Genomic DNA, 57671 nt, shown 5'->3' with positions numbered 1-57671 from the left:
CGACAACCCCGGCGCGTTCTTCCATTTCCCCGCCGATCTCCTCCTGTGCCCGGGTGCGCAAGGGGAAAAATACCAGGGCCGCAATAACGAGAACCATGAAGCCGATCAGCAAGAATGACCGCAAGCGGTTTTCCCTCTCGTGATGCACCCGGCAAAACCTCCTTTCCTTGAGAAAAATAGTTTCCGCCGGTCATCGCACCGCTGCCGTCCCCTTTGCCGGCTTCAGGAACCTAGGGCACCAGCAACATGATACTTTCAATTACCGCCAGCACGATGGGGATAGCGATAACCAGAATGATCACCTTGGCGGCAAAATCTATCTTGGAAGCGATGCTCGCGGCACCGGCATCGCGGCAAACCTGGGCGCCAAATTCGGCGATAAAGGCAATGCCTATGATCCGCAGCAGCGACTGAAGATAGATGAGATTCATCCCCGCCCCCACCGAAATATCGGTGATAACCTGGACAATGGAAGCTACCTGCATGATGACGAGCAAGATAATGATCAGGCTTCCGGCTATGGCAACCTGGATGGCTATTTCCGGCCGGTATTCCCTGATGATGACAACCAGAACCATGGTCAGCAGGCCCAACCCGACTACTTGTACTATTTCCATGATCTTTCACACTCTCAGAAAAGGTTGAATATGGTCTTCATCGTCTGAAAAAGCTCGTTGATCAGTTGCAGAACCATGAGCAAAACGATGACCACTCCCACCAGGGTCAACATCTGAGCCTGTTCCTGTTTCTCGGCCTGCTTCAGGACAATGTTCAAAACGGAGATGAAAATCCCGATACCCGCTATCCTGAACAACAGATCAATATTGACTCCTCCCATGTTTCCCCTCCTCGAAAGAGATCCCGTTCCCACCTTAAATAAAAATGATCACCAGCATCAATCCACCCAGCAGGCCCAGGTAACGCCACATTCGCTCGTTGCGCTGACGTTTTTCATGTGCATCTTGCAAGGCATCTTCCAGGAGGCTGAGGACCAAACCGATCTGCTTGATCTGCCCCTCCCTGTCCACCATCCCCAGCGAAGCCCCCAGCTGCCCGATGATGCGCCGATCATCCTGACTGATGGACAGACGGGGAAAAGTATCACTGACAGCTTCCCGCCATGCTTCCCCGGCGCTGACGTCTCCCCCGGCAAGAATCCGTTCTGCTGCCTCCTCGAAAATATTCCCCACCGCCCCGCCGATCCGCGCACTGATATTTTTGAAGGCGGCCGGCAGCGGCGTGCCCGTATATGAAATCTCGGCCGAGAGCAGATTGAACGCCTGGCGAAATTGTTGCAACTGTTGCAGGTGCACGGTAAAGCTTCTCGCCTTGAATTCGCCCCAAAGGTAGCATGCCGACACAACGCACAGCGCGCCACACAGTTTGAAGATCCATCCGCTCATTGCCTGAAAACCACCCTGTCCGTAACCGGATCAATGATTTTCTCCACCGTTCCCACACCACAACTTCTTCCCAGGACCACGATGCGGCGAAAAACACCCTGCCCGAGCATCCGCTGCAGGCTTGGCCGCCTTGAAAGTTCCCCGGGATGAGCCGCATGGGCGGAGGTAATCACCGTTATACCGGCATTGATAACTTCCTCGATTGCTTCCGCGTCCTCTTCCCGTCCGATTTCATCGGTGATGATTATTTCCGGAGACATGGACCGCAGCAGTAACATCATTCCCTCGGCTTTCGGAGCGCTGTCAAGGACATCGGTTCTGGCCCCCACATCCATCTGAGGGACCCCCTCGTAACATCCCGCAATTTCTGAACGTTCATCCACCAGCCCGATCTTGTACCCCGTCAGGCCTTTTTCCGGCAAGCCGCTGCTCAAACAGCGGGCCAGATCGCGCAACAAGGTGGTCTTCCCCCCTTGCGGAGGGGAGATGATCAATGTATGATGTACCGCGGCCCTGCCATCCGCCCCCGCCTGTCCGTAACTTTTCCCGCTTCCCCGTGCCATGGAGTCGGCAGGCACCCTGTCCATCAGAAAGGGGATCACCTTCATACCCACCCCCCTGATCTGCCGGGCAATACGGAAATTGAGGCTCCCTATATAGTGAAGAAATTTGATCTGTCCCCGTTCCATCACCGCCTGTCCGCATAGCCCGATACGGTGGCCTCCCGGAACGGTCAGGTAGCCCCGCCGTAGCTCCTCCTCGAAAGCATATAGCGAACACTTGCTGATCAACTGCAGCGTCTTCTCCATGTCGCTGCGGCTGACAATGTAAGCTTTTTCGGCTTCGTCGGGGGAAACTGCCCGGCCGCTCTTTTCCAGCAAGGCCTCCCCCCCGCTCCAGTTCAAAGCCAGCGGCCGCCTCTCACGCAGGCGGATTTCCTCAACCCTGTTCCACAGGATCGGCTCCACTCCGGCAAGGAGATCCCGCAAGGAAGGTGACAGCAGCGGAATAAGCTGCTCGGCAACCACTTTTCGGAACATCTTCTGCCTCACTCTTTTTTTCATAAATATTCTATCCAGCTGCCATTTATGCTTTGGAAGAAAGCAGAAAAGAAAGGATCATGTAGAATTGAAACGAAGGAAGCGGGTGTGCATTTCACCCCCGCGGATGCAGATACAAAATAATGCCCGCCACAAGAAAAGGACAGCGGCCAATTCCATTCCCGGCAGCGGAAGAAGCCCGATGGGCTGATTTTTTTCGCCATTATTCCCGCCAGTTTGCCGGCAGCCGCCCGCTGAACGAAAACAAAGGGCCATGGGCCACATGCAGATCAGGATAACAGAATCCCCCGCAAACGGGGGATTCCGGTCATGGGAACATGCAATATGCTTGACTTCATGATGTCAGTGATTCCATTTATTCGTTTTCATCGATTATTTCTTCATCAAAAGTGATCTCCCCATTTTCCTCCTCATCAAAGTCATCATCCCACTCGTTGATAAGAACAACTTCCCCGCAATTGGGGCATAATATTTCAAGATCATCTTCTTCATCGAGGACATCGTCATGGACAAAAATCATCTCACCGCAGTTGGGGCACTCGAAATGAAACCCGTCCGACAGGACCTCATCGGTGTATTCATCATCTTCTTCATAATAATCATCTTCCAGTTCCATGAGGTCTTCGTCAACAGCCTCCAGGTAATCCACCAGATCATCGTACCCCGCTTCCAGATCCAGCAATTTGTCGGAGATCTGTTCCAGGGCATCGGCGATATGAACCATGACGCGCCCCTCTTTTTTGGACTCATCAAGCCCCAGACCATCAATCAAACCCCGGATGTAACCCACCTTTGTCTTTATTTCATGCATTTGGACCTTCCTCCCATCTTGGAATGATATCGGCACCCGACAGGCACAGCACAACTATATTATTTCACCAAAATGACTACATATACTGACAGCATCCTTTACCCCGGCAGACTTCTTCTGCCTTCCGGCAACCGTCTGTCTTAAGTATGATAACAGAACCGGTAACGATAATCAATATGATGGAAAAAAACGTAACAAACTGGCAAGCAGCCCGTCAGAAATCAGGCCCGCTCCAGATAATTACCCGTACGTGTGTCGATTCTTAAAATATCGCCCTCATTGATGAAAAAAGGCACCTGCACCACCAGGCCTGTCTCCAGCGTGGCCGGCTTGCTTCCTCCGGAAGCGGTGTCACCCCGGACCCCCGGGTCGGTCTTGACAACCTTGAGTTCCACGGTTGTGGCCACTTCCACCTCGATGACCTCCTCGCCGTAAATGACCAGGAAGATGTTATCGTTCTCCTTGATGTACATCGTCTTCTCGCCGATCTGCTCCGCGTTGATGGAGATCTGTTCGTATGTCTCCGTGTCCATCACATAATAGTCATCGCCATCCCGGTAGAGAAATTGCATTTCCTTGCGCTCCAGATGAGCCCTGCTTACCTTCTCGCCAGCACGAAAAGTCTTCTCTGTCGTCGCCCCGGTGCGTAAATTTCTCAACTTGGAGCGTACAAACGCGGCCCCCTTCCCCGGCTTGACATGTTGAAATTCGATCACGGTATAGATCTCCCCATCGATATCGATGGAAAGGCCGGTATGAAAATCATTGGTGGAAATCATCGTCAGCTTCACTCCTTGCTTCAATTATTCTGTACAAAATCACATCAATTATATCTGCAATGTCAGATTGCGGGAACTATGCGTCAGGGTCTCGGCTCCCTCCCCGGTCACCAGCACCATATCCTCGATGCGGGCCCCTCCCCAACCGCCAATATATATTCCCGGCTCTATGGTTATGACCATGCCGGGAGCCAGTATCTCCTTCCCTTTTGTGGATAACGTGGGCTGCTCGTGCGGCTCCAGCCCCACACCGTGCCCCAGCCCGTGGCCAAAGTACTGGCCGTAACCGGCCCGGGTGATCATCTCCCGCGCCAGCCGATCAACCTCCTGCCCCGTTACCCCTTGCCTCACACCTTCCATCGCTGCCCGCTGCGCTTCCAGCAACAGGTTCCAGATCTCTTCATGTTTCTTTCCGGGGGTACCCAGATAAAACGTTCGTGTCATGTCGGAGGCATAGCCGTTCAGTTTGACGCCAAAATCGATGGTCACAAGTTCGTCCGCCGCCAGCTTTTTGTCCGTGGCCCTCCCGTGGGGCCATGCGCTGCGGCGACCGGAGGCGACGATGAAATCAAAGGCCGGGCCCGACCCACCCTTCTTCCTCAGGACATATTCAAGCTCCAGGGCCAGATCCTTCTCCCTGATCCCCGGCCGGATCAGGGGAACGATTTCTTCAAGAGCCTCGTCCGTTATGCGTGCGGCCTCCCTGATGATAGCAATCTCGACCTCATCCTTCACCGCCCGAAGTTCTTCAACAAGCTGTTGCTGCGCTTTGAGGGGAACGTTGACTCTTTCTTTCAACCAGCAGTATTCCTTGTAGGTGATCCGCTCGCTCTCCACCCCCAGGTCGCTCCACCCCTCGTCCTCGATCAGCGCGGCTACAACCTCGCTGAAGTGTTTATCAAGGGTGACCAGCTCCATATGCGGCGCCTGGATTCCTGCCTGCTCGAGGTAACGGAAGTCGGTCAACAGAAATGAACTGTCTGCACTGATCAGCAGATAGCCCCTGGAACCTTCAAACCCGCTCAGATAAAAACAGTTGGCCGGGGATGAGATCAGGAAAGCGTCAAGCTGCAGGTGGGCCATTTGCTCTCTCAATCGTTCTATACGCAATTTGTAGTTGGGCTTTTTGATCTTTCTCCCCCCTCGGAACAATGCCCGGTAGATCCCCGCGTGGTCAAATCAGGGCACTCAGGGCCCGCAGGCCCATGAGATAGCTCTCCTTTCCGAAGCCGCTGATCACACCATTGGCCGCCGGGGAGACGACCGATCTGCTGCGGAAAGATTCTCGCCCGTAAATGTTGGAAAGGTGAACCTCCACCACGGGAAGGTCCACCGCCTTCAGTGCATCATGCAACCCTATGCTGTAATGGCTCAGTGCTGCCGGGTTGATAAGGATCCCCCTGGCCTCCGTCGCCGCCCCCTGGATGAGATCGATCAATTCCCCCTCATGGTTGGACTGATGGATGGAAAGAACCACGCCTATCTCTGCCGCCAACTTGTTGAGCGACGCGTTTATCTCTTCCAGAGTCACGCGGCCGTAGATTTCAGGTTCGCGCCTACCCAGCAGATTGAGGTTGGGCCCGTGCAAAACCATGATCCTGTTCAATCTGTGCACCCTCCTGTTTCTATGAATTATGTTATTCCGGGAAATCGATCTCCAGCGCTGCACATATCTCCCGGGCAGACTCCCCGGGCGTCTTCCCATCGGTCAAAATGGTCACGGTGGCAAGGTTCATGTACAGAGGCTCGCGCCGGGACAGCAGTTCCTCGATGCGCTCCCGGGGATCATCCACATCAAGAAGCGGCCGTTCCGGTCCATCTCCCGCCCCGTATATTCGCCGATATATCTCCTCCGGCGTGGCACGCAGGAGAACAACCGGCCCCCGCGCCTGTAGAAGGCGGCGGTTTCTTTCCAGCAGGATAGCCCCGCCGCCGGTTGCAATGACCAGTTCGCCGCGCGGGTAACGCTCCAATTCCTCGATGGCCCTGGTCTCCAGACGGCGGAAATGATTTTCTCCGTCCTCGGCAAAGAGGGCAGCTATCGTTTTCCGGGCAACACGTTCCACCTCGGTATCTGTATCCAAAAAAGTGCGACCCATCAGATCGGCGAGGCTTTTTCCAACCGCACTCTTTCCCGTTCCCATAAAACCTGTCAATATGATGTCCCTGTTGGCAATGATCATATTCATGTACCTCTCCATGGGTAAAATGTTCCGGTCCTTATTTTATTTATTCTGGAAAGATATGCTTTTTCCTCTACCAATTTTCGGGAGGATCTTCCGAAATGCGGATCCTCCCCGTGGAGAGGAAAACGATGATGTAAAGACAGCTGCCGCGTTCATCTTCCAGGGCAACGGTCCCGGCACGATTGGGAGCGCCCCGTCGATTGAAAGAGAGCAGGCGGTAGGCGCCCGGTTCGGTGATGGGGAAATTGTTGGCGCAGATTTTGATCCCCTCCGGCAACCTCTTTGTTGTATTTTCTCCCGGTATGCAGATCGTATATCGGTTCTGCGTCCCCGTGGAAAATTCCATGCGGCAGGTCTTTCCGTGGGCGATAGCCGCCTGCTGAACCATGGTCATATCTGCAACCAGAAGGCGCGCCGCCCGATCCAATTCCCGCTGCCCATGTGACTGTCCGGGCGAGGGAAGAACGATCAGGCCAACCAGCCCGATGATGAAAACCACGATGAGAAGTTCCACCAGGGTGAAACCGCCGTCATTTTCGCACTGCAACTGCGGGGAATGATCATGGCCCGTGTTCATCGTCATCCGCCTCCGTTGAGGATGATTGTTCCGGTAGCGAGGCAACCAGGGAGAAGAGCACCTGCAAGCGAGGACGGGAATCCGAAAAAGCCCCCTCGCCCCTCTCAACCCCATCCGGAGGTTGGCCGCCCCGAAGAGATATATTCCGGACAAGGGACAGATAGGGAAAATCTTCGATCTCTTTCAGCAGCTCAAGCAAGGTCATTTCCAACGCCGCGGTGGCAGACAATTCAACATCATAGGAGTCAAAACTTCCCGCGCCCTTACCTTCCGAAAAAGTAATTTTTACCCGGGAAACAGTGATGTCGGAAGAGGAGAGAGTCCTGTCAAAACGGGAAAAAAGGTCAGAAAGGTTGTCCTCATCCGCAATCCTGGCTGAAAGATTTGCCAGTTTCTCGCTGTTCTCGGCATGCCGTCTTTCGATTTCCTCCGCATCCGGAAGGCGGCACTCGAGTTCAAGACGCCGCTCTTCCAGCAAGGACTCCTCGGCAAGAAGTTCCTTCAGGTCAACGACCAGCGGCCGGAAGAACCATGCTCCGACAATCAGTATCAGCACGGTGCCCGCGATAAAAACCAGGGTGGCCACTTTCCCGCCCGGCCGGAGAATCGGCATCAACGCCCCCTGCCCCCCCCCTCACCCATTTCGCAAGACAATCTGAACCTGTATACATCCGAAGTTTCCTCATCCGGATAAATAAACAGGCGCTGTTCCCCGCCTCCCCCGGCCCCGTGCCCCGCATTTTCAAGCCGAAGATCATGCAGGCAGGGCAACTGTTCCTGTAGCAAATTTATCAATTCAGCCACCGCCTCCAGGGAGGGAGCGCGCCCCTCGATGATCATTCTTTCCCCCTCGGTCACGGTAAACAGGTCAACTTCCGTTATCCCGGAAGCCGTAGCGTGGATATCTTCAAACAGTTTGCTCCAGCCGGTTTTCTTCCCGTTCAATTCTTCAATGAAAGCTAGCTCCGCCATGTTTTTTTCTATTTCCATCTCGGCCATGATCAGCGGCTCGGCCTTCTGAAACAGCTTTTCATTCTCCGCCGCGGCAGCAGACGTCCTTTCCGCCAGTTCCACCCGGTACAACGAGAGATAATGATATATAGCGACCATGAGCAACAGGAGCAGAAGCAAAGAAGTTGCCACCGGGAGAAAACGTTTCCATCCGGTCGGCGCTGGCAACACTCCTTTTGCCAGATCAATATCCTTTTTCATCTACCCACCCCCTGAGAGCCAGGCCACCGGCCACGCCGAACAGATGGTCATCCCCGCCGGAGAAACCGGATTCATGCAACAGGCCGCCATCCTTGCGAAAGGTGAAAACGGTCGGCGAAGGTATCCTTTCATCACCAACAAAGGAAGCGCGGGCCCTGACCGCACCGCCGCCAAATAGCAACAACTCCCCGATCTTGCCATCGTCCCTCTCCGGCATCCGGTAATGATAATACTCCAGGGCATGATAAACCCGCGCCGCCAGGCTGCCGGGCGGTTCTTCCCCAACGCCATAGGGCATGCCCCCTTCCGCCACTTTCTCCACCGTGGCGCTGCGGCAATCAGTAACGGGGGCATGCATATCCCGCGCCCCGATTTTCAATATCCGTGAATAAAGATAGCAGCCGTTCTCCATCATGACCAGCATGCTCTTCTCTCCGCCAATATCAAGCAGCAACTTCCTGCCCTTTCCGTTGGCATTGAAGAAACGAACAGCCCGGCAGAGGGCCAGCGGTTCGATCTCCACGCCGACAGGATTGAAACCCGCATCCCTGACCGCACCGAGGTAGCCATCCACGATCTCCCGGGGCACGGAAATGATCCTGGTCTCGATGATGCGCTTACCATCCAACTTTTTTTTCCCCGTCACGATGTAATCGGTGGTCATCGCCGCGGGGTTTGGATGATATTTCAATGCCTCCCAGCGCACCGCGGCGGGGATTTCCGCCGCGGGCATTGCCGGCAAGGTGAAGGAACGGACAATGACCGTATCATTCCCGATACAGAGAAATGAGTCCCTTCTTTTCAATCTCATCTCCGCAAAGATCTGCCGCAACTGATGTCGGAGAGCAACGCCGTCGGCAACCCGCCCATGAACGATGACACCTTCCTTCAGGGGAAAAACACCCCGCCGATGAACCGCGATGCGTCCCCTCTCCAGGCGGAATTGGATCAATTTTATCTGCACCGTCCCCAGGTCCAGGCCCACGGGAGAAAAATTTTTCCCGAAACGGGAACTCCAACGCAACATCCTTCGATCACCCCTGAAATGCAGTCGGCCTTGCTGGCATCCTCACGCCGGAAACCGGGATTTCCCGACAATCTATACCGTGAATGCCAACGCCATCGGGTTCAATCTTCCATCAGATAGGGCTTGAACCACTGGCGAACAACATATCGATCCGGTGGAAGGCAGGATCTGTAATCAGGGATCAGTTCATGAAGATCCCCCTGGCAAACGGCGGTATGCGGACCCTGCAAGAATATTTCCCCGGCCACAACCGTCCCGTGAACCTTCCGGTAATCGACAGCCCCGCCCTCCCCCCGGGGGGCAGATGCCATGCTGAAAATATCCTCGGCAATGCAAAGGCCCCTTATCTCCAGAAATGTGTCCCCCGCATCGGGGGGTATCTCCGCATCGTGGAGGCACCTTATCTCACGGGCATGGATGATACCCCCGACAAGCTGCTCGCTGCCTTCGGGAATACCGGCAGCACGGTAATGACGAAGGGTGAGCAGGCCATCGACAAAGATAACCCCATCGAAGGAAAGTGGATTGACGGGACAGCCATCGCTGCCAATGGTATTTTCAATGGTCAGGTCGCCGTCTACGTGGGTCACCTTCCCGTTGTAGAAATGAATGTTGTCGTTGTTCCAGACTTCCCCTCCCGGGCGCTCGATGATCGGATCCATTCCGCCGCCGGAAGAAGCCTCCATCTTTTCCAGAAAAGATTTTTTGAAATCTTCACATGGGAAATCCAGGCGGGGTACCGGCCCAAAACCGACACTCTCGGGAATGTGCCTTCGGTACGACGTCGGGGGAGAGTAAACACGGTAGTACGCCCCCTCGCCTCCAGAGCCCCCGCCGGGCAGAAATATATTTCCCTGTGCTGGCCCGTCCGCTTCCACATGGACATGCAACTCCCCCCCGCCCGTGTCCCAATTGACCCTGCGAGGAATGGTAACGCCCGAACTGTAAGACAGGGAAGGCCCGGCGGCCTGCGTGGGCGATGCCTTTCTGAACAATATCACATCTGTCCAATCGGCATGCTCCAGATGAAGCCGCCTGTCAATGTGCACGTTGCCATGAATTCCCGCCGTTCCCGGGCCGCCCCCTTCCTCCGGGGACACCCCCTTGAGGTGCAGCATGTCCCGGGCAAAAAGGGCCTTGGTGTAAAGAGGTTCCCTCTCCGCCAGCACCCACAGATCAAAAGTCCTTTCCTGTTTTTTTTTCTTGATGATCCCCCGGGAACGGATCAGGACCTGTTCGTCCGTGAGCTGGGAAAGGCTACTGTAGCCACGTGGTAAATACCCGTCGTAGCTACTGTCCTGGCGCAGGAAGATAACCTGGAACGATCCCTGTCCGGGACGGGCCGGGTCCGCATACGCGCTGATCGGTTCACGGCGGTGGGGATCCCCCTGCAGCACGGCCATCCCGTTCTCTATTCCCGCTTCTGCCACGTAGAATAGATCCTGGGCAGCGGCAAATTCCTGTGCCGTGCGCATTTCGGCAAGCGCATATTGCATCAGGGCCAATCCCACAAGTGCTGCCGCCGCCCCGATGATCAGGGTCAGGGCCAGCACCGCTCCATTTTCGAGGTTCGGGCTTCCCTTTCTTTCTCCGTGATTCTTTTTACACAAAATGCACACGTCCCTTTGCCCCCGACCCCATTGTCAGTGCAACATGTTTCGTCTAAGGATATTGCCTGTAAGCGTAACGGTGCGGCCGCCACCCCTGGCAGCGGTGATAGAAATGAGAATCCTGTTTTCCCTCTCGTCACCGTAACGGAAGCTGATCTCCATGATGTTGTCGGCCAACGGTAAAGGGGCTTTGTAAATGGGGTAGATATCCCTCAACTCCGTCAATACGGCATTCTTGTGCAGATAAAGGGTGTCGTTCCAAAGCCGTACGGTATAGAAGGTAAAGTGGGGTCGGTATTCACCCGCGTAGAGGTCCCCGTAGAAACCGTAATGAACCTGATCGCCACTACCCGGCTGCAGACAATCTTCCAGGTGCCAGGCCTCTTCCCATCCTTCACCGATCCAGACCCATTCCGCATGGCGGAGGTCCTGCTCTATCTCCCTCAAGGCCATGCGCACGCTCTGCAGATTCTCCCTGGCCTCCACACCCCTTTCCCAACTCACGATACCCATGAAATACAGGGAGTAGGCGCCTGCCGCAATCAATCCGGTGAGGGCCATGGCAATGAGAAGCTCGACCATGGTCAGGGCCCGTTCGTCAACAATACGTTGCCACATTTTCTTTTTGTATCCAGTCATCGATCCACCGCCGCATGAAACATATTGCTGCAGTTTTCAACAACGCATGTTCTGCCTATTTGTAACATATCGGGCATTTTTTTCCTGCAGTAATTATATTGCAGGCCAAAAATAATGTCAATTGACGGCGGTTACTGCAGGGTCAATCAGCAAAAAAAGCGCGGTGGGATTGGCAGGTCGTGTTTGCAGCATGTTGCCCCCCTCCACCGCCCGCCATCGTGAAGTGCGGAGGCCCGTTTTCCCGCGGTTCATTCCGCCCCCGTATCACGGGGCGGTCATCGACGGGCCATCCGTGCCTGCTGTTCGATAGCCCTCTCCTCCCGGGGGTCCTCCCGCCCATTCCAGTAAACGGTGACCGTGATACGGACTCCGGTCAATGATATGTCCACACCCGGCAAGTTCATCTCCTCCGGGCTGATCATCGTCGTTCTCCTGTAGCCGGCGTACCCATCGATGCAGCCGTAATCCTCGGATATCAGTTCCCCCGTGGCCAGCATCCCCGTATCAATGGCAGCGAAACCTTCGCTTTTGATCTCTTCAATCCGTTCCTGCGCTATTTTGACGGCTGCAGTCCGATCAGCGGCAGTGTGCAGAAAACTGTTGCCCCCCACGAAAATGCCGACAACGGCGGGGGCCAGGATCCCGAGCACCGCCAGCGCCACAAGAGCCTCCACCAGAGAGAATCCCCGTGCATCGGCAATGGCCCGGCATAGCCGACGGAAATCTTTTTTGACCGCCATCACTCTCACCACATCCCGCTTCACGGTTTAAAAATAATTCAACCCCAGCCATTGCAATATCTGCTCCCCGAAAAATACCTGGATGGCCGCCCCCAGGGAGAGAAAAGGGCCGAAGGGGATCATATCCTTTCTGTCAAGCCGGCGCAACGCGATCATCACCAGCCCGTAAGCACCGCCGAGGATAAAACCCATCATCATCGCCGCCAGGACTCCGATTTTCCCCACGAAGAAACCGATCATGATCATCAGTTTCAGATCACCGGCCCCTATCGCGCCGCGTGCCCCGATGTAGATGAGCAGCATGATTCCGCCGCCCAGCAGCATCCCCCATCCGGCCTCGATCCACGAGGGCAATGTGCGTCCGGCGGGGTCAAGGAGTTTGAAGATGATCCCTGCTGCCAGCCCGATACCCAGAAGAACATTGGGGATGCGCTGGAAATCGATATCGATGAAGGAAATGATCAGCAACAGGCAGAGCAAAAAAAGGAGCCCCAGCGCCTCCGGGTTGGCGCCGGTACGGTGAACAACGGCCACGAACAGGAGGCCGGTGGCCAGTTCGATCAGAAAATAGCGCGGACTGATTCTGGCCCGGCAGTGCCGACAACGGCCACGGCAGAGCAGATAACCCAGCAGGGGGATCAATTCCCGGGCAACCAGGCGGTTCTTACAGGACGGGCAGCAGGAACGGGTTTTGACCAGGGAGATCCCGCGAGGAAAGCGGTAGATCACCACGTTGGCAAAACTGCCGACTGCCAGGCCCACGATGAACCAAACTGCCGTGTAGAAGTAGAACATCCTCATTCTCTCATTTCGTGAATTGAAAAACGATCCGGCTCACGCTTGATATTATACACCATCCACCTGCAGCAGGGACGGAAGAAAATCGCCCTGTGGCTTTCGATGCCATCATGATCGCATGGAACGCCTCGATCGGGAATGGAAATCGCCGCCGCCCCGTCAGGCCATGCTAGCCGCTTTCAACCGGTTTGACCGTTACTTTGCCAGTCAACTGGTTGATCACGTATTCCACGCCGCCTTCTTGAAGATCTTCCAGCGGAGTCCGTATGTAGGGCCCCCCGTTCTGATTCGCATCGTAGAGATCTTCCAGTGTTTCCGGATACTTTTTCTGGTCATGATAGTAAAGATCCACTGCCCCCTGGATAACGGTAATGTTGACCTTCTCCACGCTCTGACGAGCTTCATCGACGCGCCCCCCGAAAGACAACATCGCCACCGTGGCCAGGACGGCTATGATCCCCAGCACAATCAGCAACTCTACCAGGGTGAAACCCTTCTCCCCGGCAACAATTTTCTTTCTTCTGATACCCAACACCTCCCCTGATTATTCTCAAATCCCCTCGTAGATACTGAAGAGTGGCAGGATGATCGCAAAGACCATCAGCCCCACGAAGAAACCCACGAAAACAATGATGGCCGGTTCGATTATCGTCGTCAGGCGATCCATGGTGTAGATCAATTCGCGTTCCAGCAGATCGGCCGCGTGCGCAAGCATCTTTTCCAGATTGCCAGTTTCCTCCCCAATCCGGACCATCTCCACCATCATCGCCGGAAAGAGGCCGCTCCTCTCCAGCGATTCGGCCAGTGTGCAACCGGCGGCAATGTCCCGGCCAACCCTTTCCAGTGCGCGGCCGTGGATACGATTGCCGATTATCTCTTTACCCATCTCCAGGGCGGTGATGATGTTCATTCCGCTACCAAGCAAGCTGCTCATGGTCCGTGCAAAACGGGCCCAGATCATCCTTTTGTAGTTGGGAGCAAAGATGGGTGTCTTCAATTTAAGGAAGGCCGCAAGCTCCTTTCCCCGCTCGGTCTTCAGTGACACGAGAAAGGACAATGCCACAGCAACCACCAGGGCCAGGATGGGATAGCGGTGGTAGCCCAGAAAATCACCCACCCCCATGACTGCCCGCGTGATCAACGGCAGCTCGATGTTCATGTTGGAGAACATGCTGCCGAAGGCTGGCAGGATATAGAGGAACATCGTCGCCATGACCAGAAGGGCCACGAAAGCCACAACAAGGGGGTAGATCATCGCCCCGCGAACCTTTTCCTCAAGGCTGCTCTGCTTCTCGTAATGCACGGCCAGGCGCTCCAGCACCTCGCCCAGAATACCGCCGGCCTCTGCGGCAGCTATCGTCTTGACCATCATGGTGGGAAATACCTCCGGGTAATCCCCCATCGCCCCGGCCAGGGTACTCCCGCTCTCGATGTGTGGAACCAGTGCCCCGATCGTCCGTTTCAAAGTTCCGTTGCCCTCCCCATCGCGCAGTATCTGCAAGCTTCTGACGACGGTCAGGCCGGCGGAGATCATCGTGGCAAAGTGGCGGCAGAAGAGCATGTAATCGCGCGGCCCGATCCTTCTCCATGAAAGGCCCTTCGTCCATGAGCCCGTAACGGGAATCATCGACGAACGTTCCCTTATATCAATGATGACCAATTTCCGTCGGCGCAGATAATTGATGGCCTCATGCAAACCCTCGGCATGATGAAAACCCTTGTGTGTCCGGCCCTGCCAATCCCTGGCCCGGTAGATATAGATCGGCATTCTCACCCTCCCGCCGCCGCTTCATATCATCATGATCAAAGCCCCGTGCAGCCATCGGATAACGCCTGCATGCGGGCCATGATCCCCTCGGGATCGGCAGCATTTTCAACTGCCGTATCCGACGAGATTTTTCCCTGCTCGTAGAGCTTCAACAGATCGGCATCCAGCAACTGCATCCCCTGGCGCCCACCGGTCTGGATCATGGAGTAGATCTGAAATATCTTCCCTTCGCGGATATGGTTTCTGATGGCCGTATTGGCGACGAGCATCTCCGCAGCAACGACCAGGCCCCCTCCGTCCCTGCGCCGAAGCAATTTCTGGGCGACAACCCCCAGCAACGTTCCGGCCAGCTGAACCCTGATCTGCTGCTGCTGGTATGGAGGAAAAACATCGATGATGCGCTCGATCGTCTGCGGGGCATCCACGGTATGCATGCTGGCAAGAACCAGATGGCCTGTCTCCGCCGCCGTGACAGCCACCGAGATCGTCTCCAGGTCACGCATCTCGCCGACCATGATCACATCCGGATCTTGCCGCAGCGCCGCCCTCAGGGCAGCGGAAAATGAGGCGCTGTCCAGGCCGATCTCCCGCTGGTTGATCATGCTTTTTCGCGCCTCGTGAATATATTCGATGGGGTCTTCCAGGGTGATGATATGGCGGCGAAACTTGCTGTTGATGCACCCGATCATGGCCGCAAGTGTTGTAGATTTACCACAGCCGGCCGGGCCCGTAACCAGAAACAGGCCTTTCCGACAACCGCATATCCCGCTGATGGCGGCGGGAAGGCCCAATTCACCGATCTCCGGAACCGTCTCCGGGATGATGCGCAGGGCAGCCGCCGTATCCCCTCTCTGCCGGTAAACATTTACCCGCACACGTATTCCGCCTGCGGAAACATGGGAAAAATCAACCTCACCCGCGTTGCAGAAGGCCGCTTTTTCAGCCTCTCCCATCATCTGCTCCGCCAGCAGGGAGGTATCTTCCGCTGTCAGGATACTGCCTCCGTTGCCGGATGTCCGCCCCGGCACCGCTCCGCCGAGCGGGCGCAGTTCCCCACAAAGGCGGATCATGGGTGGCAACCCGGTGGTAAGGTGCAGATCGGAAGCCCCTACTGCCGCACTTTTCTGCAAGAGCAGGTCAATATCGGGAACATGTTTCTCCATCCGTGCACCTCCCCCGGGTTCAAAACTCGCCCAGAGCCACCCTTTTTATCTCATCCAGCGTGGAGATTCCTTCCTCCGCTTTCAACAATCCATCCTGAAACAAGGTGCGGCATCCCATTGCCAGCGCCTTCTCCTGCAACAGGGCCGGGGTGGCCCCCTCCATGATCAGGGTGCGCATCTCCGTCGTGATCGGCTGAATCTCGTGGATCGCCGTCCGCCCGCGATACCCATCGTTGCACCGCCGGCATCCCTTTCCCCGGTAAAGAACGGGCGGCAGCTCCATCCCCCCGCCCAGAACACGGTAAAGTTCTTTATCCTCATCGCCCGGTGGGTATCCTTCCCGGCAATACGGGCAGATCTTGCGCACCAGCCTCTGCGCCACCACGCCCACCAGGGTGGAGGAGACCAGGAATGGAGGCACCCCCATATCAACCAGCCTCGTCACCGCCTGTGAAGCGTTGTTGGTATGCAGGGTGCTGAAGACCAGATGCCCGGTCAGTGAAGCTCTCATGCCCACCTCCGCCGTCTCCAGGTCGCGCATCTCGCCGATCATGATGATGTCCGGATCCTGGCGCAGAATGGTGCGCAACGAAGCCGCAAAAGTAAGATCTATCTTCCTGTTAACCTGCACCTGGTTGACACCGTCAAGGCGGAATTCCACGGGATCCTCCACGGTAACGATGTTGCAAGCAGGGTTGTTCAAATAACTCAATGCAGAGTAGAGGGTGGTGGTCTTGCCGCACCCCGTCGGCCCGGACAGCAGTATGATGCCATGGGAATGACGGATGAATTCCATGAAAAATTCTTTGTTCCGCCGGGAAAAACCTATCTTCTCCAGGGAGAGGATGATCCTTTCTTTTTCAAGGAGGCGCAGCACCATCTTCTCGCCATGGATGGTAGGCAAGGTCGATACCCTGATATTCACGATCCGGTGCCCGCGCCGCAATTCAATCTGGCCATCCTGGGGCAGCCGTTTTTCGGCAATGTTCATCTGGGCCATGACCTTGATGCGGGAGACAACCCGGGCATGGCTTCCCTCGGGGGGAAAGAGATAATCATGAAGAAAGCCATCTATGCGCAGTCGCACGCGCAGGCCCTTCCCCGTGGGCTCGATGTGGATGTCGCTGGCTCCCTCGGAGACTGCCTTCCAGATGATGGAGTTGACCACCGCCACGATGGAATCATCATCGGGCAAGAAAGCCGTTGCCGGTGTTGCCGGAATTTCCTCCTGTTCCCGGCCTGATGAACCGAAAAAACGATCCAGGGCATCGTGGATAGCCCGTTCCGGGGCGATCACCGGCTCAATTTCTGCCGCAGTAACGACGGAAACATCTTCGATGGCGGCACCATCCGTGGGGTCGGCCATGGCCAGAAGGAGACGGCGCCCTTCCCTGCCGACAGGGATAAGATGATGGCGCCGGGCCAGCTCCTCGGGAACAGCGGCGACAGCGTCTGGATCCGGCTCGTGCTTCTCCAGATCAACAAAACGGAGTCCGAGCCTCTCCTGCAAAATCTCTACCAGTGCCTGATCGGGAAGATACCTTTCCTCGGCAATGACACGGTAGAAGCTCTTGCCGGAATCTTCGGCCTTGCTCAAAGCCTCTTCAAGCTGCCGGAAATTCAGCACCCCGGCTTCAACCAGAATTTCGCCCAGCAGACTTATCCTGGATTTAACCATACCGAGACAATGCTCCATTCCTGTTTTGTTTTCGGGCTTGCATGGTCAATGATGGAAAGCAGATACAGCGGATCGGTACCGGAAATATTGCCAGATTTTATTGAAGTTCGATAGCCCGGCGCATGGCCTCCACGGGAGCGCCCATTTTGGCCTTCGCCATGAAAAGTTCGAAAGCAAGGACACCCTGCCAGAGCAACATGCCCTTTCCATTGAACGCCTCTCCTCCGGAAAGGCGGAATAATCGCATCGTTTCTGTTTCCGCCGGAACATAGCGCAGATCCACGAGAGTGCGTCCGCTCAAAATCCCTTCTTCCTCGCGACGGGCAGAAAGAATTTCCTTCAAAACATCATGATCGAAGGCCAGGCAGTAGATGATCAGTGATGATCTGTCCAGTTCCTCGGACAACGGTTCTTCCTCCAGGGGGATGGTACGCGTAGCGTGAAAAGAAGTGTGCACGGAAATCAATTCCTTCAGTTCCTCGGCATGAGCCGGTGTGCGGTTGGCCACTGTCAAGGATTTCACGCCTTCCTGCGCCAGAGCAAAGGCTACGGCCCTGGCGGCGCCGCCGGCACCGACAATGAGGACACGCCGGCCGGTAGGGTCTGCGGCCGCGGCACCGCTGTCTCCCTGCAGGAATCGACATAACCCCGCGCCATCGGTGCTGTAGCCGCGCCAGGCATCCCCTTCCCTGACGACGGTATTCACGGATCTGATCAGGGCCGCCGCCGGAGAAACGATATCTATGTTTTCGATCACCGCTTCTTTGTAGGGGCTGGTAATGTTGAGGCCGCCAAAAGAAAGTGCACGAGCTCCTTCAATCGCATCGGCAAGTTCGCCCGGGGCAACCTCGCAAGCCATGTAAGCAGCGTTTATTCCCAGAGCCCGGAATGCGGCATTGTGCATGATCGGTGAAAGTGAATGCCTGACCGGGCTTCCCAGCAGGGCATACATCGTGGTCCTCGCATCGATCATGTGCATGTGGATATCCTTGTCCATTTTCCGGCCACATCCTTCCTTGCTTTCCACGGTTCACAGAATGCGGGACGGCAGCCACCGGGCAAGCAAGATTCCTGATTATGTCGATTAAGGTAATATTTGCAAGATTGTCGTGTTTCTGATTTTAAAAGAAAAAGCAACAGATGTCAACAATTTATAAATTTATCGGCCATGCCGGGCAGTCCCTTTCACCGCCTATTTTGCAGTCCCGTCAGCCGAAGATGAAAACAACGAATGGCATGGTCCCGGAAGTATGGAGTTCTGAAAGCTGTGATCCGCGGAAAATGATCCGGACGAGATAACTATCTTGCCATGAAAAACCTTCTTTTTCTCCGTATTTTGCAGCTTTGCCGGTTGCCGGTTCTGACACCCGACAGATTCAGTCGGCAACATCTTCTTTCCGGTAGCGGTCTGCCGGGAAAAGGCCTTCTTCCTCCATCTTCTTCAGAACCCGCCTCTCCAGCATGCGGGTTATCCTCGTAAAAGGCATGTCCCTCCCCGAACGCCTGACGAGAATGGTCATCAATCCCAGGCGGTTGCCACCCAGAACGTCGGTGACGACCTGGTCGCCGATCACCGCAACCTCACCCGCCTCCAGGCCCATCCTCTGCAGTGCCAGGCGGAAAGCACGGCGCCGGGGTTTGACTGCCAGCCAGATGGCAGAAACGCCCACCTGTTGCGCCAATTTTTCGCCCTTGCCCGGCGTACTGTTGGAGACAATGTACAGCTTGAACCCTTCTTCCTTGAGATTGTCAACCCAGCGGCAGACCCGTGGGGAGACATCCCGGTCCCCCAGGGGGACAAGGGTATTGTCCAGATCCAGGATGATGCCGGAGATCCCTTCCTGTTTAAGGTAGTCAGTATCCAGATCGTGGATGCTCTGCAAGATGATGTCGGGATACAACCTTTCCCACATGTCGTAACTCCTTTCAGGCTTCGGTACCCCGAAACAGTTATCCATGTTTTCCCGGCAAAAAAAGGTGGTCAGGGCCGAAACATGTTGAGATCTATATCATTATAGGTTATAAATAATACAGTGTAAAGTTGCTGTTCAGGAACAATATTCACACCAGAAGGAGAGTCTTGATATGTACAAAATTGCTGTTATTCCCGGGGATGGCACCGGGCCGGAGCAGATCAACGAGGCCCTGAAAGTGCTGGCGGCAGCCGCCTCCAGGCATGGTTTCAAATATGAGACGGAGGAATATGACCTGGGCGGCAAGTTTTACCGACGGACCGGTGAAGCCCTGCCGGACAGTGTCCTGGAGGAGCTGAAACAGTTTGATGCCATCCTGCTGGGTGCTATCGGTGATCCCGAAGTGAAACCGGGTATCCTGGAAAGGGGCCTGCTCCTGAAATTGCGCTTCGAGCTTGATCTCTACATCAACCTGCGCCCCGTGAAACTCTACCCCGGTGTTTACACGCCGCTCAAGGAAAAAGGGCCGCAGGACATAGATTTTGTCGTCGTGCGTGAAAATACCGAGGGGCTTTATTGCGGAGGCGGGGGTTTTCTGCGCCACGGCACCGCCGATGAGGTGGCCGTCCAGGAGTCGATCAACACCCGCAAAGGGGTGGAACGTTGTATACGCTATGCCTTCGATCACGCCAGACGGCTCCGCCCGCGCCGTCAACTGACCCTCTGCGGCAAGACCAATGTCCTCACCTATGCCTTTGATCTCTGGGAACGGGTTTTCCATGAAGTTGGTGAGGAATATCCCGAGATCAGAAGAGATTATGCCCATGTGGATGCGATCTGCATGTGGATGGTAAAAAACCCGGAATGGTTCGACGTCATCGTTACCGATAACATGTTCGGCGATATCATCACCGATCTGGGAGCGATAATACAGGGGGGAATGGGAATCGCTGCCGGCGGGAACCTTCATCCGGGCAAGGTTTCCATGTTCGAACCCATCGGAGGGTCGGCCCCCAAATACACGGGTAAAAATGTGATCAATCCGCTTGCTGCCATATGCGCGGTGGCGATGATGCTTGAATTTCTGGGCGAGGCCAGGGCTGCCGGAACTGTCGAGTCGGCGGTGGCCACGGCTTGCGAGAAACACTTGAAAAGTCTCAATGCGGGAGAGATGGGTTTCTCCACCTCTGCCGTGGGGGACCTCGTTGCCTCCATCTGCGCAGGGTAGATGCCCGACGGCGGGACTGCCGCGGGAAAAACATCCTCATGCAGTCTTCGGTGCCATTGTTTGCAACCCGGTGGCAAGATCCATCGTTTCCGACCCGGGAGGTCATGAATGAAGATCGTCTACAATCATTTTCAGCCTCTGCCCCTGGGTGCCATAAGGCCCGCGGGGTGGCTGAAGTCAACCTTGAAAGCACAGGCCGCCGGCCTGACCGGACTCCTTGACACGGTGCCGCCGCGGCGGGGGTTCAGTTCCAACCCCGTCACAGAGGAAAGCGTGTGGCGGGGCGGTAGCAGCGGCCGCGATTTTCCGCTCCTGCTCGTCCGCTCGGAGCGAGCCCCCTATTATGTCCGCGGCCTGGTAGCACTGGCCTTTGTCCTGCAGGATGATTTTCTTGTCGGCAAGGCTTTGAATTGGCTCGATTACTGGTTCGAACGGCAGGAAGATGACGGCCGCCTCCGGGCCCGCGGCGTGAGCGATTACGAGTGGTGGCCGCGGATGCTCATCCTTGATGCGATCCGTTTTTACTACGAAGCCACGGGAGATATGCGCAGTATCACCTTTCTGCAACGCTTCTTCAATTTTCAGCAAAAACATCTTCCGAGGCACCCCCTGTCCCGGAATATACGCTACATTCCTGAATGGAAAAGCTGGGCCGCGCTGCGAGGGGGAGACAATCTTGACACACTTTCATGGTTCTACGCACTGACAGAGGATCGCAATCTACTGAAACTGGCCCGCCTTGTCAACAAGCAGACTTTTCCCTGGGAAGATTTCTTTCTCGACAAAAACAGGATCTTCACCCATGCGGTGAACCTGGCGCACGGCCTGCGCAAACCGGCTGTCCAGTACCGGCTGTGGCCCGATGACCAGCTGACAAGAGCCGTGAAGATGGGACTGCGCAAGGTCAGGTATCAGCATGAACAGGTGAACGGTTCCATCAGCGGCGATGAGATCACACATGGCAAGGGTGCTACACGGGGGACAGAACTGTGCACGATCGTGGAGTTGATGAGGACATACGAGACCTACCTGAGTGTATTCGGTTCGCCGGAATACAGTGATGCCCTTGAACTGCTTGCTTACAACGCCCTTCCTGCAGCCATCGCCCCCGATTTCCGTTCGCACCAGTACTTCTCGCAACCGAACCAGATTTACTGCACCGTCGGCCGGCATGGTTTCTCTGTCAACAACCTGGATATTTTCGGCAAATCCGGATGGTACCACGATGCCCTGACCTTCGGGGCCCCCTCCGGTTATCAATGCTGTTTCTACAACATGCACATGGGCTGGCCACTGCTGGTCTCAAGTTTGTGGATGAGTTATGGTCATGACGGCCTGGCCAAGACCGCTTACGGGCCCTGCGTGGTCGAGACCCGCATCAAGGGGGTGAAGGTGCGGCTCACAGAGGAGACCGCCTACCCTTTCGGCGACCGGGTTCTGATCACCTTTCACTGTGAAGAACCGCTCGGCTGCGCCCTCCTGCTTCGCATACCCGGGTGGTGTGCAGAGGGAACTGCCGTGGTCGGGGAAGATATTTACAGGGGCAGCAACGGCTCCTACGTGGTCATAAGGCGTGACTGGCGGGATGGCGATCAGATCCTTCTTGATCTGCCGGCCGAACCACGGGCCATCTTCGCTGATCGTGGAGCCCTCTCCGTGAGGCGGGGGGCGCTGCTCTTCGCCCTGAACCCGGAAGAAATGTGGATTCCCCTCGATGACCAGGCTCTTTTCCCCACCTTTGAAGTGCTTCCCGCCGCGGAGAAACCGCAGAAGAAAAGGGGTTCCTGGACTTTCGGAGAAACTCCGCGCTGGAATTATGGGCTGGACAGGGAGACCGCCGACCTGAAGGTGAAGGGAGACAATCCGGCGGGGTTCTCCGGGGATGAAAGTAGAGACAGTGACACGGGCCCCGGTGAATCTGTTACTCCCTGGACCCCGGAAAATGCACCCTTGAAACTGCAGGCAACCGCTGCGCGCGTTCCCTCGTGGTCGCGGCAGAATTCGTTGCTGTCCGGGCTCAATGCCGCCCCGCTGCCCCGGGAACCCGCTGCCGCTGAAACAGATATGGAAAAAATAACCTTGATTCCCTACGGCTGTGCACGATTGCGTATCTCCATGTTTCCCGATCTGAGCAATAAAAAACAAAGAGGATAGGAAGCGGCACCGTGATCGAGCCGTGATCAGGAACGGGCCTTGAAATGGTGGCGTCCCGGTGTGTACTTTCTGTCCCCCGGCTTCTTCTTTCTGTCCTTCTCCTTCTCCTCTTCACGGGCTTTCTTTCGTTTTCGCCACTCATAAAATGAAACTCCAATGTCTGCCACGACAAAGAGTGCCATCCCCGCGAGGCAGAACCAACCGAACCAGTCGCCCCAGACAACCACCGGTGTGTCGCCGGTGCCGACGGGAATATCGGACACAAGTATTTCTCTTCGGGGTTCTGCCGAAAAAGAAGAGCGTATGATTCTGCCGTAAGGATCAACGATAACCGAAGCATGCCGGGCATCGGCTTTGAGGATCGGAATGCGGTTTTCCATGGCCCTGAATATGTAATGTGGCAGGTGCCTGACAGCCATTTCGGGGGATTCATTCGAGGGTACAGCAAGGAGGAGCGTCTTCTCCCGCGTCATCTCGCGCACCCCCTCCGTGAAATTTATTTCCCGGGCAGCGATGGTCCCCAGGTTGCCGATCAATGTCTCGCCAGTTTTCCCCAGGAAAACTCCATCCGAGGAGAGAATCACGGCTTCATCCGCCTCTTCTTCGGAATCATGGTAACCGATCACCAGGAAAGCATCCATCTCCCGGGCAAAATCCTGAAACATCTCCATCCCTTTATGCTGGGGATTGAAGGGCAACACCCCCTCATTCCAGACCACCAGGCGGGCGCCGCTTTCCACCGCTTCGCGCGTGATATCCAGCAACTGCTCCAGGTCTTCCTGGAATTCGACCCCCTCCCTGGTCACCTCCATTGTCTCCCCATCGACCTCGGGATGATGCTGATAATACCCCGGTTGGATGACGGCTACGCGCACTGCCGACGGGAGCTCTTCAAATAGAGCCATGCTGTAACCGACCCAGAGAAGAAAAAGCAGGATAACCACATACAACCATAGCTGCGAACCGACATTGCTGACCGCTTCTCTTTCTTCAGGCGGTTCCCAGCGGCTATCTATCAGGGCAAATATCTTCTGGGCCAGTACCAGATTGACAAGAATGATGATAAAGCTCATCCCGTAAATGCTGAAAATGCTGACGGGCTGGATGAGCCAGTACTGTTCATAAAGTGGATTGGCGAGAAACGCCGAGGTCCCGAGGGGGGAAAGACTGGCCCTGGCCAGTTCAAACGTGACCCAGGTAACCGCGCCTTCTATGACAAACCAGCGGTAATGCGTGCGGGAATGAAAAATTCTCTGCCGTGAACCGACAAGCAGGGCGATAAAACCGACTATGTATGGAAGATATTCCAGGAATGCGGGCCACGCACCGATGTCTATCCCTTCACGAAAAAACCCCCAGAAGAAACCTCCCACCCCCAGCCCCATGGCCAGGCCCGCAATGCGGTGGGGCATGACACGATGCACGGAAACCAGGATCGGCACCAGCCCGCAGAAAACGAGCGGCCAGATCCTGTAAGGTGGGAAAGCCAGCAAAACCAGCACCGCCCCGCCGGCCGCCAGGACCAGGCCGGCAGATGCCCTGGCGAAAAACACCAGCACCAGCATGAACATACCGGGCTTGTCGGCGCTATTTCCCTTCCGCCCGTCGGCATCCTTCTCTTTCTTCCTGACCATCAACAGCCCTCTCTTTTCCCCACCGCGTTTTCTATGAATTGCCTTTCAACTCACCCAACACTTCCTCGAGAGCCTTCAGAAACCGTACATTCTCCTCGGGCAGGCCGAAGTTGACCCTGATAAAGGTGGGAAACCCGAAGATATCTCCCGAACGCACGATAACCCCTCGCCGCAGCAGACGGTCAAAAACCTGCCGTGCATCAAACCCGGTATCCACGAAGTAAAAATTGGCCTGGGAGGGAACCGGTTGAAGACCGATATCCTGCAAACCCCGTGCCATCCGGACACGGCCTTCCTCGACCAGGGCAATGCTACGCCGCAGGTGTTCCTCATCATCAAGCGCCGCCAGAGCTGCGACCTGTGCAGCCTGGTTGACATTGAACGGTTCACATACCCTGTCCAGGTCGGCAATCAGTTCTGCCGGAGCCGCCCCGTAGCCGATGCGCAGCCCGGCCAATCCGTGTATCTTGGAGAAAGTCCGCAACACGATGACAGGCGCACCCTGCCGAACATATTTCAGGCTCTGCGGATACTCCGGGGTGGTAACATATTCGGCATAGGCCTCGTCGATTACCACAATTACCCCTTGCGGCAGCCTCCGCATAAAATCATCCAGATCTTTACCGGTAACGATGGTTCCGGTGGGATTGTTGGGGCTGCAGACAAAAATCAGGCGGGTGAGGTTGGTGACCATGTCCAGCATGGTTTCCAGATCGTAGCTGAAATCGGGTTTCAAGGGAGCATATTTGACCTCCCCGCCCATGATACGGGTCACAAATTCGTATTCCGAAAATGACGGGGTGGGTACGATCACCTCGTCCCCCGGCTCCAGGTAGGCTTCCGCCAGCAACTTCAAAACCTCATCCGAACCGTTGCCGAAGATCAGCTGGTCTCCTTGCAGATCCAGTCTGGAGGCCAGCGCTTCCTTCAGCAGAAAACAGGAGCCATCGGGATAATAATTCAATGCAGGCAGTGCCTCTTTCAGTGCTTCCAATGCCATGGGTGACGGGCCCAGCGGGTTCTCGTTCGAGGCCAGCTTGATAACATCATCCAGGCCCAGCTCCCTCTTGACTTCTTCAACAGGTTTACCGGGAACATAGGGCTTGATCCGGTCAAGGCAAGTCCTTCTTCGCGGAAGTTTCAACATCATTCCCCTCCGTTCTCTCTTTCGTCAATCATTATACCAAGAAAGAAAGAATCGCTGCAAGTTAATGGCGTATATTACCTTCATCTGACTGTTGACATAATATTAATCGTCTTGTATAGTCAAAAACACTATATGTTATGATATCACAACATGTTTTAAGCAATTGAAACTATTGGGGGGAGTTTACATATGTTAAACAAAGCCCTTCACGCAGGTTCAGAATGGACAGGTCACGAAAGAACCATTTTTCTTCTCATCATCTTCGTCACCCTGATCTCCTTTATCGGCACCGTCTGCACCGGGACCCCCCTCCCCGTTCCGCCGGAAAATTTTCAGGTTGATTCCTTTACAGACACGGAGGCGACCCTGTGCTGGGAAGCTACCGGGGGGAAATACGAGGCAGCCAGGTATCTGATCTATATCGATGGGCAGCTCGCAGGGGAGACCGATGCCGTTACATACACGGCCGGAAAGTTATCCCCCTCCACCAGTTATCTATTCGAGGTCAGGACGGCCGACCGGGCTGGAAATGTCTCGCCGCCTTCGCCAGCGGTCACCTTGAGGACAGCCGGAAAAAGAACTCTCCCCCCGATGCAGGACAATCCTTCGCCGAAAACCGATGCCGCCCCCGGAGAAAAAACCGTTGCTGCCAGCGCACCCGCGCCCGACCCCACCCCGGGAGAAAAACCAACCCCGGAAGAAAAACCGGCCCCTGAAGCAAAACCAGCCCCGGAGGTAAAACCGGCCCCCTCCACCTGTACCGGTAACGGTTCCTACAAAATGGTCGGCTATTATCCCTCCTGGGGTGCCTACCAGGGATTTTTACCCGACCGGGTGGATGCTTCGAAGCTGACCCATCTCAACTATGCATTCGCCAATATCGGCAGCGACCTGAAAATAGCCCTCGGGGATGCGGATGTTGATATCGCCAATTTCAAAAAACTGGATGAGTTGAAACGCAGGCACCCCCATCTCAAAACGCTTATCTCGGTGGGAGGCTGGACCTGGTCAGGACGCTTCTCCGATGCCGCACTGACCGATTCATCAAGGACGGCATTCGCCGATAGTTGTCTGCAATTCATTCTGCAATACGGATTTGACGGCCTGGACCTGGATTGGGAATACCCGGTCACCGGCGGGCTGCCCGGGAATATAACCCGTGCATCGGATAAACAGAATTTTACCCTGCTGTTGAAGAAAATACGGGAAACGTTTGATGCCCGCAGTGCCGTTGACGGGCGGGAATACCTGCTGACCATCGCCGGAGGATCCGGCAGCTGGTACGTGAAGAATACGGAACCGGGTATACTGCACAGATATCTTGACTATGCCCAGATCATGACCTACGACATCCACGCCCACTGGGATAGCTACACCGATTTCAACGCCCCCCTGTACAGCAACACCGATCCTTCTCCCCAGAATAAATGGAGTGCTGACGAGGCAGTCAAGGCCTGGCAAAATGCCGGTTTCCCCCTGCACAAACTGGTGCTGGGAATTCCCTTTTACGGCTACCGTTACCGGACCGTAACAGATGCCAACAACGGCCTTTACCAAAATTTCACGGAAGGGGTTTACATCAGTTACAAGAGCATCTCCGACAATTTTCTCAACGCTCCGGGCTATCAGCGCCACTTCCATCCGCAGTCCAGGGTGCCCTGGATCTACAACGGCACAACCTTCATCAGTTACGAGGATGAAGAATCGATAGGACACAAGGCCGACTATATAAAATCCCGGGGGCTGGCCGGAGCCATGATCTGGGAGCTGAGCCACGACCCCGACCGGGTTTTGCTGCATTCCCTTTACCGTGCCTTGCATTAGAGAAAACCCTGCCTTCCGCTGCTTCCAAATGCCCCAGGGAAACTGTATTCATCAAGCAAGCATAAAGACCGTAATCGCGGAATATATCTCTACATGGGGTGATATTCCGTGTTTACGGTTATTATCAATCTACGGTCAAAGTGGGTAAAAATAGCGATAGGGATCGTGATTGTGGGGCTTCTGATCAGCCTACCCTATTTTTTCGGTGTACACAAAAAGCTTGCCCCGGTGTTTCAGCCCGAAGAAAACCATCTGCCCATCTATTACGTGGAGACACCGGAGAAGAAAATCGCCATCTCCTTCGACGCCAGTTGGGGGGCGGAACGCACCCCCAAAATCCTGGAAATACTCAGGGAACATGATCTCAAATCGACCTTTTTTGTTACCGGTATATGGATAAAAGCATATCCCGATCGCGTCAAGCAGATAGCGGAAGAGGGCCATGAGATTGGCAATCATACCGCGACACATCCGCACATGAACCAGCTTAGCAGCCAGCAGATCAAGGAAGAGATGGAAAAGGTGGATGAGATGATCCACAAGCTTACCGGAAAACGACCCAAATTGTTCCGCCCTCCTTTTGGGGAATACAACAGCAACGTGATCAAAACTGTTACCTCGCTTGGCTATATCCCCGTGCAGTGGAGTATCGACTCCCTGGACTGGAGAAACCTTAACAAGGAAGCAATTATCGAGAGGGTCACCTCCAACCCGCAGAATGGCGCCATCATCCTTTTCCATAATGATGGGCTGCACACGCCGGCCGCCCTCCCTGAAATCATCGAGTTCTATACCAGGAACGGTTATACGATCGTTCCCATTTCGGAACTGATTTACTGGAAAGACTATGAGATAGACCCTGTTAACGGCGCACAGAGGCGGATAAAAAAACAAAAGAAAGATTGAACCACGGGGACGGGTTCCAGATCAGCCCTGAAGAAAAGGGAAAATGGCAGTCAAGCAGGAATCCGTCCCCTCTTTTTTGTTGCGACCATGTCCAGCAGATAATTTACCTTTCGTTGCAACCCGCGTTCTTCCCGCAGATGGCAAACAACTGCTTCATGCTTCAAGTTCCCGCGCCTGCCTCGAACAGATATTTACGTTGGGGGCCAATCAAATCGATGGGGGCCCTGCCAGCAGGCGGTACCCCCATGCAATACGTTTCCTTGTTCAATCTGCACCTCGGGGTCTGGTATAATCCATCGTCCAGACCTCGGTCCGACCGGGCAATTGCATGGCTGACAATGTAAGCGTGCTGCCCTTTTTCTTTACGGAATAGGGGATTTCCTCGGAGAGGAAATCATCCAGTGTCGCAAGATTGGAATCTTCATTATCGACGGTGAGGTAATGAATGGGAATGACCACGGATGGTGATATCCGGGTGATCAATTCGATGATTTCCCGCCGCGGAATCGTGTAATATCCGTCCACCGGAATCATCAATACATCGACGTTGCCGATGAAGTTGATCTGGTCATCGGTAAGCAGATGCCCGAGGTCGCCCAGATGTACAAGACGCAATGAGGGTGTGTCAAAGACGAAGATGCTGTTTCTGCCCAGACCCCGGCCGTGCAGGGTCCCGCCGACATTGTAGATACGGGTCTCCCCGAGATGATATTCAACCTCGTTCCAATCGCCGCCCGAGGTAAGTCCTCGCAAAACCACGGCATCGTCACCGCCACCCGCCGCATAATTATGATCATCATGTTCATGCGAGATGGTCACCACATCGGCTTCCATATCTATGCGCCCGTAAGTGCCAAACTGGGGATTGTAGGGGTCGATAAGCACCTTCCCATCCTCGTTTTCCAGAACAAAGGTTGCATGTCCCAGGTAGGTAAGGCTCACCGCCTCATCGTCTTCTTCCTCGTCCTTTTTTTCATCACCCGCCGGGGAGGCATCGCCACTGCCCGGGCCTCCGTCAGGTTCCTCTGCCGGGGAACACCCGCAACAAAGCAGGGCAAATAGCGTGAGCGCCAGAACCATCAGCAGGGCCAACACCATTATTTTCTTTCTGCTCTGCAACTCGAAACCTCCCTTCATGATAAGATCTTGAAATCCCATATTTTACTATAACACATTCTTCATGCAGCGTAAAGAATCCAGGGGGCAGCAGGGCGGGCCGGTTGTTATCGATCGATATCTTCCCCTCCAGAATGTATTTATGAAATTGGAATAGTTCGATTGTTTTTACATATTGAAGATTCGGAAGTTTTCCAGGGAAAAATAGAGACAATGATTCAAACTTGCCTCCTTCATGGATCAAAAATCACCCCAAAGGGTGATGTTATTTTTACAGGACTGACTTAAAATTATTTGAAGATATCCAAGACAGCAAAACTTTTGCAAAATTCATTTAACGGAGGTTTTTGCAGCCATGAGAAAAAAAATCATTGCCATACTGATTCTGGGATTGTTGTTTGCCGGTTTTCCGGTCGAACATGTGATCGGTGCATATCATTTTGATGGCGTGTCGGCGGGGGAAGTGGAATTCCCCTATCCGGAAACCGGCCTGGAAAATATGGAGGAATCGCCCCCATTCCCCCTTCTGGAAGATGGTGAGGTCAGTGGCACGGTTTTGGCAAGCGAAGGGGGCAGCCGTAGAATAGCCAGCATCGAAAATGGCTGGCATATAGGCACTACATACACACTTCCGCAAACCAAACGGTCCTATGGAACTTATCCCCCCGGGCAGGGATACGTACCCGATGCCGGCGAGCTGGGTTTTGCCGTGCAAATCAATACCGGATATCCGTTCATGGTGTCGCCCGATCCCGGTAGCCCGATAAAAATGTATCTCGACGGGAATCTGATCGATCTCTCCGCAGACAATCTTCATAATATTTTCAGCATAACCGATGTTGTCGAAACAGGCCCCTTCCAGTTTGTCGGAGATCTTGAAATCAAAATATCTGGCAGTCTTATAAATTTTGACCACCACTACAAAGACAATAATAGTCCGGACTGGACCTGGAGTTTTGGTTATGGTTATCAACTGGAGCTCTGCTACATCGACCACGGAATGACCAGGGTTGAGTTCGGCAATGATGGTGGCAGCGTGATCGGGGAAGAAGTAGTGCGGCAGTTGGTGGTTGGAACAGGCTGGACCTGGGAAGGAATCACCTACCCCTTCTACGGCAGCATCCGCCTCAAGCTGACCACTGTATCGGATGAGGACTCCGGTGAAAGAGTTCCGCGTGCAAATTTGAAAACCCGCATTGCCTACGCTTTTGGCTCTTTTGACCGCGTATACTACCTGACCGAATGGAAGACAAGTGATGATTCGGGCATTGTGGAGCTCTCCCCCGAATTCGGGGGGGGCCTGGTGACGGATTATACCGATGATTCCTATCGCTGCACCGCACCTTCAGAGGCTGTTTATGCCAGGCTCAGGAACAATGTGATTGGCGACCAAAACTACACCTTTCCCCATTTGAGCGAATTCGACGGCACGCTTACCGTCCATATGCAGGATCCCGAAGGCAATCCCGTGCAAGGCAAGCAGCTGGTCTTCTGGGGAGGTCTCCTGGGGTTATTCAATAGATCAGTCTCCACAGACAGTGAAGGGAAAGCAATCATAACTTTCGGCAACAGCGGCAAGACGGAATCCCTTATCATGACAGCCTTCCCACCCGTGGATCTGGAATGGAACCTCACCCAGACCATTGATAACCCTGCCAATATTGTCGATGGCAGAGGGGCAGCCCCCCTGTATCTGTCGCCGAAGATCAGCGTGCGAAGCGGCTCCTTCCAGAATTCCGATTTCAAGCTGAAGAATGTTGGAATCGAAGTTTATGATATCGACGATCCCGACAGGGTTATCGCCAGAAGCAAATCGTCATCATTCTCGGAAGAGTATTCCAACGCCGAAATCCGTTCGGGGAGGCACCGTCTGTATCTGGAGATAAGCCCATCACTCCTGGAGAATCACAAAATCGGTATCAGGGCGGTAACCAAGAGCCCGGATGCAGGAGACCGCGGCAACCCGCTGGTACTCGGAACCATCACCGACCCTGCACCGACACGGGACATTCATGTACCCAGGAAGAACAGCTTCAACTTTATTTTTGTGCCTCTGCGCGTTGGAGCCTGGAGTGATAACAATGAATGGGCCACAACCTGGGGAAATGCTCATAAACCACACGTGATCCGCGAGCAGATGGAATATGCCCGCGAGGTCTTCCCCGTACACCTGGACTACAGTATTGTCGAACTCTCCTTGCCAATTACGAGAAACTTCTATCACTTTACCCAGGGGTTATATCTGAGCAAGATATTCCGCCAATTGGAAAGGATACAGAAGATGTCAAGTGTGTGCGACCTCATGGTGGGTATTGTTCCCCCGGGCTTCATGGGCGCAGCGGGGCTTTCCATGGATGGTGTGAAAGGCGCAGTCCTTCTTGATCCCGGTGCCATCGAAGGGAAAGATAAGCATCACACGCTAATCCATGAATTCATTCATACTCTGGGCTTTGTTGATGTATATCCCTCCGATGAGGTATGGCACGACTTCAGGAAAGGGTGGCGGCCCGCCTCGGCAAACGGTTACAGACACAGGCCCATAAACAACTGCGAATATATGGACAATGGCAGATATGAGTATTTTGAACCGCTGTATGAAGCCATCATGTACGACCATGCGGCTCTGCCCTGGCCAACCACCGAAGAATACAACGCCATGCTCGCCTACGCAACCACCGAACGCACTTCCTTCGCACCCTCGCCCGTTGAACTGGGATCCGTTGTGCATTCCCATGGGATCTCAACCATGGAAGGGGAGGAAGACGAGGAGAAGGATCTGCTGCTTGTGTCGGGTGAAATAATCGATACCGATTCCGGTGAAACAGAAATCTTTCTGGACCCGGTCTTCCCCTACAGGGGCAAGGCCAATTTTGGTGTCGAACGTTCAAACGCCGAATACGCCGTTCACCTCCTCGATGGAGACGGGAATATACTGGAAAGGGGCTTCATCGGCAGCAGCGCTGCCGAGAACATGCTGCAATCCGTGGCGATCCCCGCCGGAACCTCTTCATTTTCGCTGGGCCTGCCCGACCATCCCGAGAAAGCAGCCATTGAGATAGGAAAGCTACTTTATTCATGGTCCGACATCCTTGTTGATCCCGTTCGCTATGAGTATTCGGATGATTACCCGGGGGTAACATTGATCGCCCCTGAATCCGGTCCGCTCTCGGGGGAATTCGATCTGACCTGGGAAGCGACGGGAAACGGCACACTGTATTCCACCATCTTCGTCAGCGATGATGACGAAAACTGGCAGGTCATCGAGGCGGATATCCCCCACGATGGCCCCGGAACATATTCACACACCCTTTATGCCGGTGCCTTCCCTGCCGGTGATAATTACCGTTTCAAGGTCAGGGTCAGCAATGAATTGCACTTCACGGAAGCTGTCTCATCCGCGGTATTTGCAATCGATGGGTTCGTGTCTCTGCCCGTTCTGGAGATGGATGATGCGGACATCGAGGTTGAAGTGCCCCCCGGCGAGACCGAAGCCACCGCCCGTTTTCTGATCAAAAACAGCGGGACCGGGTTGCTCACCGTGGAAATTGACTCGGAAGCAGACTGGGCCCTCACCCCGGCAGAAGAGATAAATCTCTACGACGGCCAGGAGACTCTGGCAACTATCCCGCTATCACTGCCCGACGAGCCTCCGGAGACAGATCTGGAAACGGTCCTGGAGATACAAACCAATGATCCTGCAGCTCCCTGCAAGAATATCGCTCTGAAAGTGATTTACGGGGAGGAGCGCACGGCACCGGAAATCGTTCATCTCCAGACAACCCCCGCCTCGGGCGGAGAACACCCGCCCGGCATCCCTGTTGACATTGCTGTTTACGCCAATCACAGCGGCCTGGAAGCGGCGGTGTCCATCGAAAAGGTGGGCGGTGAAATGCTCGAAGACGGCGCGGAAATGGAAGGCTGCATCTACAACCCCGGTGCTTACTATTTCTTCTGGAAAACCGATGAGCTGGCTCCCGGTGATTACGGGGTAACCATCTCGCTGAAAGACCCGGTCAGCGGCCTGGAAAGAGAAAGCAGCGGCCATGACTTCACGATTTCTCTGAGCGAAGAAAACAGCGCTCCCGAATTTCTGGAGCCGGATGAATACGAGACTCATATCGACGATGTGGCTATCGGCGATGAGGTGGTTATTCCTTACGAGGTAAGCGATCCCGACGGCGATGATATAGAGATGGAGGTTACAAGCAGCCTGCTCGACCATGGCCTTCTGCTGGAAGAATTCGGCGATAACAGCGGAGAGCTTCGCTGGGAAGCCAACCTCCCCGGTATTCATGAAATCTATCTTGCAGCCAGGGATACACATGGCAACCGGACAACGGTACTATTCATCATCACATGTTATCAGTCCCATACCGTTACCTTCGTCGATCATGACGGAACGGTGCTCAAGACGGAAACCGTGCGACAAGGCGGCAGTGCCACCGCCCCGCCGGCCCCTGAAAGGGTTGGCTACAACTTCGCCGGATGGGATAAATCATTCACAAACGTGACCAACGACCTGACGGTTACAGCCACCTACAGTATCAAAACCTACACCGTTTCATTCGTCGATCATGATTGGTCGATAATCAAGGAAGAAGAGGTGGATCATGGCGCCGATGCCACCGCCCCACCGGCTCCGGAAAGGGTTGGCCATACCTTCACCGGATGGGACAGGGAATTCACAAATGTAACCACGGATCTATATATCTTTGCTCAATATGAACCGCACACCTACACCGTTACCTTCGTCGATCATGACGGAACGGTGCTCAAAGAAGAAGAGGTGAATCATGGCGCCGATGCCACCGCCCCGGCAGTTCCCGGGAGGGAGGGCTACAACTTCGCCGGGTGGGATAAATCATTCACGAACGTGACCAATGATCTGACGGTTACAGCCACCTATACTATCAAGACCTACACTGTTACCTTCGTCGATCATGACGGAACGGTGCTCAAAGAAGAAGAGGTGAATCATGGCGCCGATGCCACCGCCCCGGAAGCTCCTGAAAGGGAGGGCTACAACTTCACCGGATGGGACAGGGATTTCACGAATGTAACCGAAGATTTAACAGTTACAGCCACCTATATCGAAATCGAATTTGAATTCGGCGATATCACGGGAAGCGGTGATGTATCGGTTCAGGATGCCATCATCGTTCTCAGGCATATAGTGGAACTGATCGATATAGAAGAAAAATATGGCCCGGAAGCCATGATCAGAGCCAGGGTGGAAGGCAATGAAACCCTGACCGTAGCCGATGCCATATCGATTCTCAGATATATCGTGGGGTTGATAGATGAGTTCCCTGCCGCGAAAAAATAAGAAGAGTTGCACCCAACTCGAAAATAGAAGCCCAACTGTTGACAAACGGCAACAGTTGGGCTTTCGTCATCGCCAAGCATATTTTCTGTACCGGAACCCCGGCCCGGGTCAGATTTGCGCCGGTCCATCGGGGGTTTCTGACAATATCTGCCCTTACACCGAATAGACAGGGGCAGGCCGTTCCTTCCGGTTGGCCTGCCCCTGTGAAACAGGAGACGGATTCCGGTCAATCGTATTCTGCTTTGATGTTGCTCGGTCCAGTCTGGTTCTCATGCTCTATCGGTGTGAATTCTGTTGCTATGAAGGATGCTCATTCCTGGCTGCTTGTATTCTGTCCGTGGATGATGTCAAGTTCTGTTGTGGTTCCCATGCTGTATCCGGTAGCGCATACAATTGTGTTGAATGGTGCTGGCATGAATATTTCATGGCTGATTGAATAGAAGACCTGCATTGCCTGTACACCTTCCACGATAGTTTTTTCTTCCGATGCCCGTGTTCCAGGCAATCCGTCTCCAATATTATTTTTTGATAATCGCCTCCATCATCATTTTTCCGCTGCTTTCTTTGAATATCTGGTCAGATAGACAAACCGCATCAGGAGAGATTCAAGGGGGCTGATCGGCTTGACCTTTCCAAACAGGCTCGAGCCGATAATGGTCCTGCACCCCTTCTCCATGATCATGGCCACTGCGGCGGCATCGCTCTTGCTTGGCCCGCAACACAGAGCACCGTTATTTTCAATCAAAACGGCATTGCGCCCTTTCATCAGCCAGCCTATTCTTTCCGCCGCTTCTATCGTCCGGTCATAAACGAGTGCCGGAACACTGACTCCGACGATCTGGGCAAAATCATCCAGCAGGGGATAGATTGTTTTTTTCAGACGGGAAACGGTAAAGATGTCCGGTGACATGGCATGGATGATAGCCGTGGCCCCCTTGTTTTTCAGGTAGATCTGCCGATGCAGATCGGCCTCATCGGGGATACCTTCCCGTGACCATGTATCATAAAGCCCCACTTCAATACCGCTGTTCTTATCCTCGGGAAACCCGATCTTTGCATCCGCCTCCGGATAGAGGTTGAAAACATTTCCCTCGCGGACACTGTTGTACAGGTGCCGTGGAGCAACATCCGGTGTGGCAGTATTGTTTGTCGCCGAAACCACGAATTGTTCCCTCAAGGCCGTCTCGTCAAATACCTCATCCCCGCTCAAAACGAGGTAACGTTCCTTGACAAAATCGGCACAGGCTTTTTCCAGCGTGGAGGCTACGCGAAACGCTTCCTCGTAATCCTGCCCCATGCAGAGTGCTCCGTGATAAGCCATGATGACCGCCTGGCTGTTCGGCATGAGCGCTTCGGCCACACCCTTCGCCAATTTTTTTGTCCCGGGGAGCCCGTATGCAGCGGTGGGAACCCGCGGTCCAATTATCGCCGCCATTTCCGGGTCGGTGACATCAATGCCTATCTGCAACGGGCTGACCATGGAAGCATTGGCCTGATGCGTGTGGATGACAAAATTTACATCGTGCCGCCGTTTGTACACCTCCGCATGGATCCCTTTCTCGGAAGATGGTTTCAGGTCGCCCACATAGTTGCAATCTTCGATATTGACAAGGACTATCTCATCGGGCGTCAACGTTTCATACGCCCTTCCGCTGGGGGTAATTACAAACTGGGTCTCACTGATACGGCAGCTCACATTACCCCATGTCCGGGCAATCAACCCCGATTCGAGCAATTGTTTGCCGGCATGAATGACAATCTTTCTGGCTTCGCGCAAGTTCATTTTTACACCTCGTCAGCCTATTTTTCTTTCATGGCTACATTGGCAAAGACCCTGTCAAAGCGTGTCAGCGCATCATCGATCATCTCTTCATCATATGCGGCACTGGTATAGAGCCTGCTGCCGGCAAGGGTGACCAGCCCCTCGGCCATGTAGGCAGCCCCCATGTGCTCCATCTCCGTTTTTCGTTCAGAAGTAGCCTTGATAACGCCGGGTATGGTCCATGGTTTCATCATGTTGATAGTGAAATGCATCGTTCCCACCGTTTCCAGATGAACGATTGACCCCTGGTTGAAGGCCACAAAAGGCAGATTATATTTTTTGATAAGTTCCTGCAGCCCCTCGGTGAGACGGTCGCCCATCTGACCGGCTTTCTGCGCCGCGTTGGTCCGCTCCATTTCACAGATGGTGTAGTATCCGGCCACGCAACTCAGGGGGTTGGCCGCCAACGTGCCACCTACGAGTGCCTTCTTGTGTTTGTCACCGCCCTTGATCCCGGCGGCAAGGTATTTCATGTATTCCCTCTTGCCTCCGATACCACCGGCACTCGGATAGCCCCCGGCAACAACTTTTCCGAAGATGGTCAGGTCCGGCGAGACACCGAAATAGCCCTGGGCTCCGGAAAGGCCGATTCTGAAAGCGGTAACCACCTCGTCGAAGATCAGCAGGGCGCCGTGTTTGCGACAGAGTTTCTCCACCCCTTTGTTGAAATCATAATCCAGGGGCCTGGTGCCACTCTCCGGCCCCACCGGTTCCATCAGCACCGCTGCAGTTCCGCCGCGGTACTTGTTTATCTCCAGCTTTTTTTCCAGATCATCCAGGTCATTGGGGAAAAACTCCTGGGTAAGAGCAAAGATATGCAGGGGGATACCGGGCGCCTGGGTGAATCTTGAGCCCGGGACACGAATACCGTAGGCAAGCTGGTCACTCCATCCGTGGTAGGCTCCGCCCATCTTCAGGATATGTTTCTTTTTGGTTGCCAGCCGCGCTATCCGGAGAGCAGCCATGCAGCTCTCGGAGCCGGAATTCAGCATGCGAAACATCTCCACCGCGGGGAAAAGTTCCGCTATTTTACGGGCCAATTTGTACTCATATTCATGAAACAAGCCGGTTGAAGGTCCGCATTCGTTGAGCAGCTCCATTACCTTCTCCCTTACTTCAGGTGGGTTGGAACCGAGCACGGTGGGGCCTCCTGCCTGCAAAAAATCGTAATACTTGTTGCCATCAATATCATACAGGTAAGGACCTTCAGCTTTGGTAAAAACCAGTGGAAACGGATGGTTGAAAGCCAGGTTATGCTGAACACCGCCAGGAATATAATCAATGGCCTGGTCAATTATAGCCTTGGATTTCTTGCACTTCTTTCCATAATATTCTCGTTCATAACGTTCCAATGCCTCCGGCTTGATGGTATAGATCGGTTTCCTGATCAGTTCATCAAGCTGTCTGGTTACTGCTGCAGCGTCATGATACTTCGATATGGCAAATCTTCGATCCATCTGCGTTCCTCCCCCGTAGAAATTGATGATCCGAAATCTGCAAGCGAGTGAGCTCTCACTTACCAATAAAATTATATGGCATTAATCGTCATTTGTCAACAAAATGTAATGACATCTTTTTGTGTTTTTTTCTCCCTATTCCTTGGATTATCAACCGATATTAACTGATAATTAATTTGTGTCCATATTGTGTTTCAAAACATATTCATGTATAATAAAGTATAAAATAGGTGAGTATTCACTCACTTTTGGCAAATCGAAGTAAGTAGACGAAGCAAATGGAGGCAGTATGAGAAAAATATATCACAAGAAAACATTTGAAGGAATTTCTGAAGAAAAACGCAACAACTTGCTCGATGTGGCTGCCAGGGAATTTGCCTGCAAGGGTTTTGACAACGCCAATATCAATGATATCGCCGCGGAAGCAGGTATAAGTGTGGGATCCATCTACAAGTATTTTGATACCAAGAAAGATCTTTTTCTGACCTGCGTGAATCTGGGGATCGATACCCTGGAGAAAGTGATGAATGATATTCTGATCTCCAACGATGACATCTTCGTTAAAATCGAGAAGATCGTGCGCACGATCCAGTCTTTCTCTCGCTCCCATCGGAATCTGACCATCCTTTACAACGAGATGACCTCGGAAAGCAATGTAGAACTCACCTGGGAAGCTGCTTCCCAGATGGAGTCCATCTCGGCCAAGGTATATACTTTTCTGATCGGGCAGGCGCAAGAAGCCGGTGTAGTCCGGGAAGATATCCTCTCTCAATTCCTGGCTTTCTTTCTGGATAACCTTTTTGTAATGCTGCAGTTTGCCTATTCCTGCGAATATTACCGCAAACGTTTCGAGATATATGCGGGAGAAGAGATATTGGATGATGATGACCTCTTGCTCGAACAGTTCATGAATTTTATCAAAGCAGCTTTCAAAGGTTCCACAAATTGATTGTTAGGAGGGATATTTTTGCAGGAACCCATCCGTGTTATCACTTACGATGTAGGAACTTCGGGGGTCAAAACTTCCCTGCTGGAGATCGGTAATGAGATTGAATTGCTGAGTTCGGAATACTCCACATATGAACTCTTCATTCTGGAGGATGGGGGCGCCGAACAGGACCCGGAAGAATTGTGGGAAGCGATGTGTACGACAACACGGGGCATCCTCACCGGCAGCGGGATTGATCCCCGGGATATTGCCGGTATCTCTTTCTGTTCCCAGATGCAAGGGGTGGTTCTTGTTGATCAGAATGGCAAGCCCCTCCGGCGACTGATGAGCTACATGGATCAACGTGCCAGAAAGGAACTGCAGGAAGGGCTGGGGCATGGCCTGATGGTTTCCGGTGTCAACGTCTTCAAATTGATCCAATCGCTACGGGAAACGGGCGCAGTTTCGGCCAGTGTGAAGGATCCCGTATGGAAATACAAATGGGTAGAAAACAACGAGCCCGAGATCTTCCGCAAAGTCTACAAGTGGCTCGATGTAAAAGAGTATCTGATCGCCCGCTGTACGGGGCAGTTCATCATGACCGAGGACTCCGCCTTCGCCTCCTTGCTTTACAATATACGTGAAGGGAAAAAAGGGTGGAGCGAAAAAATATGCAGGATGCTGGGTGTGAATATGAACCATCTGGCAGAAATCAGAAAATCAACCGACAAGGTCGGCGAAGTGACTGCGGAGGCGGCGGCCGAGCTGGGGCTCCTGCCCGGAACGGCTGTCTTCGGCGGTGGCGGTGACGCCTCCCTGATCGGCGTGGGTGCCGGCTCCGTTGCCCTCGGCGACACCCATATATACGCGGGTACATCCGGATGGGTCTCCACGGTTGTTGACAGATCCATTGTCGATCCCTTTGCCATGATTGCCGCGATCGTCGGAGCGCAGCACGGTAAATTCAACTATTTTGCCGAACTGGAGACTGCCGGTAAATGTTTTGAGTGGGTGAAGGATCATCTGGCGCTGGACGAGATCGGGATCTATCTCCAGAAAAAGACGATCGATGAATCTGCAGAACAGATATACAAAAGTCTTTATGATTATCTCTCCCACGTGGTCGACAGTATCCCCGCCGGCAGCAGCGGTGTAGTCTTCACACCGTGGTTGCACGGCAACCGCTGTCCTTTTGAAGATCCCAACGCACGTGGAACGTTCTTCAACATCAGCCTGGAAACGGGGAAAACAGAACTGATCCGCTCCGTACTGGAAGGCATCTGTTTTCATCTGGCCTGGATGCTAGAAGCTCAGGAGAAAAAAATAAGGATATCACCGACAGTCCGTTTCGTGGGCGGAGGCGCCCTGTCAGATGTCACCTGCCAGATTCTTGCCGATGTCCTGGGCCGGAAAGTGGAGACGGTGGATAGCCCCCAGAATGTGGGGACAGTCGGTGCAGCGGTGGTGATTGCCGTCGGCCTGGGAGTGTTCTCCTCCTTTGAAGAGGCCAAGAAACATATCCCTGTGACCAGAACATTTCATCCCGATTCCGGCAACAAGGAGATCTATGATCGCAATTATGCCGTGTTCAAAAATCTGTACAACAGCAACCGGAAAAATTTCAAGCTCCTGAATGAATAAAACATCAAGGTGGCAGAAAAATGAGAGAACAAAAGGGACAATAGAAAAATACAACCTTTCCTATTGTTGTACTGTCATTCAAAGGGAGCCGCAGGCGACTGAAGCCAGGCACAGCGTTTGCCTTTACCCGAGATTCCACGCTGCGCTATCCTTACCATCAAAAAGCATCATTTCTGCCAACACCATTACCCGGAACACAACGTCTGCGTAATGCGAAACACCGCTTGCTCTGAATGACAACGTAAAAGCCCTGCACGCTGGAATAAACTGATGCGACAGTCAACATCGCATTCATCAAGCATAACATCGCCCTATTGCCCGAGATTCCACGCTGCGCTATCCTTGCCAGCAAAAAGCGTCATTTCTGCCAACACCATTATCCGAACACAACGTCTGCGTAGTGCAAAACACCACTTGCTCGGAATGACATGGGGGAGGGCGCCGCAGGCGGCCAAAGACCCCCCGGTCAATTCACCCACTGCCGGATAAAGAAAGAAGCACAACCTGTCATTCTGAGGGAGCGGCTTTTTTTACCGCGACCGAAGAATCCCCTCCTCGAACACCACTCACTGCCGGCATAAACTGGTTCCTGGCTTTTATCTTTTCCCCGTACCGATATGTTGGCGACAGCGACATAGAGTGAATGATTGCCATAGCCGGTGAAGGCGAGGAAGCGAAACGGGACTGCCGACGTGATGTGACAGTGTATTACCTGTCAGATTCCTCGCGGCGCTATTCTTTTACTCCAGTGTTATCATTTCTACATCATTTTTCACTGTTGCTTTATGTTAGCGTTCTTGTTAAGACCGCTTGCTCGGAATGACAGGGGGGGAGGTCGCCGCAGGCGACCGAGGAACCCTACTGCCAGAGAAAAAAAAGGTACAACCTGTCATTCTGAGGGAGCGGCGTTATTTGCCGCGACCGAAGAATCCCCTCCTCGTACACAGCCTACCATCGCTATAAACTGGTTCCTAGGCTTCTCTCTTTCCCCCGTACCGATATGTTGGCGACAGCGACATAGAGTGAATGGTTGCCATAGCCGGTGAAGGCGAGGAAGCGAAACGGGACTGCCGACGTGATGTGACAGTGTAGTACCTGTCATTCTGAGGGAGCCCTGCTTTTGGGGCGACCGAAGAATCCCCTGGTTGACCACACTCACTCCCTGAACCGTTCTTTATGCTATGGCCCATGAACGGCCAAGTCGCCAAGCCAACATATAAAAAAAGAAAGAGTTAAAGTCAGGCAGCCAATGGAACCCATGTCAATACCACTTACTCGGGGGAGAAGCTATTTCCTGGTTTTTATCTTTTCGCATACCCACAAAAAGAGGGCTTCAATTCCTGAAGAATCCCCTCCTCGTACACCACTCACTACCGGCATAAACTGGTTCCTGGATTTTATCTTTCCACCGTACCGATATGTTGGCGACAGCAACATGGAGAAATGGCCCTCGGTTTACACTCCCCTTGACATCATATTCTGCTGAGCCTGGAAGACAAGGCTGTTGATAAATTCGTCGCGGTTGGCATTGTCCCGCCCATCATAATAAACAGAGATGATGGGTATGCCGATCTCCTCGCTCAGAAATCCCTGTTGTGCCTCGCAGGTAGAGGCCGGCATGCAGGTGAATGGACCCACAAAAATTGCCCCGGCCACCCTCTCCCTACCGGCCAGTGCCGCCGTTCTTCCCATGGTCATCGGCGGTTCCCCGGCGGTATGTTCCGGAATATATTTGGTTGATTTCATTCTTATTTCCCGGGGCGAAGGCTCCTCCAGCCCATGGAGCAACGAAGCCGCTGCCTGATCCAGAAGATGCTCGTCACGCAAGGCCAGCCAGTGAATACCCTTGTAGCCCAACTTGTTGAAATAGCGGAAGGGGCCGCCAACCAGTGAGTGATCCAACTTGGCTTTGCGGTAGTTGGTGTAAGTCGTGTAGATGAAAAATTCGGTCGCCGGAGCAAAATAAACTTCCCCCCCGGCAGCCTCGACCCGCCTGATGATGTCCTGGTTATTGCGGTCATCGATACGCACATAGAATTCCCCGGAAATCAGAATGCGCGGGCGGGGATCACCATTGTTGCGGGGAATGGCTGCAAAACGTGATGCTGCCTCCGCAATCACCTTCTCCAGGGGGGCAAGGTGACTCCCACCGAGCAGCTGAAACAAATTGAAACGATGGGTGCGCAGGATGGCATAAACTTTTTCCACATATTCGTTGAAGAGAGCATCAGTTGTACCGGCTTCAAGTTCATAGGGCCGTGTGACATGTGCCATCTTGTAGAGCAGGTCAATGGCCAACATGCCATCATAAACAGCCACCACGAAGGCAGGGCCAAACCTGCCGATGAGCTCGTTAGTCTTCACCGCACAAACCTTGCGGGGGCCATACCCGGCGCGGTCCATGAGCATGGATTGTGCCGAGGCATACAGCCCGTAGCGGCAAGGCCCGCAAGCCCAACCCTGGAATAAAACGAGGTCATCTTCTTCGATCTCGCCGGGATTGTTTTGCGCGTATTCAAGGTAGTCCTGCATGTTCTGGATGAACGGCAGGCATTCATCACCGTTGGTGTAGCGCCGGGCCAGGGTCAGATCCCGGTCTTCACTGCGCAAAAGATCCGCTGTCTCCAGCCCATAATTTTTGAAGAGGGCAGCAAAAACCCCCGAATGACGGGAAGGGTTGGGAATCAAGATCTTCTTCCAGCTGCGGTCATTGGCCGGGGTTGTCCGGGGCGAGTAAAAAGGAACGCTGACACTTTTTTTGCGCGAACGGCAGGTATTCTTGAAAGCTTCCAGGCGGGTGATCATCCCCGCCGGGGCAGTATGTTCATCCAGGGTGAGGCGCAGGTATCCACCGATGTTGTCCAGGAAATGGCGAAGCATGGAGTTGGGCCCGCACCGGAAAGGATCCTGCAGCACCAGATGAAACTGGGGTAGGCCCGTTTTCGCCGCATGTTCATTCAAAAATTGCGCTGCCAGGGCCCCTGAAATCATGCTCTGGGCCTGGGCTGCATAGATGTTGTCCATATCCCCGATCTTCTCCTTCAGATAGCGCCGGAAATCAGCGCGGAGAGGCTCGAGGAAAGATGAACGAATCCTGCCTTCGTACCATCCACGCAGATATTCAAGGAGAAAATCTTGCGGCAAGGCGATCAGCCCCCGTTTGGCTGCATGTGACATCAGATCCTTGGATACAAATGTGTCATAGAGGGTGTAGGAGCGTCCCAGAGTAAGAGCCACCACCAGTTCCGGTTTCTCCCGAAGCCCTTCGATGACCTGGCATGCTTCCAATTCGATCAGCCGCTGAAAATTTCCCTGGGCCTTGTAAGCGTCCTTGAGTGCACGCCGAAAAAGTGAGGGAGAATATCTGTTTCCAAGCAATTTGGCGGCCAGGGGCCTCAGCTGTGCGGCTATATGTGCAGAACCGGCGCGGAAATTGAGCTGTGCATGCAATACCTTTTCATCCGCGATCTTCAGGGAATGCACGGTATAGCCCCGGACCATCATCAGCAAGGGACAGGCCAGTTGACGCGGCCATGTCCCGGCCCAGGGTAGGGGTTCAAGATCGACAATCTCCGGGATGAAGATAAAATCGGGATCATCCTTGACCAGTTGATGATAATGGCCAACCAACACCTCGACCGGGTAACACATATCCGCCGCCAGGCTATTCTTGCCATGTTCCAGCAACTCTTCACCCGATCGGCCGCTCAGGACAACCCTGGCTCCCAGGGTGCGGAAGAAAGCCGCCCAGAACGGATATAGTTCATGGAAAAGTCCGCTGCAGGCAATGCCCACCTCCACGCCCTCCGACAGGGGTTGGCCGGCACTCTCGTAAAATATTTTCTCCCTGATTTTCAGGTAATCGGGAAAATCGACACTTCCCTTTTTACGCTCCAGCTCGGAATAACGCCCGCAACGGTCGCCGTAGATAAATTTGGAACCATCCTTGAACCTGATTATGTCCAGGCGGCAGTTATGTTCATGGGGGCATGAAGCCCGACAAGGCCTCTTTTCCAACGTGTAATCATTGAGATGCTTCAATGTATGAGGTGGCCTGGCAGGCATTCCTTCCTCGATATAAAATGACCTGGCAACCAGTGCCGCTCCCAGTGCCCCGGTCAACTCCGGACGCGGGGGAACGAAGACTTCTTTCTCGCACTTCTCTGCAAATGCAGCAGCCAGGGCGTGGTTCTTGGCCGTCGCTCCCGTGAAGATCAGTCTTCCCTCGATCATCCTGTTTTCCACGGTTTTGCTCAGATAATTGCAGGCCGAAGAGTAGGCCAGGCTGGCCAACTGGGCCTCCAGGGGCAGCCCCCTGGCGGCTGCCGAAACCAACGTTGTCTGGGAAAGAAGCGTGCAGGTATCCCCCAGATCGATGGCGAAATCTGCTTGAAATGCTTTCCGGGAAAACTCTTCCTTGATACTTACACCTAGCAACTCGGCCAGGTTCTCCAGAAAGGTTCCCGTGCCCGCGGCGCACACCGGATTCATGTTGTAGTCGCTCAGGAGGCCGTCCTTGATCTGCACGAACTTGGAATCCTCGCCTCCGATCTCGATGATGGAGAGGGTATGATCGTCGTAAAGCGATTTCACCCCCTCCGCCTGGCAGGTGATCTCGTCCACGGCATAATCGGCATCAAGAATTTTCTGGGCCAGGAAACGCCCCGACCCGGTAGTGCAGGACACCAGTACCGTATCTTCCTTCAGAAGGCCGCCGTACTGCTGGTCGAGTTCCTTCATCAGTTCCAGCACCTGGAGTGCGGGACGCCCGGCAGTGGGCAGATAGATCCCGCCGACAAAACGCCCGCTGCCGTCAATCAGGGCACATTTGGTAGATACCGAGCCACAATCCACCCCCAGATAGACGGTGGAGAGATCAAAGGATTCCTCTGCCTCCGCGTCACTTCCGTAGAAAACCTTCCCGGGATCAAGGGCAGGAAGCGGATTTTCGGGAGTGTAAATTTCCAGCCCCCGAAGCCCCGGATTTATTGCCGACAACGGCAACACCGTCCCACCTACGGCTGCCCCGATAGCATTGACATACTCATGGTCGGGTGGAACTTCAATCTGCACATCACGCTCCTGGCAGTATTCTTCCAGGCACTTGATGATCGCAGGATTGTTGGCCACGCCCCCTACCACGACCAGGGTTCCGGGCCCGGTGATCCGGTTCTGGGCTACCCCCGCTACCACCAGATCCACCAACGCTTTCGCCATCCCGGCAGCCACCGCCGCCTGTGAAGCTCCTTCGTTGATGGCATGGGTCATATCCGATTTGGCAAAGACAGCGCAACGGCCCGAAATCTTCACCGCCGTCCCCGATTGCAATGCCACCTCCGCCAGTTCCCGATCATTGTAGCCCATCCGTGTAGCCTGCTGGTACCAGAATGAACCGCTTCCCGCGGCACATTGCCCGTTGCGGTTGAAGAAAGTAACGGTGTCCTCCGGCCCGAGTTCAAGGTAGTACATATTCTCGTGGCCCAATGCCAGCACGGATCTGGCCTTGATTTTCCGCGCATGAAGCCCTGCCTGCAGAGCTTTCACTTCGAGGATCGGTTTTATGTTCATGTTGTCAGCAATCAAGTTCGCATTGTTGCCTGTTACCCCTATCTTTACCTCCCCCGGCTCCATTTCATCCAACATGCGTTCCAACGATTCTCGTGCTGCCGCAGCAGGGTCGCCGGCGGTGGGTATATACAATTTTTTGATTATTTTTCCGCTCTCTTCATCCCATAACACACTTTTAACGGCAAAGACTCCGACATCAAGTCCCAGCCCCGTAGCAACCTCCATTTCACCCGTATCACGGCCGATAGCAATTCACTCCTTGTTTATGGTTTTTCCACTGCACCAATCTAACACATATTGTGACATTCAATCACACTTGCCAACTCATCCCGTCCATGATATTAAATTATATTCATGAAGTCAATCGACACTTTTGTTCACATGGACAACGATTGCAATTGTTCTATCTGATGTGATTGCACATAGATAATTCATGATATCTGTGTTCTGATAATGTTGAAGGGATAGTCGCTGTGATGAGATAATGCAGATCAAGAATGTTGATTGTTGCTGACCAATTGTCTCGTCTTCAATGGCCCTGGTGTATTCCCCATTTTACAATAACTTCGTCGTCGGCCACGGCGAATGCCAGACCTCTTCCATCAGAGAGCATTCATGGAAAAACGTTCCTACCAGTATGATACCTTTACTTTGTTCTCCGCTTCGTCATAATGGATGATAACTCTGTTGTATGTGGAAGCGAGCATGAAGGCGCTATCTCCAATCTTTATCCTTGTACCTTCATATACCTTCCCCAGTTTGATCGCGTTCCCGTCCGGGACCTGCACCAGCCCCTGTGCAATCGACGTTCCCGGGCTGCCCAGTTCCCCGACGAAAATATCCCCGCCGGCCTTGATATGACCACCGCGGAATAATCGCTGCACGATCACCTTCCCGCCACATTCAAAAGTGGAATTGTAAACCCCGGGACCATCAATAATGATGTCGCCGGTGCATTCCAGCTTGCTATTCTGTGCATAACGTCCGATGATATCTTGTTTTTTAGCTGCCAGCGGAGCAAGGATGTTGATGGCTTCACTGATCAGGCGATGAACCCTTTTCAGGGACTGCTCATCCCTGGCCTCCAACAACCCCTCTTTCAGGAAAAATAAGATCAGTTCATTCAGTATTCTGGCCGCCGTGTCGGGGATGGGAAACCGGGTTCTCTCCAGAAGCAGCTTCTCGATTCTTTCTGCCAGATCGAATACCTCGGGAAATTTTACCTGCAAAATACGGTTCAATATCCGGGGAAAATCGCCGGTGTAGAGCTTGCGTTTTTCGGTCATGACTTCCACGATCTGTTTGTAGTTTTCCACGGCAGCCCCCATGGATGTCTTCAGGAAATTCAGATTCTCTCGCAATTCCCGGCAGAGCAGCGACAACCCCCCGGCCATGACATCGCTATTGATGCAGTTGCCGCCAATGTTCACGTTGCCGCCCGCGGAAATGTATGCCCCGGTGGTGTTCTCGGTGATATGGAGATCCCCATCGGCACTGACACCCATGCCCTCGTCAACAAAACCTTCGACCCTGAGATGCCCCTTGAAACTGACATTTCCCGTATTCATGCTCACATTGCCGTAATGGACATAATATGGATCGATCTTGAAGGCCGCCTCGCGTCCTTTCCTGATCACGGGCCGCCCTTTTGCCTCCGCGATCACCATGGTCCGATCCTCATTCAAGGCAACACCGTCCCGGCAGATAACGCTGGCTTCCTTCACCGGCGGAGGAGGCAGTTCATGGCCCCTGACACTACGGCCGGCCTCCCCTTCCACCGGGGGATGAATGACCCCCAGGAAATCGCCTTCGTTCACCTGGGGGATAATGTAGCGTTCACGATAATTTACCCTGGCCACTTCCTCGTCGTAGACCACCTTTTCTTTCTCGGTGGAGACCAGATATTCCACATACCCATCTACCCCGTTCTGCACCGGGTCTCCCCGGGCAACAACCTTGTTCAAGGGGATGTCCGAAGCGGAGAGTTCCTCCAGGGCCTCGCCATCAATGCCGTAAACAACCCCATTTTCTTTCAGGACAGCCAGGATCTCTTCTCTCAGAACCCTGCGGTGAACCTTCTCCGTCCGCTCCGCCTGAAGCTTCAGATGGTTGGATGGTTTCTGGTCCAGCAGTGTGTAGGTGATCCGCATCTGGGGAGCAGCCTCCACCTCGGCGCTCAATTCATCCCTGGCGATGGAAAGATCTATCCGGGCCGGCACTGTTTCATCAACAGGTTTGAGAACGATCCCGTCCTCTGCATACACATTTTTCCCGCGCTCGACCAGTTCGCCGTTGATGATCACTTCCACTCCCTCGCAAGGCTCCAGGCTAGCCGGATCCCCCAGGCCGTAGGGGCTCAATACCCCTATCTTCCCATCCTTGATCCAGACCAGGCCGTCCATTGCAAGGTTCAGATGCTCCTTCGCCACCGCCGCCCACGAAAACTTTTCACCGACCGTCTTCACAGCATTGAGAGCCAGGCTACGGCGAAGGGGCTCCGTGCCCAATATTCTTTCAACGGCCAGCCGTATATCATCATTGCTCCTGGGATTGACAATCAGGGCATCCCGGTTGTTGCTCAGAAAGACTCTTGCGGGGGATGCCGCCGAAACTACCACCGGGGCTCCGCAGGCCATGGCTTCCATCAACGCCGGGTCGTGGCGCCCCGAAAGGGTAAGATCGATATATGCTCCGGCGCGGCGGTAATAGGAAACAAGCAGTTCCCGGTCGGTAATCCGGGGGAACATGATACGTTCTTCCAGACCGTAATCCTGGGCGATTTTCGCCAGTTTATCTTTCTGGAGTGCATCCCGGCGGTCGGTGGTCTTTCCGTATGTACCGATGATCAGAAAGAGATGGGGGTGTTTTCCGGCCAACGCGGCAAAAACATGAATGAGCCTGTCCAGACCATGATGAAGGTTGTTGCGAGCCATGGTCAGAACATAACGCTCTGGCAAACCGACATCATCTTTCTCTTCCCCTTTCAATGCCGGAAAGAAGATGCCGGTATCCACACCCGGGGGGATCACGGCGACGTTCTCCCCTTCATATCTGTAGGAGTCCCGGTAATCGGCCCGTTCCGTGTTTTTCAAGGCTATGATTCCACGGGCTTTCTTGAAAATATTCTTTTCCAGCTCGACAAGTTTTCTCTGATGTCGCCGCTCGGAATCCAGTTCCGGAAAGTCTCCCCCATCGCCCCCCTGCAGGGCAAGGGAATGGGGCGTATGCATGAACCAGGAGCCTGACCGTTCCACAATTTTAATGGCTGCATATCCTGCTTCCCAGCCATGAGAATGAAAGAATTCATAGTCTATTTCCCGCTCATGAATGTAGCCGAGAATCCCATCGGCAACCGAATCCAGCACCGGCAACAGATCCTCCGTATCCTCGGTCCAGGGCGGCGCAGGTAAATAAACAATTTGTACATCTTCATTTACCTGTTCCACCTTCTTCTCTTTGCCATGGTTTCCGGTAAAGATGTCGACCTTTCGACGTCCCTGTCGCGCCAGGGAAACTGCCAGACTCCGGACGTATTCCGCCCGTGCGGATCCCCCGTCCTCTCCAAGATTGATCATCGCCATTCTTTTTTCCATTGACATAATCTCCCTTGTTTGGAAGTCCTCTTACATTTTATTCTATAATGGGGCGGAATCTTCCTGCCAGTTTTACTCATGTCTTACCTGTTCGTAAGCCCACTCCAGCCACTGCATAACAATCTCAAGATCCTCTTTCTCCACGGTGGCACCGCACCAGAAACGCAACCCCGGCGGGGCTTTCCGGTATGAAGCGATGTCAAACGCAACATCTTCTTTTTCCAACAATTTCACCAGCTGCTTGACTTTCTCCCTGGGCAAGTCCAGTTTCAAGCAGACACTGGTGTTTGACCTTATCGCCGGATCGGAAACCAGGAAATCAACCCAGGGATGAACTGCCACGAACTCTTCCACGACCTGCAAATTGTCCTGGCTGCGCTTTATCAGGGCCGGCAGTCCGCCGATGGATTCCGTCCATCCGAGGGCAGCCAGATAATCCTCGTTGCAGAGCATGGAGGGGGTATTGATCGTGGATCCCTCGAAAATTTCCGCAGCCAGCTTTCCTCCTTCTTTGAGCTGGAAAATACGCGGCATGGGCCATGGCGGTGTATATCCCTCGATACGGTTTACCGCATGGGGGGAAAGCACCAGCATGCCGTGAGCAGCTTCGCCTCCCAGCACTTTCTGCCATGAGAAGGTCACGACATCAAGTTTCTCCCAGGGAATCTCCATGGCAAAAACGGCAGAGGTCGCATCACAGATGGTCAAACCTTCGCGCGTTTCCGCTATGAAATCACCGTTTGGAATTTTCACGCCGCTGGTCGTTCCATTCCAGGTAAAAACCACGTCGTGATCGAAGTCGACATCGCCCAGCTCGGGTAAAAAACCGTAATCTGCAGAGTAGATACGAACCCCGTCAAGCTGCAACTGTTTCTCTATATCCCTGGCCCAATTCATGCCAAAAGCCTCGAAGCATATCACATCCACCGGCCTTTCTCCCAGAAGGTTCCACAGTGCCATCTCCATCGCACCCGTGTCCGAGGCGGGAACTATTCCGAGAAGATAGCCGGCGGGAATACCCAGAATTTCCTTTGTTTTTTCGATTGATTTGTGTAGCCGCGCTTTCCCCGGGACACTGCGGTGCGACCTGCCCAGAAGGCTCCTGTCCAGCTTTTCCAGGCTGTAGCCGGGAAATTTGGGACAGGGGCCGGAAGAAAAACGCGGGTTGCGCGGTTTGAGCATCGGTCTCGATACTGCCATTTTATAAAGATCTCTCCTTGTCGCTGTTTATTTTACAGGGATGATCAGGGAGCATCCTGACACATCACCGCCTCGATTCTTTCCATGGCCCAATCTATCTCCTCTTTTTTGATGATCAGCGGGGGGGCAAAGCGGATGACGTTATCATGGGTCTCCTTGCATAGAATACCCTTCTCCTTCAAAGCTACACAGAGTTGGCGAGCATTGCCCCTATCTTTCTCGATCTCGAGGGCGATGAGCAGTCCCCGCCCCCTTATCTCCTTGATCCGGGGGCTGTTCATCCCTCGCAGGCAACGCATGAAGTAATCGCCGATGGCCGCCGCATTTTCTATGAGGCATTCCTCGATGATCACCCGGAGCGCCTCACGGGCCACGGCGCAGGCCAGTGGGTTGCCCCCGAAAGTGCTGCCGTGATCCCCGGGGAGAAAAACACCCAGAATATCATTGTTGGAGAGGACAGCTGAAACCGGATAAAAACCGCCCGAAAGTGCCTTGCCGATCAGGGTGGCATCAGCCTCGATCCCCTCGTGTTCCTCGGCCAGCATCTTTCCTGTCCTGCCCAGCCCGGTCTGTATCTCGTCCAGGACGAGGGCAATTCCGTGCCGGTCACAGATCTCCCTCACTTCCTTCAAATACCCATCGGGAGGTATGATTACCCCGGCTTCTCCCTGGATCGGTTCGACAAGGAACGCAACCGTATTCGGGGTGATGGCCCTCTCCAGGGCTTCACTGTCACCAAAAGGAATGCTTACAAAACCGGGGGCAAAGGGGCCGAATCCGTCGCGATAGCTTTCCTCGGTGCTGAAGCCGACGATAGCCAGGGTACGCCCGTGGAAATTGTTTTCGGCAACGATAACCTCCGCCTTGCCGTCGGGGATGCCTTTTTCCCGGTACCCCCACTTCCTCACCGCCTTGATTACCGTTTCAACCGCCTCGGCGCCGCTGTTCATGGGCAGAACCTTGTGAGAACGGGTCATCTCACAAATTTCTTTGTAAAAGAGGGGCAGCTGGTCATTGCGGAATGCACGAGAAGTAATGGTCAGCTTTTCCAGTTGATCGATCATCGCCTTTTTGATTCGTGGATGGCAATGCCCCTGGTTGAGCGCCGAATATGCCGCCAGGCAATCGAGATATTTGCGCCCCTCGACATCATAGACCCAGATACCCTTGCCCCTGTTGATGACCACGTCCAGTGGCATATAATTGCGGGCACCGTACTGATCCTCCAGTCTGATAAAATAATCGGTGTTGTTTCCAATTTTCTCCATGATGAATCCTCCTCAAAAATACTGTTTCTGGTATTATATGTTTTGGGAAATATAGTGCCTTCGGAACCGCACCGCTACTCCTCGACCCGGAAAAATGACTCGTCAAACTCCGGTTTATCATCATAGCGAGCCATGAAAAGCCCGGGCAGGGTATCGATCTGTTCAAAGAGGAACGGATCGGCATCTATCCCCGCCTCGTGCAGTGCCGCCAGTACATCCTCGGCCGCTGGGGGACAGCCCTTGACAGCTATCATGCGGTTGATTTTCGGATTATCCTTGTGAGCGTTGTACATGCACTGGCCCAGCAGGATGGTCGCCCCCATACCCTCGGACGGCTCCATGGATTTACCGGTCAAAACTTCGATCTTCTTCCAGGGTTCCCCCTTCCATGCATAGCGGATAGCATTGAGAACCAGCCCGTTGTAGGCAGAACAGTAAGTGCACATGGTCAGATCGAACTTGCGATAAAAAAGACCCGAGATCCCCTGACGCGCCAGGGCAGCAGGCATCTCCCCCTCTTCATTCTTGACATACTCAAAATCGTGGGGATGATACGAGGAAACTTCCTCCACACTTTCCCCCACCACATCGATATCTGATAGATCAGTGGCTCTTCCTCTGTTCCGTGCTGCCAGTGCCAGATATGGAACCTTCCCCGGTTCATGGCCCAGCAGCCTGGCTCCCACCAGATCGGCGGAAAGAGGATCGGGGGAAGCTACCAGAAGATTGCTCCGCCTCATCCTACCGTCAAAGGAAGGCCCCCTTTCCAGCGAATAGATCCCGTCGATCACGGTGAGCATGGGCGGCATCCGATCGGCCAACCGGGAAACATGGAAGTGAAGATCTTTTTGCGGATCGGCGCTGTGGCATTTTTTCCGGGAAGAGATATCGATGGTTCCTTTCAGGTTCTTGATCCCCAGGCTGACCACGGTCTGGTTGTGGGACTTCAACACCGGGACACTGACCACGAAATCGCTATTGATGATATCCTCGTTGAATTTCAGGTTGATGCCATCTCCCAGATCAACCGATGTGAAAGGGCGGGTCATGACATTGATATATTTTACACCGTATTTCCGGCGGAGGTTCTCGTACCCAAGAGTGTTGAATGCATGCTCGGGGGTCTCCGTATCCTTGCGATCAACGACGATCCCCTCGCCGATGGTTATATGATCTATTCCATGTTCCTTCAGAAGAACGACCACATCCTCGATGATCCGTGAGGTGGTGATGACCCCCCACTTGGGGAAGGCGCAGGCTTTCGTCCAGAACACGATATTGGGCTTGATAAAAACGCGGGCATTGGCAGGCATGTGATCAAGGCCCTTGCAGCTTGAAACCACTTCACGTACCGATTCATAAGGCTTTTCATAACGCACGATCGAAACCAGATACTTGTCCATGAAACAGCAGACCTCCTTCATACAAACGCGTACCGGTCAGCCAACCTGTCCCACGATGCGAACGATTCAATTTTAGCATATAATGGCGATGCGGTCACCTGTTACCCCCAACAAATATGATGTTTTCCCGTGCAAGAAAGATAAAAATCTTTGAACAATAGCGGCATCATTTCCCCCCGGACCGGCCGGGGTAAAGGAACGGTCATGAGCGTGGGTGGGCTACACATCTTCCGTGCCACGGGACACGGGGCAGGGGCGGAACGGAAAAACAGGTGAAAAGAGAACGAGTGTGCCGCAGAAAGCAACATTGCAACTGAATTATTCATTCTTTTTCCATGCAAGTTCATGACTCTGTTTGAAGCTGTTAAAACGGCGGATTACATCGGGGTTCATTCTCAGAAAAAGATTCAACATATGCATATTCTGCAACGTGGCCGGGCTCACATGGTGTTCGATCATCTCCGTCTCTTTCAACAGACTATCCTCATCGCTCAACACCGCCATGAACTCTTCGATGATGCGATGGCGCTGCAACAAGAATTCTCCGATCCTGCTTCCCTGTTCGGTCAGAAAAATAATACCGTATTTTTCATATTTTAAAAAACCCATGTCCGCAAGTTTTTGCACCATCCTGGAAGCCGACGACGGTTTCACATTCAATCTTTCTGCAAGAGCATTGATCCGTACATGATCCCGCTCGAGGATACCACGATAGATCATTTCCAGATAATCTTCCATCGCCGGGGTCAAAGTTTTCTCCTCCTGATCTTTAAGTTCGTAGCCTCGCACGGTATAAAAATCCCGCTTTTTTTTCTTCTTCATTCCGCCCCTTCCAATCTACCCTTGATGGACAGAAACAAAATATGGCATCCCTGTCCTCCCCGGTCATGGCCATCAGTTCCGCAACCCGGATAAACCATACCCCGACAATTACATTTCCCCCTGTTAACCTATATTCAAGATACACCCCGTTTAATGCCCTGCCCCGTGAAAATGCGAGATGTTTGCTACCGGCGATGTAACACTTGTCAAAAAAGGCCATATATTGGTTTAGGAAAACTTGTTTTCCCGCCGCTAGGGTGGCAAAAATAAAATATTTCACAAATTATTGATCCCGGAAGAGGGGTTTTTCAATGAAATACACCTTGCTCCCCATGCATCAGTTACCACCTGGTGAGAAAGCCAGGGTAAAAATAATGAATTGCCGCGGAAAAATCCGCCGCCGGATGCTGGATCTGGGGATTGTCCATGGAACAGAAATAGAACTACTGATGAGAAGCCCCTCCGGTGACCCTTCGGCATACTTTATCCGGGGAGCAGTGATTGCTCTCCGCGCAGACGTAGCCTCCCAGATCATGGTAGGAATATCGATGTAACCGTCAGGCGGTAATGACAGCCTCCGGCACAATCTTATCATACCTTTTTGCAAGGCTACAATTTTTACAACCTTGAAAAGAAAAAAATGGCGGTGGAAAATGTTTTTCAGTTTCAGAAACAAACCCGGTGGAATTGTATCTCCACGGAGAAAATATCCGACGGGAAAAACATGGATGCCGGACGGCACTGAAACCCCGGATGTGGCCCTGGCCGGCAATCCAAACGTGGGCAAGAGCACACTCTTCAACAGTCTTACCGGCCTCCGGCAGCATACCGGCAACTGGCCCGGCAAAACCGTTCTTGTTGCCACGGGAGAATGCCGCCACGGAGGTAAAACCTGTACCCTGGTGGACACTCCCGGCATCTATTCCCTCATATCCGCCTCGGGCGATGAGGAGGTCGCCCGCGATTACATCTGTTTCGGTCAACCGGCGGCCACGATCATCGTTGCCGATGCCACCTGCCTGGAAAGAAACCTTATTCTTGTTCTGCAAACCCTGGAGATAACCGGAAGGGTCGTTCTCTGTGTCAATCTTATCGACGAGGCCAACCGCAAAAAAATAAGTATCGATCTGGAAAAACTTTCTGTTGCCCTGAACATTCCCGTCGTAGCCACCAACGCCAGGGATAAGCAAGGATTGAAAAAACTGATGAAAGCAGTCCACCGGGTCGCAAGCACCGCGACGACGGGTTTGCACCCCATGCATATACGTTACAGCCACCCCATCGAGGAAGCTGTCGCCATGATCGAGCCCCGCGTCCGAAAACTGCTGGAAGGCCGCCCCCCGCTCGACAGCCGATGGACCTCACTCAAACTGATCGAAGGGGACCCTTCAATGATACGCGCCATCCATGAATACACGGGGACAGTGAACGCCGATACGGACCGTGACCTGGGTGAGGGGTTGGAGAAAGCCATGGCCCATCTGACCGAAAACGGGATCGGTCCCGAGCAATTCCGTGACCACCTGGCATCAAGAATCGTGCTGATGGCGGAAAATATTTGCCGGGACTCGGTTACCTTTGCCGACAAGCATTATACCCGCACCGACCGGCGTATCGACCGCCTCTTGACTTCAAAAACATTTGGAATACCCATCATGCTCGCCCTGCTTGCGGCAATATTCTGGATCACACTTGTCGGAGCCAATTATCCGTCCGCCCTCCTGGCCACTTTATTGTTCAAAGTGGAAAAAATACTGGAAGCCCTCCTATCATGGTGCGGGCTGCCCTTTCTGCTCGGGGATGTGATGCTCCGGGGAGTTTACCGCACGATCGCCTGGGTGGTGGCGGTAATGCTACCCCCCATGGCCATCTTCTTCCCCCTCTTCACCCTGCTCGAGGACCTGGGTTACCTGCCCCGGGTTGCTTTCAACCTTGACAACTTTTTCAGGAAGGCCGCCGCACACGGCAAACAGGCGTTGACCATGTGCATGGGATTTGGCTGCAATGCGGCGGCAGTGATTGGCTGCCGCATCATAGATTCTCCCCGGGAGAAACTTATCGCCATCATCACCAACAATTTTGTTCCCTGCAACGGCCGTTTTCCTGTTCTTATCGCTATCGCCACCCTGTTTATCGGCGGATCGGCCAGCGCGGGCATTCTCCGTCAGTCAGGGGCGGTGCTGGCCATCGTCGCCACGGTGGTCCTGGGGATAATAATCACCCTGACAGTATCGAAGATTCTTTCCCGGACAATTCTCAAGGGCCTGCCCTCCTCCTTTACCCTTGAACTCCCCCCCTACCGCAAACCCCGGTTGGGGCAAATAATAATCCGTTCCATCCTTGACCGCACCCTTTTTGTTCTGGGAAGAGCGCTAATCGTGGCTGCTCCGGCCGGTCTCCTCATCTGGTGCCTGACCAGCATTGAAAGCGGTGGCATGACTCTGCTTTCTCATCTAATTCTCCTTCTGACCCCCTTTGCCAGACTGTTTGGCCTGGATGGGTTTATCCTCGTAGCTTTCATCCTGGCCTTTCCCGCCAACGAACTCATCATCCCCGTCCTGGTCATGTGCTATGCCGCCACGGGAACCCTGGCCGAGCCGGAAAGCCTTGAAGGGCTGAGGGAACTCTTTGTCTCCCACGGTTGGACATGGGTTACCGGAATTTCGGTCATGCTGCTCACCCTGATGCATTACCCCTGCGGAACCACTTTGTTGACCATTCGTAAAGAAACGCAGAGTTGGCGCTGGACGGTGGCCTCGTTCCTGGTGCCCACGATAACAGGGCTTGCCGCCTGTTTCCTGTGGGCATGCTTTGCCCGGCTTCTGGGTTTTTTATGATGTTCCGTGTTTCTTGCTCGATATATTGGGAAGGTTATGGCGAAAGCAAGGTGTGATCGAGGAGGGGATTCTTCGGGAACTGAAGCTCTCTTTTGTGGGTATGCGAAAAGATAAAAACCAGGAAATAGCTTCTCCCCTGAGTAAGTGGTATTGATGCAGGTTTCATTGGCCGCCTGACTTTAACCCCTTCTTTTTTTTATATGTTGGCTTGGCGACTGGGCCGTTCATGGGCCATAGCATAAAGAACGGTTCAGGGAATGTGGAGTCGACTAGGGGATTCTTCGGTCGCCCCAAAAAAAAGGGCTCCCTCAGAATGACAGGTAATACACTGTCACATCACGTCGGCAGTCCCGTTTCGCTTCCTCGCCTTCACCGGCTATGGCAACCATTCACTCTATGTCGCTGACGCCAACATATCCGTACGGGGAAAAG

General features: G+C 53.8%; 45 protein-coding genes (1 of these 45 running past the window's edge). 9 read left to right on the top strand and 36 right to left on the bottom strand.

The features are described from left to right. From spoIIIAE to GX364_00170, 24 genes are all read right to left on the bottom strand, one after another. Nucleotides 1-148, bottom strand: the 5' portion of a protein-coding gene (gene spoIIIAE / locus GX364_00285) for a stage III sporulation protein AE (protein ID NLI69291.1). It extends 1055 nt beyond the left edge of the window; only the first 148 of its 1203 coding nucleotides appear in the window; it begins with the start codon at nucleotides 146-148; its stop codon lies beyond the left edge, outside the window. An 82-nt stretch (nucleotides 149-230) separates the two neighbouring features. Next, nucleotides 231-617, bottom strand: a complete 387-nt coding sequence (gene spoIIIAD, locus GX364_00280; GenBank protein ID NLI69290.1) for a stage III sporulation protein AD — start codon at nucleotides 615-617, stop codon at nucleotides 231-233. Nucleotides 618-631: 14 nt separating this feature from the next. Beyond that, entirely contained in the window at nucleotides 632-838 is a 207-nt protein-coding gene (gene spoIIIAC / locus GX364_00275) for a stage III sporulation protein AC (GenBank protein NLI69289.1), read from the bottom strand. Nucleotides 839-872: 34 nt separating this feature from the next. Continuing rightward, nucleotides 873-1403 carry a hypothetical protein gene (locus tag GX364_00270; protein NLI69288.1) on the bottom strand — a complete coding sequence of 177 codons (531 nt, stop codon included), beginning with the start codon at nucleotides 1401-1403 and terminating at the stop codon, nucleotides 873-875. Beyond that, on the bottom strand, nucleotides 1400-2443 hold the full coding sequence (locus tag GX364_00265) for a stage III sporulation protein AA (protein ID NLI69287.1): 1044 nt from the start codon (nucleotides 2441-2443) through the stop codon (nucleotides 1400-1402). The genes GX364_00270 and GX364_00265 overlap by 4 nt, the downstream gene beginning before the upstream one ends. 376 nt (nucleotides 2444-2819) lie before the next feature. Continuing rightward, nucleotides 2820-3275, bottom strand: coding sequence for an AraC family transcriptional regulator (locus tag GX364_00260; protein ID NLI69286.1), 456 nt, complete (start codon nucleotides 3273-3275; stop codon nucleotides 2820-2822). Nucleotides 3276-3496: 221 nt separating this feature from the next. Further along, nucleotides 3497-4054 carry an elongation factor P gene (efp, locus tag GX364_00255; GenBank protein ID NLI69285.1) on the bottom strand — a complete coding sequence of 186 codons (558 nt, stop codon included), beginning with the start codon at nucleotides 4052-4054 and terminating at the stop codon, nucleotides 3497-3499. Nucleotides 4055-4102: 48 nt separating this feature from the next. Continuing rightward, complete coding sequence (locus GX364_00250) at nucleotides 4103-5137, bottom strand: aminopeptidase P family protein (protein ID NLI69284.1); 1035 nt, start codon at nucleotides 5135-5137, stop codon at nucleotides 4103-4105. A 91-nt stretch (nucleotides 5138-5228) separates the two neighbouring features. Beyond that, a complete protein-coding gene (aroQ, locus tag GX364_00245) occupies nucleotides 5229-5648 on the bottom strand; it encodes a type II 3-dehydroquinate dehydratase (protein ID NLI69283.1) in 420 nt (139 codons plus the stop codon). 43 nt (nucleotides 5649-5691) lie between these two features. After that, entirely contained in the window at nucleotides 5692-6243 is a 552-nt protein-coding gene (locus tag GX364_00240) for a shikimate kinase (GenBank protein ID NLI69282.1), read from the bottom strand. A 67-nt stretch (nucleotides 6244-6310) separates the two neighbouring features. Continuing rightward, nucleotides 6311-6817: a prepilin-type N-terminal cleavage/methylation domain-containing protein gene (locus tag GX364_00235; GenBank protein ID NLI69281.1), complete on the bottom strand. Its 507-nt coding sequence runs from the start codon at nucleotides 6815-6817 to the stop codon at nucleotides 6311-6313. Next, complete coding sequence (locus GX364_00230; protein NLI69280.1) at nucleotides 6801-7433, bottom strand: hypothetical protein; 633 nt, start codon at nucleotides 7431-7433, stop codon at nucleotides 6801-6803. Before GX364_00230 ends, GX364_00235 begins: the two co-directional genes overlap by 17 nt. Further along, nucleotides 7430-8029 carry a hypothetical protein gene (locus tag GX364_00225; GenBank protein ID NLI69279.1) on the bottom strand — a complete coding sequence of 200 codons (600 nt, stop codon included), beginning with the start codon at nucleotides 8027-8029 and terminating at the stop codon, nucleotides 7430-7432. Before GX364_00225 ends, GX364_00230 begins: the two co-directional genes overlap by 4 nt. After that, the gene (locus GX364_00220; GenBank protein ID NLI69278.1) at nucleotides 8013-9056 is read right to left on the bottom strand and encodes a pilus assembly protein PilM; all 1044 of its coding nucleotides are present in this window, start codon (nucleotides 9054-9056) and stop codon (nucleotides 8013-8015) included. Before GX364_00220 ends, GX364_00225 begins: the two co-directional genes overlap by 17 nt. A 101-nt stretch (nucleotides 9057-9157) precedes the next feature. After that, nucleotides 9158-10666: a hypothetical protein gene (locus GX364_00215; GenBank protein NLI69277.1), complete on the bottom strand. Its 1509-nt coding sequence runs from the start codon at nucleotides 10664-10666 to the stop codon at nucleotides 9158-9160. Nucleotides 10667-10699: 33 nt separating this feature from the next. Beyond that, nucleotides 10700-11305 carry a prepilin-type N-terminal cleavage/methylation domain-containing protein gene (locus tag GX364_00210; protein NLI69276.1) on the bottom strand — a complete coding sequence of 202 codons (606 nt, stop codon included), beginning with the start codon at nucleotides 11303-11305 and terminating at the stop codon, nucleotides 10700-10702. A gap of 275 nt (nucleotides 11306-11580) precedes the next feature. Continuing rightward, on the bottom strand, nucleotides 11581-12045 hold the full coding sequence (locus GX364_00205) for a type II secretion system protein (protein ID NLI69275.1): 465 nt from the start codon (nucleotides 12043-12045) through the stop codon (nucleotides 11581-11583). Nucleotides 12046-12072: 27 nt separating this feature from the next. After that, nucleotides 12073-12840 (bottom strand): prepilin peptidase, encoded by a 768-nt coding sequence (locus GX364_00200; GenBank protein NLI69274.1) that lies wholly within the window; start codon nucleotides 12838-12840, stop codon nucleotides 12073-12075. A 172-nt stretch (nucleotides 12841-13012) separates the two neighbouring features. Beyond that, a complete protein-coding gene (locus tag GX364_00195; GenBank protein NLI69273.1) occupies nucleotides 13013-13375 on the bottom strand; it encodes a type II secretion system protein in 363 nt (120 codons plus the stop codon). Nucleotides 13376-13393: 18 nt separating this feature from the next. After that, on the bottom strand, nucleotides 13394-14611 hold the full coding sequence (locus tag GX364_00190) for a type II secretion system F family protein (protein NLI69272.1): 1218 nt from the start codon (nucleotides 14609-14611) through the stop codon (nucleotides 13394-13396). A gap of 35 nt (nucleotides 14612-14646) precedes the next feature. Continuing rightward, a complete protein-coding gene (locus GX364_00185; protein NLI69271.1) occupies nucleotides 14647-15774 on the bottom strand; it encodes a type IV pilus twitching motility protein PilT in 1128 nt (375 codons plus the stop codon). Between the two features lie 19 nt (nucleotides 15775-15793). Continuing rightward, nucleotides 15794-17452: a type II/IV secretion system protein gene (locus GX364_00180; protein NLI69270.1), complete on the bottom strand. Its 1659-nt coding sequence runs from the start codon at nucleotides 17450-17452 to the stop codon at nucleotides 15794-15796. 97 nt (nucleotides 17453-17549) lie between these two features. Then, nucleotides 17550-18449: a shikimate dehydrogenase gene (locus GX364_00175; protein NLI69269.1), complete on the bottom strand. Its 900-nt coding sequence runs from the start codon at nucleotides 18447-18449 to the stop codon at nucleotides 17550-17552. 379 nt (nucleotides 18450-18828) lie between these two features. After that, nucleotides 18829-19365, bottom strand: coding sequence for a YqeG family HAD IIIA-type phosphatase (locus GX364_00170; protein NLI69268.1), 537 nt, complete (start codon nucleotides 19363-19365; stop codon nucleotides 18829-18831). 172 nt (nucleotides 19366-19537) lie between these two features. On the opposite strand from GX364_00170, the gene GX364_00165 reads away from it, so the two are divergent. Next, complete coding sequence (locus GX364_00165) at nucleotides 19538-20593, top strand: 3-isopropylmalate dehydrogenase (protein NLI69267.1); 1056 nt, start codon at nucleotides 19538-19540, stop codon at nucleotides 20591-20593. A 108-nt stretch (nucleotides 20594-20701) separates the two neighbouring features. Beyond that, on the top strand, nucleotides 20702-22747 hold the full coding sequence (locus GX364_00160; protein ID NLI69266.1) for a hypothetical protein: 2046 nt from the start codon (nucleotides 20702-20704) through the stop codon (nucleotides 22745-22747). Nucleotides 22748-22773: 26 nt separating this feature from the next. Here the strand turns inward: GX364_00160 and GX364_00155 are convergent, their stop codons facing one another. Together GX364_00155 and GX364_00150 are read right to left on the bottom strand one after the other, a co-directional pair. Further along, complete coding sequence (locus GX364_00155; GenBank protein ID NLI69265.1) at nucleotides 22774-24381, bottom strand: hypothetical protein; 1608 nt, start codon at nucleotides 24379-24381, stop codon at nucleotides 22774-22776. A gap of 31 nt (nucleotides 24382-24412) precedes the next feature. Beyond that, nucleotides 24413-25528 carry a histidinol-phosphate transaminase gene (locus GX364_00150; GenBank protein NLI69264.1) on the bottom strand — a complete coding sequence of 372 codons (1116 nt, stop codon included), beginning with the start codon at nucleotides 25526-25528 and terminating at the stop codon, nucleotides 24413-24415. A 780-nt stretch (nucleotides 25529-26308) separates the two neighbouring features. On the opposite strand from GX364_00150, the gene GX364_00145 reads away from it, so the two are divergent. Together GX364_00145 and GX364_00140 are read left to right on the top strand one after the other, a co-directional pair. Continuing rightward, nucleotides 26309-27352 (top strand): glycoside hydrolase family 18 protein, encoded by a 1044-nt coding sequence (locus GX364_00145; GenBank protein ID NLI69263.1) that lies wholly within the window; start codon nucleotides 26309-26311, stop codon nucleotides 27350-27352. A gap of 108 nt (nucleotides 27353-27460) precedes the next feature. Further along, complete coding sequence (locus tag GX364_00140; protein NLI69262.1) at nucleotides 27461-28258, top strand: polysaccharide deacetylase family protein; 798 nt, start codon at nucleotides 27461-27463, stop codon at nucleotides 28256-28258. A gap of 264 nt (nucleotides 28259-28522) precedes the next feature. Here the strand turns inward: GX364_00140 and GX364_00135 are convergent, their stop codons facing one another. Next, nucleotides 28523-29377, bottom strand: a complete 855-nt coding sequence (locus tag GX364_00135; GenBank protein ID NLI69261.1) for an MBL fold metallo-hydrolase — start codon at nucleotides 29375-29377, stop codon at nucleotides 28523-28525. A 352-nt stretch (nucleotides 29378-29729) separates the two neighbouring features. Between GX364_00135 and GX364_00130 the strand changes: the two genes are divergently transcribed. Continuing rightward, nucleotides 29730-34700: a hypothetical protein gene (locus tag GX364_00130; GenBank protein NLI69260.1), complete on the top strand. Its 4971-nt coding sequence runs from the start codon at nucleotides 29730-29732 to the stop codon at nucleotides 34698-34700. A 310-nt stretch (nucleotides 34701-35010) separates the two neighbouring features. Here GX364_00130 and GX364_00125 read toward each other — a convergent pair whose 3' ends face one another. The 3 genes from GX364_00125 to GX364_00115 are packed head-to-tail and all read right to left on the bottom strand — an operon-like array spanning nucleotide 35011 to nucleotide 37979. Further along, a complete protein-coding gene (locus GX364_00125; protein NLI69259.1) occupies nucleotides 35011-35205 on the bottom strand; it encodes a hypothetical protein in 195 nt (64 codons plus the stop codon). Nucleotides 35206-35244: 39 nt separating this feature from the next. Further along, entirely contained in the window at nucleotides 35245-36483 is a 1239-nt protein-coding gene (locus GX364_00120; protein ID NLI69258.1) for a class II aldolase/adducin family protein, read from the bottom strand. 17 nt (nucleotides 36484-36500) lie between these two features. Beyond that, nucleotides 36501-37979 (bottom strand): aminotransferase class III-fold pyridoxal phosphate-dependent enzyme, encoded by a 1479-nt coding sequence (locus GX364_00115; GenBank protein ID NLI69257.1) that lies wholly within the window; start codon nucleotides 37977-37979, stop codon nucleotides 36501-36503. A gap of 289 nt (nucleotides 37980-38268) precedes the next feature. Between GX364_00115 and GX364_00110 the strand changes: the two genes are divergently transcribed. Continuing rightward, nucleotides 38269-38928: a TetR/AcrR family transcriptional regulator gene (locus GX364_00110; GenBank protein NLI69256.1), complete on the top strand. Its 660-nt coding sequence runs from the start codon at nucleotides 38269-38271 to the stop codon at nucleotides 38926-38928. An 18-nt stretch (nucleotides 38929-38946) separates the two neighbouring features. Then, the gene (locus GX364_00105) at nucleotides 38947-40548 is read left to right on the top strand and encodes a carbohydrate kinase (GenBank protein ID NLI69255.1); all 1602 of its coding nucleotides are present in this window, start codon (nucleotides 38947-38949) and stop codon (nucleotides 40546-40548) included. Nucleotides 40549-42003: 1455 nt separating this feature from the next. Here GX364_00105 and GX364_00100 read toward each other — a convergent pair. From GX364_00100 to GX364_00075, 6 genes are all read right to left on the bottom strand, one after another. Beyond that, nucleotides 42004-46341 carry a hypothetical protein gene (locus GX364_00100; protein ID NLI69254.1) on the bottom strand — a complete coding sequence of 1446 codons (4338 nt, stop codon included), beginning with the start codon at nucleotides 46339-46341 and terminating at the stop codon, nucleotides 42004-42006. A gap of 404 nt (nucleotides 46342-46745) precedes the next feature. Further along, nucleotides 46746-49709, bottom strand: a complete 2964-nt coding sequence (locus GX364_00095) for a DUF342 domain-containing protein (protein ID NLI69253.1) — start codon at nucleotides 49707-49709, stop codon at nucleotides 46746-46748. A gap of 72 nt (nucleotides 49710-49781) precedes the next feature. Beyond that, the gene (locus GX364_00090; GenBank protein ID NLI69252.1) at nucleotides 49782-50909 is read right to left on the bottom strand and encodes a phosphoserine transaminase; all 1128 of its coding nucleotides are present in this window, start codon (nucleotides 50907-50909) and stop codon (nucleotides 49782-49784) included. Nucleotides 50910-50953: 44 nt separating this feature from the next. Further along, nucleotides 50954-52177 carry an ornithine--oxo-acid transaminase gene (locus tag GX364_00085; protein NLI69251.1) on the bottom strand — a complete coding sequence of 408 codons (1224 nt, stop codon included), beginning with the start codon at nucleotides 52175-52177 and terminating at the stop codon, nucleotides 50954-50956. Nucleotides 52178-52251: 74 nt separating this feature from the next. Further along, entirely contained in the window at nucleotides 52252-53580 is a 1329-nt protein-coding gene (locus tag GX364_00080) for a DUF362 domain-containing protein (GenBank protein ID NLI69250.1), read from the bottom strand. A gap of 318 nt (nucleotides 53581-53898) precedes the next feature. Then, complete coding sequence (locus tag GX364_00075) at nucleotides 53899-54402, bottom strand: helix-turn-helix domain-containing protein (protein ID NLI69249.1); 504 nt, start codon at nucleotides 54400-54402, stop codon at nucleotides 53899-53901. A gap of 311 nt (nucleotides 54403-54713) precedes the next feature. On the opposite strand from GX364_00075, the gene GX364_00070 reads away from it, so the two are divergent. Both GX364_00070 and feoB read left to right on the top strand, forming a co-directional pair. Beyond that, the gene (locus GX364_00070) at nucleotides 54714-54956 is read left to right on the top strand and encodes a ferrous iron transport protein A (GenBank protein ID NLI69248.1); all 243 of its coding nucleotides are present in this window, start codon (nucleotides 54714-54716) and stop codon (nucleotides 54954-54956) included. Nucleotides 54957-55130: 174 nt separating this feature from the next. Then, entirely contained in the window at nucleotides 55131-57239 is a 2109-nt protein-coding gene (gene feoB / locus GX364_00065) for a ferrous iron transport protein B (GenBank protein ID NLI69247.1), read from the top strand. The last annotated feature ends 432 nt before the right edge of the window (nucleotides 57240-57671 follow it).

This window comes from Bacillota bacterium (assembly GCA_012518215.1).
GTDB lineage: Bacteria > Bacillota > Dethiobacteria > DTU022 > PWGO01 > JAAYSV01.
Note: the sequence above shows the minus strand (reverse complement) of the source record. Positions and strands in the feature narration are given on the sequence as shown.

Bases quoted from the DNA above. Each gene is read 5' to 3' on its own strand.
- spoIIIAD (NLI69290.1), bottom strand. From the start codon at position 617: ATGGAAATAGTACAAGTAGTCGGGTTGGGCCTGCTGACCATGGTTCTG.
- spoIIIAC (NLI69289.1), bottom strand. From the start codon at position 838: ATGGGAGGAGTCAATATTGATCTGTTGTTCAGGATAGCGGGTATCGGG.
- GX364_00270 (NLI69288.1), bottom strand. From the start codon at position 1,403: ATGAGCGGATGGATCTTCAAACTGTGTGGCGCGCTGTGCGTTGTGTCG.
- GX364_00265 (NLI69287.1), bottom strand. From the start codon at position 2,443: ATGTTCCGAAAAGTGGTTGCCGAGCAGCTTATTCCGCTGCTGTCACCT.
- GX364_00260 (NLI69286.1), bottom strand. From the start codon at position 3,275: ATGCATGAAATAAAGACAAAGGTGGGTTACATCCGGGGTTTGATTGAT.
- efp (NLI69285.1), bottom strand. From the start codon at position 4,054: ATGATTTCCACCAATGATTTTCATACCGGCCTTTCCATCGATATCGAT.
- GX364_00250 (NLI69284.1), bottom strand. From the start codon at position 5,137: ATGGCCCACCTGCAGCTTGACGCTTTCCTGATCTCATCCCCGGCCAAC.
- aroQ (NLI69283.1), bottom strand. From the start codon at position 5,648: ATGGTTTTGCACGGGCCCAACCTCAATCTGCTGGGTAGGCGCGAACCT.
- GX364_00240 (NLI69282.1), bottom strand. From the start codon at position 6,243: ATGAATATGATCATTGCCAACAGGGACATCATATTGACAGGTTTTATG.
- GX364_00235 (NLI69281.1), bottom strand. From the start codon at position 6,817: ATGAACACGGGCCATGATCATTCCCCGCAGTTGCAGTGCGAAAATGAC.
- GX364_00225 (NLI69279.1), bottom strand. From the start codon at position 8,029: ATGAAAAAGGATATTGATCTGGCAAAAGGAGTGTTGCCAGCGCCGACC.
- GX364_00220 (NLI69278.1), bottom strand. From the start codon at position 9,056: ATGTTGCGTTGGAGTTCCCGTTTCGGGAAAAATTTTTCTCCCGTGGGC.
- GX364_00210 (NLI69276.1), bottom strand. From the start codon at position 11,305: ATGACTGGATACAAAAAGAAAATGTGGCAACGTATTGTTGACGAACGG.
- GX364_00205 (NLI69275.1), bottom strand. From the start codon at position 12,045: ATGGCGGTCAAAAAAGATTTCCGTCGGCTATGCCGGGCCATTGCCGAT.
- GX364_00200 (NLI69274.1), bottom strand. From the start codon at position 12,840: ATGTTCTACTTCTACACGGCAGTTTGGTTCATCGTGGGCCTGGCAGTC.
- GX364_00190 (NLI69272.1), bottom strand. From the start codon at position 14,611: ATGCCGATCTATATCTACCGGGCCAGGGATTGGCAGGGCCGGACACAC.
- GX364_00185 (NLI69271.1), bottom strand. From the start codon at position 15,774: ATGGAGAAACATGTTCCCGATATTGACCTGCTCTTGCAGAAAAGTGCG.
- GX364_00180 (NLI69270.1), bottom strand. From the start codon at position 17,452: ATGGTTAAATCCAGGATAAGTCTGCTGGGCGAAATTCTGGTTGAAGCC.
- GX364_00175 (NLI69269.1), bottom strand. From the start codon at position 18,449: ATGGACAAGGATATCCACATGCACATGATCGATGCGAGGACCACGATG.
- GX364_00170 (NLI69268.1), bottom strand. From the start codon at position 19,365: ATGTGGGAAAGGTTGTATCCCGACATCATCTTGCAGAGCATCCACGAT.
- GX364_00165 (NLI69267.1), top strand. From the start codon at position 19,538: ATGTACAAAATTGCTGTTATTCCCGGGGATGGCACCGGGCCGGAGCAG.
- GX364_00160 (NLI69266.1), top strand. From the start codon at position 20,702: ATGAAGATCGTCTACAATCATTTTCAGCCTCTGCCCCTGGGTGCCATA.
- GX364_00155 (NLI69265.1), bottom strand. From the start codon at position 24,381: ATGGTCAGGAAGAAAGAGAAGGATGCCGACGGGCGGAAGGGAAATAGC.
- GX364_00150 (NLI69264.1), bottom strand. From the start codon at position 25,528: ATGTTGAAACTTCCGCGAAGAAGGACTTGCCTTGACCGGATCAAGCCC.
- GX364_00145 (NLI69263.1), top strand. From the start codon at position 26,309: ATGGTCGGCTATTATCCCTCCTGGGGTGCCTACCAGGGATTTTTACCC.
- GX364_00130 (NLI69260.1), top strand. From the start codon at position 29,730: ATGAGAAAAAAAATCATTGCCATACTGATTCTGGGATTGTTGTTTGCC.
- GX364_00120 (NLI69258.1), bottom strand. From the start codon at position 36,483: ATGAACTTGCGCGAAGCCAGAAAGATTGTCATTCATGCCGGCAAACAA.
- GX364_00115 (NLI69257.1), bottom strand. From the start codon at position 37,979: ATGGATCGAAGATTTGCCATATCGAAGTATCATGACGCTGCAGCAGTA.
- GX364_00110 (NLI69256.1), top strand. From the start codon at position 38,269: ATGAGAAAAATATATCACAAGAAAACATTTGAAGGAATTTCTGAAGAA.
- GX364_00100 (NLI69254.1), bottom strand. From the start codon at position 46,341: ATGGAGGTTGCTACGGGGCTGGGACTTGATGTCGGAGTCTTTGCCGTT.
- GX364_00095 (NLI69253.1), bottom strand. From the start codon at position 49,709: ATGGAAAAAAGAATGGCGATGATCAATCTTGGAGAGGACGGGGGATCC.
- GX364_00090 (NLI69252.1), bottom strand. From the start codon at position 50,909: ATGGCAGTATCGAGACCGATGCTCAAACCGCGCAACCCGCGTTTTTCT.
- GX364_00085 (NLI69251.1), bottom strand. From the start codon at position 52,177: ATGGAGAAAATTGGAAACAACACCGATTATTTTATCAGACTGGAGGAT.
- GX364_00080 (NLI69250.1), bottom strand. From the start codon at position 53,580: ATGGACAAGTATCTGGTTTCGATCGTGCGTTATGAAAAGCCTTATGAA.
- GX364_00075 (NLI69249.1), bottom strand. From the start codon at position 54,402: ATGAAGAAGAAAAAAAAGCGGGATTTTTATACCGTGCGAGGCTACGAA.
- GX364_00070 (NLI69248.1), top strand. From the start codon at position 54,714: ATGAAATACACCTTGCTCCCCATGCATCAGTTACCACCTGGTGAGAAA.
- feoB (NLI69247.1), top strand. From the start codon at position 55,131: ATGCCGGACGGCACTGAAACCCCGGATGTGGCCCTGGCCGGCAATCCA.